Annotated in this window: 59 protein-coding genes, 1 pseudogene and 1 riboswitch (2 of these 61 running past the window's edge); of the genes and pseudogenes, 37 read left to right on the top strand and 23 right to left on the bottom strand. The window is 44.2% G+C overall.

All coding sequences use genetic code 11. The features are described from left to right. The 6 genes from ACE1CD_RS28485 to ACE1CD_RS28460 form a co-directional block, all read left to right on the top strand. Window positions 1-669, top strand: partial view of a SpoIIE family protein phosphatase gene (locus tag ACE1CD_RS28485; RefSeq protein WP_374826957.1) — the 3' portion only. It extends 492 nt beyond the left edge of the window; only the last 669 of its 1161 coding nucleotides appear in the window; its start codon lies off the left edge, out of view; the stop codon is at window positions 667-669. Window positions 670-818: 149 nt separating this feature from the next. Further along, window positions 819-1313, top strand: coding sequence for a hydrogenase maturation protease (locus tag ACE1CD_RS28480; RefSeq protein WP_374795848.1), 495 nt, complete (start codon window positions 819-821; stop codon window positions 1311-1313). A gap of 136 nt (window positions 1314-1449) precedes the next feature. Further along, complete coding sequence (locus ACE1CD_RS28475; RefSeq protein ID WP_374795849.1) at window positions 1450-2064, top strand: CP12 domain-containing protein; 615 nt, start codon at window positions 1450-1452, stop codon at window positions 2062-2064. Between the two features lie 638 nt (window positions 2065-2702). Next, complete coding sequence (gene nifJ, locus ACE1CD_RS28470) at window positions 2703-6425, top strand: pyruvate:ferredoxin (flavodoxin) oxidoreductase (protein WP_374826955.1); 3723 nt, start codon at window positions 2703-2705, stop codon at window positions 6423-6425. Window positions 6426-6539: 114 nt separating this feature from the next. Beyond that, window positions 6540-7169 (top strand): 4Fe-4S single cluster domain-containing protein, encoded by a 630-nt coding sequence (locus ACE1CD_RS28465; RefSeq protein ID WP_374795851.1) that lies wholly within the window; start codon window positions 6540-6542, stop codon window positions 7167-7169. A 100-nt stretch (window positions 7170-7269) separates the two neighbouring features. Beyond that, window positions 7270-8280, top strand: coding sequence for a dihydroorotate dehydrogenase-like protein (locus tag ACE1CD_RS28460; RefSeq protein ID WP_374826954.1), 1011 nt, complete (start codon window positions 7270-7272; stop codon window positions 8278-8280). A gap of 368 nt (window positions 8281-8648) precedes the next feature. Here the strand turns inward: ACE1CD_RS28460 and ACE1CD_RS28455 are convergent, their stop codons facing one another. Both ACE1CD_RS28455 and ACE1CD_RS28450 read right to left on the bottom strand, forming a co-directional pair. Continuing rightward, window positions 8649-10502, bottom strand: coding sequence for a CHASE2 domain-containing protein (locus ACE1CD_RS28455; RefSeq protein ID WP_374826953.1), 1854 nt, complete (start codon window positions 10500-10502; stop codon window positions 8649-8651). A 141-nt stretch (window positions 10503-10643) separates the two neighbouring features. After that, on the bottom strand, window positions 10644-11489 hold the full coding sequence (locus ACE1CD_RS28450) for a FecR domain-containing protein (RefSeq protein ID WP_374826952.1): 846 nt from the start codon (window positions 11487-11489) through the stop codon (window positions 10644-10646). A gap of 196 nt (window positions 11490-11685) precedes the next feature. Between ACE1CD_RS28450 and ACE1CD_RS28445 the strand changes: the two genes are divergently transcribed. From ACE1CD_RS28445 to ACE1CD_RS28420, 6 genes are all read left to right on the top strand, one after another. Further along, complete coding sequence (locus ACE1CD_RS28445) at window positions 11686-14283, top strand: diguanylate cyclase domain-containing protein (RefSeq protein ID WP_374826951.1); 2598 nt, start codon at window positions 11686-11688, stop codon at window positions 14281-14283. A 39-nt stretch (window positions 14284-14322) separates the two neighbouring features. Further along, window positions 14323-14473, top strand: a riboswitch (cobalamin riboswitch). A gap of 49 nt (window positions 14474-14522) precedes the next feature. Next, window positions 14523-14711, top strand: coding sequence for a hypothetical protein (locus ACE1CD_RS28440; protein ID WP_374795856.1), 189 nt, complete (start codon window positions 14523-14525; stop codon window positions 14709-14711). Window positions 14712-14896: 185 nt separating this feature from the next. Beyond that, window positions 14897-16054, top strand: coding sequence for a hypothetical protein (locus ACE1CD_RS28435; RefSeq protein ID WP_374826950.1), 1158 nt, complete (start codon window positions 14897-14899; stop codon window positions 16052-16054). A gap of 12 nt (window positions 16055-16066) precedes the next feature. Next, window positions 16067-16450: a DUF1636 domain-containing protein gene (locus tag ACE1CD_RS28430; RefSeq protein ID WP_374826949.1), complete on the top strand. Its 384-nt coding sequence runs from the start codon at window positions 16067-16069 to the stop codon at window positions 16448-16450. Window positions 16451-16539: 89 nt separating this feature from the next. Then, the gene (gene cobW, locus ACE1CD_RS28425; RefSeq protein ID WP_374826948.1) at window positions 16540-17580 is read left to right on the top strand and encodes a cobalamin biosynthesis protein CobW; all 1041 of its coding nucleotides are present in this window, start codon (window positions 16540-16542) and stop codon (window positions 17578-17580) included. 190 nt (window positions 17581-17770) lie between these two features. After that, on the top strand, window positions 17771-18433 hold the full coding sequence (locus ACE1CD_RS28420; protein ID WP_374826946.1) for a hypothetical protein: 663 nt from the start codon (window positions 17771-17773) through the stop codon (window positions 18431-18433). Window positions 18434-18489: 56 nt separating this feature from the next. Here the strand turns inward: ACE1CD_RS28420 and ACE1CD_RS28415 are convergent, their stop codons facing one another. Together ACE1CD_RS28415 and ACE1CD_RS28410 are read right to left on the bottom strand one after the other, a co-directional pair. After that, complete coding sequence (locus ACE1CD_RS28415) at window positions 18490-18825, bottom strand: type II toxin-antitoxin system PemK/MazF family toxin (RefSeq protein WP_374826945.1); 336 nt, start codon at window positions 18823-18825, stop codon at window positions 18490-18492. A 2-nt stretch (window positions 18826-18827) separates the two neighbouring features. Further along, window positions 18828-19046, bottom strand: coding sequence for a hypothetical protein (locus ACE1CD_RS28410; protein ID WP_374826944.1), 219 nt, complete (start codon window positions 19044-19046; stop codon window positions 18828-18830). 82 nt (window positions 19047-19128) lie between these two features. Between ACE1CD_RS28410 and ACE1CD_RS28405 the strand changes: the two genes are divergently transcribed. Both ACE1CD_RS28405 and ACE1CD_RS28400 read left to right on the top strand, forming a co-directional pair. Beyond that, window positions 19129-19440 (top strand): BrnT family toxin, encoded by a 312-nt coding sequence (locus tag ACE1CD_RS28405; RefSeq protein WP_374826943.1) that lies wholly within the window; start codon window positions 19129-19131, stop codon window positions 19438-19440. Next, window positions 19424-19690 carry a BrnA antitoxin family protein gene (locus ACE1CD_RS28400; protein WP_374826942.1) on the top strand — a complete coding sequence of 89 codons (267 nt, stop codon included), beginning with the start codon at window positions 19424-19426 and terminating at the stop codon, window positions 19688-19690. The genes ACE1CD_RS28405 and ACE1CD_RS28400 overlap by 17 nt, the downstream gene beginning before the upstream one ends. Before the next feature lie 128 nt (window positions 19691-19818). On the opposite strand, the gene ACE1CD_RS28395 is transcribed toward ACE1CD_RS28400, so the two are convergent. The 3 genes from ACE1CD_RS28395 to ACE1CD_RS28385 are packed head-to-tail and all read right to left on the bottom strand — an operon-like array spanning window position 19819 to window position 20506. After that, complete coding sequence (locus tag ACE1CD_RS28395; protein WP_374826941.1) at window positions 19819-20061, bottom strand: hypothetical protein; 243 nt, start codon at window positions 20059-20061, stop codon at window positions 19819-19821. A gap of 2 nt (window positions 20062-20063) precedes the next feature. Continuing rightward, window positions 20064-20270 carry a type II toxin-antitoxin system HicB family antitoxin gene (locus tag ACE1CD_RS28390; protein ID WP_374826940.1) on the bottom strand — a complete coding sequence of 69 codons (207 nt, stop codon included), beginning with the start codon at window positions 20268-20270 and terminating at the stop codon, window positions 20064-20066. A gap of 50 nt (window positions 20271-20320) precedes the next feature. Then, the gene (locus tag ACE1CD_RS28385) at window positions 20321-20506 is read right to left on the bottom strand and encodes a hypothetical protein (RefSeq protein WP_374826939.1); all 186 of its coding nucleotides are present in this window, start codon (window positions 20504-20506) and stop codon (window positions 20321-20323) included. On the opposite strand from ACE1CD_RS28385, the gene ACE1CD_RS28380 reads away from it, so the two are divergent. Together ACE1CD_RS28380 and ACE1CD_RS28375 are read left to right on the top strand one after the other, a co-directional pair. After that, entirely contained in the window at window positions 20505-20729 is a 225-nt protein-coding gene (locus ACE1CD_RS28380) for a DUF433 domain-containing protein (RefSeq protein ID WP_374826938.1), read from the top strand. The genes ACE1CD_RS28385 and ACE1CD_RS28380 overlap by 2 nt on opposite strands. 2 nt (window positions 20730-20731) lie before the next feature. After that, entirely contained in the window at window positions 20732-21091 is a 360-nt protein-coding gene (locus tag ACE1CD_RS28375; RefSeq protein WP_374826937.1) for a DUF5615 family PIN-like protein, read from the top strand. 155 nt (window positions 21092-21246) lie between these two features. Here the strand turns inward: ACE1CD_RS28375 and ACE1CD_RS28370 are convergent, their stop codons facing one another. The 3 genes from ACE1CD_RS28370 to ACE1CD_RS28360 all read right to left on the bottom strand — a co-directional run bounded on the left by ACE1CD_RS28370 (window position 21247) and on the right by ACE1CD_RS28360 (window position 22419). After that, a complete protein-coding gene (locus ACE1CD_RS28370; protein WP_374826936.1) occupies window positions 21247-21612 on the bottom strand; it encodes a clan AA aspartic protease in 366 nt (121 codons plus the stop codon). Then, complete coding sequence (locus ACE1CD_RS28365) at window positions 21609-21884, bottom strand: hypothetical protein (RefSeq protein WP_374826935.1); 276 nt, start codon at window positions 21882-21884, stop codon at window positions 21609-21611. Before ACE1CD_RS28365 ends, ACE1CD_RS28370 begins: the two co-directional genes overlap by 4 nt. Before the next feature lie 193 nt (window positions 21885-22077). After that, window positions 22078-22419, bottom strand: a complete 342-nt coding sequence (locus ACE1CD_RS28360; RefSeq protein WP_374826934.1) for a hypothetical protein — start codon at window positions 22417-22419, stop codon at window positions 22078-22080. Window positions 22420-22610: 191 nt separating this feature from the next. On the opposite strand from ACE1CD_RS28360, the gene ACE1CD_RS28355 reads away from it, so the two are divergent. Both ACE1CD_RS28355 and ACE1CD_RS28350 read left to right on the top strand, forming a co-directional pair. Then, entirely contained in the window at window positions 22611-23972 is a 1362-nt protein-coding gene (locus ACE1CD_RS28355; RefSeq protein ID WP_374826933.1) for an NB-ARC domain-containing protein, read from the top strand. Between the two features lie 133 nt (window positions 23973-24105). Then, window positions 24106-24582: an orange carotenoid protein N-terminal domain-containing protein gene (locus tag ACE1CD_RS28350; protein WP_374795862.1), complete on the top strand. Its 477-nt coding sequence runs from the start codon at window positions 24106-24108 to the stop codon at window positions 24580-24582. A gap of 169 nt (window positions 24583-24751) precedes the next feature. Here ACE1CD_RS28350 and ACE1CD_RS28345 read toward each other — a convergent pair whose 3' ends face one another. Both ACE1CD_RS28345 and ACE1CD_RS28340 read right to left on the bottom strand, forming a co-directional pair. Then, a complete protein-coding gene (locus ACE1CD_RS28345) occupies window positions 24752-28114 on the bottom strand; it encodes a hypothetical protein (protein WP_374826932.1) in 3363 nt (1120 codons plus the stop codon). Continuing rightward, window positions 28107-29447, bottom strand: a complete 1341-nt coding sequence (locus ACE1CD_RS28340) for a P-loop NTPase fold protein (protein ID WP_374795864.1) — start codon at window positions 29445-29447, stop codon at window positions 28107-28109. Before ACE1CD_RS28340 ends, ACE1CD_RS28345 begins: the two co-directional genes overlap by 8 nt. Window positions 29448-29899: 452 nt before the next feature. On the opposite strand from ACE1CD_RS28340, the gene ACE1CD_RS28335 reads away from it, so the two are divergent. The 4 genes from ACE1CD_RS28335 (at window position 29900) to ACE1CD_RS28320 (ending at window position 33940) form a co-directional block, all read left to right on the top strand. Further along, complete coding sequence (locus ACE1CD_RS28335; protein WP_374795865.1) at window positions 29900-30787, top strand: cell division protein FtsQ/DivIB; 888 nt, start codon at window positions 29900-29902, stop codon at window positions 30785-30787. A 322-nt stretch (window positions 30788-31109) separates the two neighbouring features. Beyond that, window positions 31110-32243, top strand: a complete 1134-nt coding sequence (ftsZ, locus tag ACE1CD_RS28330; RefSeq protein WP_374796058.1) for a cell division protein FtsZ — start codon at window positions 31110-31112, stop codon at window positions 32241-32243. Window positions 32244-32321: 78 nt separating this feature from the next. Further along, window positions 32322-33152, top strand: a complete 831-nt coding sequence (gene thiD / locus ACE1CD_RS28325; RefSeq protein WP_374795866.1) for a bifunctional hydroxymethylpyrimidine kinase/phosphomethylpyrimidine kinase — start codon at window positions 32322-32324, stop codon at window positions 33150-33152. 158 nt (window positions 33153-33310) lie between these two features. Next, window positions 33311-33940 (top strand): hypothetical protein, encoded by a 630-nt coding sequence (locus ACE1CD_RS28320; protein ID WP_374795867.1) that lies wholly within the window; start codon window positions 33311-33313, stop codon window positions 33938-33940. Window positions 33941-34358: 418 nt separating this feature from the next. Here the strand turns inward: ACE1CD_RS28320 and ACE1CD_RS28315 are convergent, their stop codons facing one another. The 5 genes from ACE1CD_RS28315 to ACE1CD_RS28295 form a co-directional block, all read right to left on the bottom strand. Next, window positions 34359-35897, bottom strand: coding sequence for a protein kinase (locus ACE1CD_RS28315; RefSeq protein ID WP_374795869.1), 1539 nt, complete (start codon window positions 35895-35897; stop codon window positions 34359-34361). A 69-nt stretch (window positions 35898-35966) separates the two neighbouring features. Further along, on the bottom strand, window positions 35967-36209 hold the full coding sequence (locus ACE1CD_RS28310; protein ID WP_374795870.1) for a type II toxin-antitoxin system RelE/ParE family toxin: 243 nt from the start codon (window positions 36207-36209) through the stop codon (window positions 35967-35969). Window positions 36210-36225: 16 nt separating this feature from the next. Beyond that, window positions 36226-36438, bottom strand: coding sequence for a hypothetical protein (locus tag ACE1CD_RS28305; protein WP_374795871.1), 213 nt, complete (start codon window positions 36436-36438; stop codon window positions 36226-36228). Between the two features lie 217 nt (window positions 36439-36655). Beyond that, window positions 36656-37711 carry a Rieske 2Fe-2S domain-containing protein gene (locus ACE1CD_RS28300; protein WP_374795872.1) on the bottom strand — a complete coding sequence of 352 codons (1056 nt, stop codon included), beginning with the start codon at window positions 37709-37711 and terminating at the stop codon, window positions 36656-36658. Window positions 37712-38032: 321 nt separating this feature from the next. After that, window positions 38033-39976, bottom strand: a complete 1944-nt coding sequence (locus ACE1CD_RS28295) for an FAD-dependent oxidoreductase (RefSeq protein ID WP_374826931.1) — start codon at window positions 39974-39976, stop codon at window positions 38033-38035. A 26-nt stretch (window positions 39977-40002) separates the two neighbouring features. Between ACE1CD_RS28295 and ACE1CD_RS28290 the strand changes: the two genes are divergently transcribed. Further along, complete coding sequence (locus tag ACE1CD_RS28290) at window positions 40003-40776, top strand: ABC transporter permease (RefSeq protein WP_374795874.1); 774 nt, start codon at window positions 40003-40005, stop codon at window positions 40774-40776. Between the two features lie 144 nt (window positions 40777-40920). After that, window positions 40921-41811, top strand: a complete 891-nt coding sequence (locus ACE1CD_RS28285; protein ID WP_374795875.1) for an ABC transporter ATP-binding protein — start codon at window positions 40921-40923, stop codon at window positions 41809-41811. 54 nt (window positions 41812-41865) lie between these two features. On the opposite strand, the gene ACE1CD_RS28280 is transcribed toward ACE1CD_RS28285, so the two are convergent. Beyond that, complete coding sequence (locus ACE1CD_RS28280) at window positions 41866-42099, bottom strand: hypothetical protein (RefSeq protein ID WP_374795876.1); 234 nt, start codon at window positions 42097-42099, stop codon at window positions 41866-41868. Between the two features lie 82 nt (window positions 42100-42181). Here ACE1CD_RS28280 and ACE1CD_RS28275 point away from each other — a divergent pair, with 82 nt between their 5' ends. From ACE1CD_RS28275 to glyS, 7 genes are all read left to right on the top strand, one after another. Then, complete coding sequence (locus tag ACE1CD_RS28275; RefSeq protein WP_374795877.1) at window positions 42182-44044, top strand: protein kinase; 1863 nt, start codon at window positions 42182-42184, stop codon at window positions 44042-44044. A gap of 42 nt (window positions 44045-44086) precedes the next feature. Beyond that, on the top strand, window positions 44087-44410 hold the full coding sequence (locus ACE1CD_RS28270; RefSeq protein ID WP_374795878.1) for a transcriptional regulator: 324 nt from the start codon (window positions 44087-44089) through the stop codon (window positions 44408-44410). Window positions 44411-44499: 89 nt separating this feature from the next. Further along, window positions 44500-44844 carry a type II toxin-antitoxin system RelE/ParE family toxin gene (locus ACE1CD_RS28265; protein WP_374795879.1) on the top strand — a complete coding sequence of 115 codons (345 nt, stop codon included), beginning with the start codon at window positions 44500-44502 and terminating at the stop codon, window positions 44842-44844. After that, window positions 44816-45139, top strand: a complete 324-nt coding sequence (locus ACE1CD_RS28260; protein WP_374795880.1) for a DNA-binding protein — start codon at window positions 44816-44818, stop codon at window positions 45137-45139. The genes ACE1CD_RS28265 and ACE1CD_RS28260 overlap by 29 nt, the downstream gene beginning before the upstream one ends. Before the next feature lie 15 nt (window positions 45140-45154). Next, window positions 45155-45421: a hypothetical protein gene (locus ACE1CD_RS28255; RefSeq protein ID WP_374795881.1), complete on the top strand. Its 267-nt coding sequence runs from the start codon at window positions 45155-45157 to the stop codon at window positions 45419-45421. Further along, window positions 45408-45872, top strand: coding sequence for a DUF6334 family protein (locus ACE1CD_RS28250; RefSeq protein ID WP_374795882.1), 465 nt, complete (start codon window positions 45408-45410; stop codon window positions 45870-45872). Before ACE1CD_RS28255 ends, ACE1CD_RS28250 begins: the two co-directional genes overlap by 14 nt. A gap of 32 nt (window positions 45873-45904) precedes the next feature. Then, entirely contained in the window at window positions 45905-48082 is a 2178-nt protein-coding gene (gene glyS / locus ACE1CD_RS28245; RefSeq protein WP_374826930.1) for a glycine--tRNA ligase subunit beta, read from the top strand. Between the two features lie 74 nt (window positions 48083-48156). On the opposite strand, the gene ACE1CD_RS28240 is transcribed toward glyS, so the two are convergent. Next, window positions 48157-48333, bottom strand: coding sequence for a hypothetical protein (locus ACE1CD_RS28240; protein WP_374826929.1), 177 nt, complete (start codon window positions 48331-48333; stop codon window positions 48157-48159). Between the two features lie 204 nt (window positions 48334-48537). On the opposite strand from ACE1CD_RS28240, the gene murD reads away from it, so the two are divergent. Continuing rightward, a complete protein-coding gene (murD, locus tag ACE1CD_RS28235) occupies window positions 48538-49929 on the top strand; it encodes a UDP-N-acetylmuramoyl-L-alanine--D-glutamate ligase (protein WP_374826928.1) in 1392 nt (463 codons plus the stop codon). A gap of 118 nt (window positions 49930-50047) precedes the next feature. Here the strand turns inward: murD and ACE1CD_RS28230 are convergent. The 4 genes and pseudogenes from ACE1CD_RS28230 to ACE1CD_RS28215 all read right to left on the bottom strand — a co-directional run. Next, a pseudogene (locus tag ACE1CD_RS28230) lies at window positions 50048-50302 on the bottom strand (DUF1830 domain-containing protein); the annotation flags it as partial. 157 nt (window positions 50303-50459) lie between these two features. Beyond that, the gene (locus ACE1CD_RS28225) at window positions 50460-50642 is read right to left on the bottom strand and encodes a hypothetical protein (RefSeq protein WP_374795886.1); all 183 of its coding nucleotides are present in this window, start codon (window positions 50640-50642) and stop codon (window positions 50460-50462) included. 223 nt (window positions 50643-50865) lie between these two features. Beyond that, complete coding sequence (locus ACE1CD_RS28220) at window positions 50866-51282, bottom strand: DUF6335 family protein (protein ID WP_374795887.1); 417 nt, start codon at window positions 51280-51282, stop codon at window positions 50866-50868. A 112-nt stretch (window positions 51283-51394) separates the two neighbouring features. Further along, entirely contained in the window at window positions 51395-51742 is a 348-nt protein-coding gene (locus tag ACE1CD_RS28215) for a DUF6335 family protein (RefSeq protein ID WP_374826927.1), read from the bottom strand. 368 nt (window positions 51743-52110) lie between these two features. Here ACE1CD_RS28215 and ACE1CD_RS28210 point away from each other — a divergent pair, with 368 nt between their 5' ends. The 5 genes from ACE1CD_RS28210 to ACE1CD_RS28190 all read left to right on the top strand — a co-directional run. Next, entirely contained in the window at window positions 52111-52527 is a 417-nt protein-coding gene (locus ACE1CD_RS28210; RefSeq protein WP_374826926.1) for a DUF2267 domain-containing protein, read from the top strand. A gap of 73 nt (window positions 52528-52600) precedes the next feature. After that, a complete protein-coding gene (locus tag ACE1CD_RS28205; protein WP_374826925.1) occupies window positions 52601-53701 on the top strand; it encodes a DJ-1/PfpI/YhbO family deglycase/protease in 1101 nt (366 codons plus the stop codon). A gap of 215 nt (window positions 53702-53916) precedes the next feature. After that, window positions 53917-54345 (top strand): hypothetical protein, encoded by a 429-nt coding sequence (locus ACE1CD_RS28200; RefSeq protein ID WP_374795891.1) that lies wholly within the window; start codon window positions 53917-53919, stop codon window positions 54343-54345. A 184-nt stretch (window positions 54346-54529) separates the two neighbouring features. Continuing rightward, window positions 54530-54868: a cupin domain-containing protein gene (locus ACE1CD_RS28195; RefSeq protein ID WP_374795892.1), complete on the top strand. Its 339-nt coding sequence runs from the start codon at window positions 54530-54532 to the stop codon at window positions 54866-54868. Between the two features lie 234 nt (window positions 54869-55102). Further along, a protein-coding gene (locus ACE1CD_RS28190; RefSeq protein ID WP_374826924.1) for an iron-containing redox enzyme family protein crosses the window boundary here: on the top strand, window positions 55103-56187 show its 5' portion. 16 nt of this gene lie beyond the right edge of the window; 1085 of the gene's 1101 nt are visible here — the first part of the coding sequence; it begins with the start codon at window positions 55103-55105; its stop codon lies beyond the right edge, outside the window.

The raw sequence follows: 56187 nt of genomic DNA, 5'->3' as shown, positions 1-56187 counted from the left end.
ACCCTAAATTTTGGTTGGGGTTGGGAAAGTATTGCCAAATTTATAGAATCTTTGTTTATCAAACAAACTAATTCAGTGCGCCATATTATTCATAGCGTCATCGCTGAAACCCATTCTCTGTATCGAGGCAAAATAGGCGATGATGCCACATTTGTCGGGGTATATGTTAGAAAAAGAAATCCGTTGATGATTTTCACAGGCCCTCCGTTGGAAAAAAGTAAGGATAATTACTATGTAGAAAAATTTTTGAATTTTGACGGGCGCAAAATAGTGTGCGGCGGCACTACGGGCAATATTGTGGCCAAGTACTTGGGAGAAACTATTGAAATGGATATTTCGACCATGCGGAAGGACTTGCCGCCGATTGGACAACTTAAAGGAGTGGATTTAGTTACAGAAGGGATTTTAACAATTTCTCACGTAATTGAAATTTTAAAAGCTTGTAATTGCGATGTGACTAGATTGCCCAACGATCGCAACGGCGCGGTGATGTTGGGGCAGGAAATTCTGGAGGCAGATTCGATCTTGTTCTTGCTGGGACAAAAGATAAATGATTTTTATCAAAATCCGTTGTTGCCCAAGAATATTTCTATTCGCCGCAATTTAATAGAAGAGTTAGTCAAATTGTTAAGAGATAAGCAAAAAGAGGTAATTTTGGAATATTGTTAAAGTAACGCAAGTTGCAGCGTTAGATTAGAAGCAACTAGGCAAAGAAACCGGGTTTCTATGCAAAATCTTGGATTTCATAGCTAAAGATCGACGAAGAAACCCGGTTTCTACGCCTGTCGTACCAAATTTGAAATAAAAATTTGAATAATATGGATAGCAATCTGGCAGCTACGTTACAAACACTTAATAAATGTTTTGTCATCATCGGTTATGGTAACGATTTGCGTAGCGATGATGCTATTGGCCCTTGCGTTGCCAAAGCAGTGGAAGCATGGGGAGTGCCAAATGTAGATTCCCTAGCTTTGCAGCAACTCACACCAGAACTGGCGGACACATTACAAGATGCCTACGGTGCGATTTTTGTAGATGCAAGTAGTTCGCCGGAGGTAAAAGAAGTGGAGGTGTTAGCGATCGAACCGATCGAATCCGGAAAAACGATGACCCACACAAGCGATCCGCGATCGCTTCTCGCCCTCACGAAAGCACTCTACGGTCGTTATCCTCATGCTTGGTTAGTGAAGGTACCGGCAGTTAACTTTGAGTTAGGGGAATCCCTTTCGCCGATTGCCCAAAAAGGAATTGACGATGCTTTAGAAGAGATTGACTATCTGCTACGCAGCCAAACTTATGCGTCCTGTTTCTGATTGTTTGCTGCACATTTTTGGTAGCTAATAGCAATACGCAAGCAAAACATAAAATTTTCCGAAGTCAGCAATAATTTGCTATATTAAAATAAAATAGCAAATTACAAATGAAAAATAACGAATAGAGGTAGAAACAATGCTGAAAGCAGCAGACATAATGACCAAAGAAGTAATCACCATTCGCGGCTCGGCAACGGTGGCTGAAGCAGTAAAACTGCTCAAAGAAAAAGGTTTGCGAGCCTTAATAGTCGAGCGCCGTCACGATCGAGATTCTTACGGAATTGTTACGGAGACAGATATTGTTTACAAAGTGACTGCTTTTGGAATAGACCCCAAAAAAGTGCGCGTCTACGAAATTATGACCAAGCCCTGCATCATAGTAAATCCCGATCTCGGTGTGGAATATGTGGCGCGGTTATTTGCCAATACTGGGATTCGGAGGGCACCAGTAATTCAAGACAAACTACTGGGGATCGTCTCTATTACCGACATTCTTACTAAAGGTGACTTCGTAGAACAACCCAAAGAAGTTCTCATGGAGTCCGAAATCGAAAAAGCTATTGCCAATGCTCGTGCTATTTGTGCCGAAAAAGGTGCTAGTTCTAAAGACTGTGCTGTGGCTTGGGATATTGTAGAAGAACTGCAAGCCGAAGCAGCTCATCAGCGCTCAAAGAAAATTGATAAAACAGCATTCCAGGAATACTGCGAAGAGTATCCAGAGGCGGCAGAATCTCGGATATACGACATTTGATTTAACCCCACCCCCAGCCCCTCCCCGCCACGGGGAGGGGTGCTTGACGCTTTTCGGAGCTCCTCGCCGCCACCAGGAGGGGTGCTTAACCCTTCTCCCAGCCCATCCCCGCCACCAGGAGGGGTGCTTAACCCCCCTCTCCGTGGCGGAGAGGGGGAAGGGGGTGAGGTTTTCCCGTTAATAAATGATACCGAATCCGGGGTTATTACCCCTTTTTATTTTTGGTGTTAATACTGTGGCTAAAACAATCAATTAGTTGTAAAAATTACAGAAATTTTGTTGAAGTTTTATTAAGTATATCGCAAATTGAAATAGCATTAAAAAATGCTAAAAATTTGCAAAACTAATCTATCTTTGGTTGGATGATATAGCTATAGGCTATGCTAGGGGAAGAAGACCGTCGAATCAAGCATTTTAGGCATTAATAACATCCTAACTGACTTTTATCGGTGGCGCTAAAGCAACATAAATGTTGTTTTATTCTGATTCCCAGGAGCTATATTTTATGCAAGTGCGATCGCGAAATAATTACAGGTGATTTCAGCAAAAAATGAATATAATTGCCAGAATTTAGAATCATAAAATAACCTCGAAATTCTGACAAGAAAGTGTATATACGGCTACCAAAGGGTTTTAAAATGAGTAAAAAAACTTATGTAACTCTAGATGGTAACGAAGCAGTTGCTTCTGTTGCCTACCGCCTCAATGAAGTGATTGTTATTTATCCGATCACCCCTTCTTCACCGATGGCTGAGTGGGCGGATGCGTGGACATCAGAGAACAAACCCAATATTTGGGGTACAGTACCTTCAGTGGTGGAAATGCAAAGCGAAGGAGGGGTTGCCGGTGCTGTTCACGGCGCGTTGCAAACAGGGGCGCTAACTACCACATTTACTGCATCTCAGGGATTGTTATTGATGATCCCGAATATGTACAAAATTGCAGGAGAATTGACGCCGACCGTGTTTCACGTAGCAGCGCGATCGCTAGCCGCCCAATCCCTCTCTATCTTTGGCGATCACAGTGATGTCATGGCTGCCCGCGCCACCGGCTTTGCTATGTTGTGTTCCGCTTCGGTGCAAGAAGCCCACGACTTTGCTTTAATTTCCACCGCAGCTACCTTAGAATCGCGCATTCCTTTTGTACATTTCTTCGATGGCTTCCGCACTTCTCACGAAGTTCAAAAAGTAGAAATTATGACAGAAGAGCTGCGCGGATTTATCCCCGACGAGCTAATATTTGCTCATCGAGAACGCGCACTCACTCCCGATCGTCCAGTAGTACGAGGTACAGCCCAAAACCCCGATGTCTACTTCCAAGCACGGGAAACAGTCAATCCTTTTTATCAAGCTTGTCCGGATATTACTCAAAAACTAATGGATAGATTCGCCCAACTAACCGGGCGTCAGTATCAGCTATATGAATATCACGGCGATCCGCAAGCAGAACGAGTCATTGTTTTGATGGGTTCCGGTTGCGAAGCAGTTCACGAAACAGTAGATTACCTCAACAATGGCGCAGGCGTCTCGCCTGCGGAAAAAGTGGGCGTTGTCAAAGTAAGATTGTATCGCCCATTTGACAGCAAGCGATTTGTCGAATCCTTGCCAGAAACAACAAAAGCGATCGCAGTTTTAGATCGCTGCAAAGAACCGGGTGCTAGCGGCGAACCATTATATCTGGATGTAGTCGTCGCGATCCAAGAAGCTCAAACCGATCCCAATCTCAAATCCAAAATTTCAAATCTAAAATCGATTGTGAGCGGACGTTACGGCTTATCTTCCAAAGAATTTACGCCAGCGATGGTTAAAGCCGTATTTGATAATTTAGTGGCGGGCGAGACGCCCACCCCACAAGAGACTTCCACCCCACAAGAGACGCCCACCCCACAAGAGACTTCCACCCCACAAGAGACGAAGAATCATTTCACCGTTGGCATCAACGATGATGTCAGCCACACCAGTCTAGATTTCGATCCGCAATTCTCTACCGAACCAGATAACGTAGTGCGAGCCGTTTTCTACGGTTTGGGTTCCGACGGTACGGTAGGCGCTAATAAAAACTCCATCAAAATTATCGGTGAAGAAACTAATAACTACGCCCAAGGTTACTTCGTTTACGATTCCAAGAAATCAGGCTCGGTAACAGTATCTCACCTCCGCTTTGGGCCGAATCCAATCCGCTCTACCTATCTGATCGGCAAAGCTAACTTTGTTGCCTGTCACCAGTGGGAATTTTTGGAACAGTTTGAGATGCTTGATATTGCTGCCCCAGGTGCTACGTTCTTGCTAAATAGCCCCTACGATCCGGAGGAAGTTTGGAGCCATCTACCGCGTTCGGTACAAGAGCAAATCATTAACAAGAAGCTCAAATTATACGTATCGAACGCTACCAAAATTGCCAAAGAAAGCGGCATGGGCCGACACATCAATACAGTGATGCAAGTCTGTTTCTTTGCTTTATCTGGGGTGCTACCGCGAGAAGAAGCGATCGGCGAAATTAAGAAGTTCGTCCAAAAGACTTACGGCAAAAAAGGCGAAAAAATTGTCCAGATGAATATAAACGCGATCGACAACAGTCTGGACAATCTTTTTGCCGTCAAAGTGCCAGATAAGGTAGATAGCTTCATCAATATGCGATCGCCCGTACCGGATACCGCCCCCGCCTTCGTTCGGGAAGTTCTCGGTAAAATAATTGCCAAACGCGGCGACGAATTGCCAGTCAGTGCTTTGCCGATCGATGGTTCCTATCCCAGCGGCACATCGAAATGGGAAAAACGCAATATCGGCCAAGAAATTCCGGTTTGGGAACCGGATGTTTGCGTTCAATGCGGCAAGTGCGTGATGGTATGTCCTCACAGCGTTATTCGCAGTAAAGTTTACGAACCAGCACAACTGGAAAACGCACCGGAAACTTTCAAGAGTACCGATACGAAAGACCACGATTGGAAGGGATTAAAATTCACCATTCAAGTCGCAGCAGAAGACTGTACTGGTTGCGGAGTTTGCGTCGATGTTTGTCCGGCCAAAAATAAATCTCAACCGAAATTGAAAGCGATTAATATGGAACCGCAATTACCATTGCGGGAACAAGAACGGACAAATTGGGATTATTTCCTCAGTTTACCGAATCCCGATCGCCGCGAATTGAAATTGACCAAAATCGCTCACCAACAAATGCAAGAACCTTTGTTTGAGTTTTCAGGTGCTTGTGCTGGTTGTGGAGAAACGCCTTACCTGAAATTGGTGAGTCAATTATTTGGCGATCGCATGGTGATTGCCAACGCCACCGGATGTTCTTCCATCTACGGCGGTAACTTGCCAACAACTCCTTGGACGCACAACAGCGAAGGACGCGGCCCAGCTTGGTCGAATTCCCTATTTGAAGATAACGCCGAATTTGGATTGGGATTCCGCATTTCCATTGACAAACAAACTCAATTTGCCGTTGAGTTAGTGACCCAATTGGCAAGTGAAATAGGCGAAGGACTTGCCAACGGTATCCTCACTGCCGCACAAAACAATGAAGCAGACATTTGGGAACAGCGCGATCGCGTCGCCCAACTCAAACAACGCTTAGACGAACTCCTGAATTCCCAACTCGAACCAAATCTCAAATCCCAAATCAAAAATCTCAAATCTCTAGCAGATTATTTAGTCAAAAAGAGCGTTTGGATTATTGGCGGTGACGGTTGGGCTTACGATATTGGCTACGGAGGATTAGACCACGTAATTGCCAGCGGTCGCAACGTTAATATACTCGTTCTCGACACAGGTGTTTATTCCAACACGGGCGGGCAAATGTCCAAAGCTACTCCACGGGGAGCCGTCGCTAAATTTGCCGCCGCCGGTAAACCCGCTGCTAAAAAAGACCTGGGTTCGATCGCCATGACCTACGGCAATGTTTACGTAGCAACTGTAGCAATGGGCGCACGAGACGAACACACCATCAAAGCCTTTTTAGAAGCCGAAGCTTACAACGGCCCATCCCTAATTATTGCTTACTCTCACTGCATTGCCCACGGTATCAATATGACTGCTGGAATGCAGCAACAAAAAGCTGCTGTCGAGTCCGGTAGCTGGATACTTTACCGCTATAATCCAGATTTGGTCAGCGAAGGAAAGAATCCGCTGCAACTAGACAGTCGCACGGCAAAAATGCCTCTAGCACAATATATGTATGCCGAAAATCGCTTTAAGATGCTGACGCTTAGCAAACCGGAAGAAGCGAAACGCTTGCTCAAAGAAGCACAAGAAGATGTGCATAATCGCTGGGCAATGTATCAATATCTAGCAGCGCGGCAACCACAACCAAATCACCCTCATAACGGTCATTCCGATCGCCCACAAGATCAAGGCAGCTAAACAGGCAAAACATGAGTCATCAATAATTAATAAACTGGAAATTTTTAATCTTTATTGGTGACTCTTCATTGCTATTTCCTATTCACTATTAGCCATTACCCATTAGCCAAAACCATGACAAACCAAACCCAACAACTGGAAACGCCACCAATACAAATTCCCCCTGGATTCCTGAATATCATGGGCTACGTTGACGAGTCAGAAGTAAATGGCCCAGGTCGTCGCGCCGTCGTCTGGGTGCAGGGGTGTAAGCGAGAATGTCCCGGTTGTTTTAACCCTCCATCTTGGTCGTTTGAAATTAACCAGTTAATCGCCGTTGATGAACTGGCAAACCAAATTTTAAGCAATCCTCAAAATGAAGGCGTCACTTTTTCCGGTGGCGAACCATTTTGGCAAGCACCAGCCCTAACTTTATTAGCCAAAAAATTAAAAGCTGCCGGTCTGAATGTAATGTCTTTTAGCGGATTTACCATCAAACAATTGCTGGCAGAAGATGCACCGCAAGGCGCTAAAGAGCTAATAGAACAACTGGACATTTTAATCGATGGCCCCTATCTCGAATCTTTAGCGGTTAATTCCCCAGATTGGCCAGTATCTTCCCGCAATCAAAAAGTTTACATCTTAAATCCTGCTTTTGAAGGCAAAATTACTTGGGCTTCCGATCAAATGGAAATTCACATTCTCAAAGATGGCAGTCGCCTGATTACTGGCTATCGCGGTCAAATGGGTTTATGGGAAGATTGAAACTCTTGAAGATAAGAGATCTAATAAATCCCGAACGCTAAAATATCATCTCTTTAATTAGATTAAGATTAATTACTCATCAGCAAAAGGAGTCAACAGAATGAATTTAACCACAAATTATATGGGATTAACGCTGCGATCGCCTCTAGTTCCCTCCGCCGCCGCACCTCTAACGGAAAACATCGACAACGTTAAACGGATGGAAGATGCCGGCGCAGGTGCTGTCGTATTGCATTCTTTATTTGAAGAACAAATTCAGAAAGAACGTTACGAATTGCACCATCACTTAACTTACGGCACAGATAGTTTTGCGGAAGCACTCACCTATTTTCCCGAACCGGAAATATTTCACGTCGGTACAGATGAATATCTGAATCATATCCGCAAAGCGAAAGAAATGGTAAGTATTCCCATTATTGCCAGCCTCAACGGTGCAACAGTTGGCGGTTGGACTGAATACGCTCAGCAAATAGAACAAGCAGGTGCCGATGGATTGGAATTGAATATTTACTATGTTCCCACCGATATAGAAATGACAGGTACACAGGTGGAGCAAAATTATATTGATATCCTCAGCACCGTGAAATCGGCAGTGAATATTCCAGTTGCCGTTAAGCTAAGTCCATACTTCAGCAATATGGCAAATATGGCGAAGCGTTTGGAAGCAGCAGGTGCAGATGCACTGGTATGTTTTAACCGTTTTTATCAACCCGATATCGACATCGAAGATCTAGAAGTTAGACCGAATCTAATCTTAAGTTCGCCTCAAGATATGCGTCTGCCGATGCGCTGGATTGCTATTTTGTACGATCGCATTGACCTTGATTTTGCGGCAACTGGCGGTATCCACAAAGGTCAAGATGTCATAAAAATGCTCATGGCTGGTGCTAAAATTAGTCAAATTTGTTCTGTACTGCTACGGCATGGTATCGACCACATTCGAGTCATCGAACAAGAATTGATAGGATGGATGAAAGAACACGAATATCATTCTGTTCAACAAATGATTGGTAGCATGAGTCAAATTAACTGCCCAGATGAGTCAGCTTTTGAACGCGCTCAATATCTCAAATCTATCCAGACTTATCGACCCGTACATAGCGTAGTTTAACGCTCCCATTTTGGAGATATGATTTTGTAGGTTGGGTTGAGGTACGAAACCCAACTTATACGGCATCTGCTTCGATCGCTCCTTTTTTAAACGCACCGCCATAGGCGCTCAGCGATTACCCTTCCGGTAGTCGCTCTCTTAAGTATATAAATAAAAGAGGCACGTCTCTACATTACCGCAAAATGAATGTATTAGCGGGTTAATTATAGAAGGAATAATAGAAAACCAGGTCTTTGGCTGCAAGCAAATATAGTCGTACCTACCCTAATTTTAGGTGATATTCAAAGATGAGGAATTTATGTATAAGTAGTAGATGAAAAACTTTACCAGGCTCATCAAAGTTTATTATAGTCTTTTTCCATAAAAACTTATTTTTGTCCCAAAATTGTGTAAATCATCGTCTCCTGCTGACGTCCTCGCAGTTGGATAGTTGTTACTTGTTGACCGAGATAGCGATCGCTCACATAATCAAAAGTTTCACCAGTTAACAGTATTTTATACGGTTTATCGGCAGTCAACTCTTTATTCATCGACTCCAATCGCGCCGCCACATTAACCGTATCTCCGATCACAGAATAGTTCAGCCGTCGAGAACAGCCAACGCTACCTGCAATTAGTGGCCCAGTGTGAATACCAATCCCGAACTGAATTAGCGGCTTCTTTTGCGCGTTCAAATCCTCGTTCAGCAGTTTGAGGCGTTCGTGCATGGCGAAACTGGCGGCGATCGCATTCATAGCATCTTGTTTAATTTCTTCTGCTTGGGTGCGCGGAAACGGAACACCAAAAACAGCCATAATCGCATCCCCAATGTATTTATCCACCACCCCACCGCGATCCATAATGCACTCAGTCATCGCATTAAGATACTGATTCAGCCAACTCAGCAATTCCCGTGGCGAAAGCCTCTCTGAAATGGTGGTAAAACCGCGAATATCCATAAACAGGACAGTTGCTGTCAGTTCTTGCGCTTCTAGTTCCCCTTCATCGATAATTTCGTCTTTGCGCTGCCAAATCAAATTAGCTGTTTCCGGAGCAACGTGTTTTTCAAACAAATTCATCAGTTGTTGCTTTTCATATTGTTCCCACAGTTGTACGCCGACACCAGCTAATAGCATTGTACCGAGCGGTGCCGCGATCGGAATCCACCATTGATAAAAACTGAAGGCGATCGCAGCGATGGCTAACCAAGTTATCGGCAGCAAAATAGCCAGCGCAATTCGTCCCTTCAAATCCCTATAAAACAGCAACCAACTCGTAACAGGCCCCAGCAAAATTAACAACCAAATTTCTGTATCCAGGGTCAGTTTTTGCAGCAGCCGATCGTTAAGTAAATTATCAATTACAGCCGCATGAAAATAAACTCCATATGTAGGTGTTTCTCTATTGTAAGGCGTCCGCAACGGATCTGCCAAAGCTGTAGCGGTAAAGCCAACCAAAACAAATTTATTTGCCAAATCTTTAGCTTGAAACCGACCTTCTACTACATCAACAAATGAATATGTCGGCGGCGATTTTATCTGGCGATCGTTTGCTAGATATTTAACTTCTCCCGGCCAATTTATCCAGACGTTTTGTAATTCTTGTCCTTTAACTGGCTCTGGTAAAGCTATAGGATTGTTTGGATTGTACAAGTTATAAACTTGAATCAAGGCAGGGCCAAGACCTACTTGAGAATCTTCTGGCCCGTTCATCCAAATGGTGGCCTTACGAGTAATCCCGTCCGAGTCAACTTGCTGGTAAATATGACCCTGATTAGCAGCAGCTTCCGCTAGTTTTTCATTGGGCTCCAGCAAGTTGCCTCGCTCGTCCCAAGCCCTAGCCAAAACTACATTTCCATTAGTGGCGATCGCTTGTGCAAATTGGTCATCAAAAGGACTCGACTCGATAAACTTAATATCAAAACCAATTGCCGCAGGTGGCGCTTTTTGCAAAGCTTGTAACAGTTGCACGTAGCGAATGCGTTGCCAGGGAAATTGGCCGTATTTTTGCAAGCTTGCTTCGTCGATCGCAATCACCGCAATTCGCTCATCCCATTTGGGCTCAGGCAAAACTTCAATTTCCCGAATTTTAAATAAATATTTATAGCCAATTTGTTCCAGCCTTTCCCAGTAGCCAATATGTAAAATTCCCACAGACAAAAGTGCCGCTACTCCACCTGTAAGCCAGGGAGAACTATTGGAAAAATAACGCCGCAGACTCTGAATATATTTTTTAAAGAGCATAAAAAACAGGTATAGTTAGGAGCAAGGGTTGTCAAAAGTCAAAAAGATCGGAAAAGATGTAGAAAGGAGAGGGAAAGGGAGAGGGAAGAAATTCCTAATTTTGAGTTTTGAGTTTTGACTTTTGACTTTCGCCTAGCGGTACTAAGGAGCGATTAATTCGTAAACTTGTTCCTGCCCCAAAGCGTTACGCACCCTTAACCTTAAAACACCGTTGGAAGGCAGCGGCACAACAACCTCGAACGAACCCGTAGGGCTAACATCTACAGCTTCTTCGTTGAGAAAAACTGAATCGATCGGATTGACAACCCCAGTTACCCGTACTTTATCGGAGTCCGGTGCTGGTAAGAGTTGTAAGCTAACTCGTAAATTTGCGGCGATCGCAGTGGGGAGTGTGGGCGGATTTCCGGGCACGATCGCAGAAGCATACCCAGCACTAACTTCCTGCGTTCGATCGGTACTGCTGAGTGCGACTGTCCCATCAATGGTGATGACCCGCGTTTCACCGTTAGGCAAAACGGTGACTACAAATTCCGTACCCCGCACCCCTGCTACCCCGGCTGGTGTTTGAATAGAAAAGCGCGATTGGCGGTTGTTAAAGCTGCGAACTTTCGCTCGCACCTGTCCCCTGTTCAGTGCCAGATCTGTGCTTGTCGCACCGCTGCCAGACCTGTTGAGATTTTTAACTCGGACGTTGCTGTTCTCAGAAACGTCTAAAGTGCCAATCCCATTATCGACCATCAATTTGACCGTAGAGCCACTACCTGTGTCGATCCCCTCCCCCGGTCTACGCAAGCGATCGCCCACTTTTACAGAGCGTGCTTGTGCAGCTTTGAGCGGCTCGTAATCATAGGTCACCGTACCGCTAACCTCCGTCACTTCCAGATAGCGCTCTTGCAGATATCGCTGTTGACTCTGCCGGGGAGCCCCACCGCTAAATACTGGCACAGAAAAGGCGATGAAAATACCTGATACTAGCAATAAGCTCAAGATTGCGATCCTGGATACCCTCAACATTTGGGTAAGTGTCTTCATATTTGGCATTGACAGTTATGCTGAAGCTGAATGATTCCTAATGGTTCCATATAAGACGCACCCGTTCGGAAAGTACCCTGCTTATAAAATCGATAATTCCTGTATTTTTTTTTCCCCCTTCTAAATTGATAAGCGCTACACTCTCTGGTGTATGCTTATTACTTCCGCTTTTTCACTCCATCAAGCGATAGATCGCCACCCTCTAACAGTCACGCCTGACTCGCCAGTTTACCAGGTCATCGCCCTGATGAGTCAGGCCAGAGCCAGTTGCGTTTTGGTGGTTGAGCGACAGCAACTTGGAGCAGACGATCGCATTTTCATAAGCGGGATTTTTACAGAGCGAGATGTAGTAAAAGTTACAGATCAAGAGCGCTCTATAGAAGGGGTAGCGATCGCAGAGCTGATGACCCACAAGCCTTTCACGCTCAAAGAGGCCGAAGCGCAAGATATCTTGACTCTGCTGAAGCTGTTTCGTCAAGCAAAATTTCGTCATCTGCCAATTGTAGACGACCAGAGTACTTTAGTTGGCCTGATTACCCATCAAAGCCTTCGAGAAGTTCTGCAACCGGCAGATTGGATGCGCTTAAGACGAGTTACAGAGGTAATGACAACTCAGGTAATTCAAGCGCCCTCAACTATCTCCTTAATACAGCTGACCCAGCTGATGGCACAAAAGCGTGTCAGCAGCGTAGTAATTGTACAAAATACGGAAGGGCACAATTCAACAGAAGTACAATCGGGCGATATTTCATTACCTCACTCCCCCTCGATCCCAGTGGGGATAATCACAGAGCGCGATATCTTACAATTTCGAGCCTTGGGATTGGACTTTTACAAAACTAAAGCAGAAACGGTGATGAGTAGCCCGCTGTTGCCAATTCGATCGAGCGATTCTCTCATCGCCGCTCACGAAAAAATGCGGCAGCAGCGCATCCGGCGCTTGGTAGTTTTGGGAGATGCTGGGGAACTGATCGGTGTAATTACGCAAACCAGTCTCCTGCAAGCCCTAGATCCGATCGAAGTAGATGCCTCCGTAGGAGCTTTGCAGCGAGTAATTGAGGAGCGAACAGCAGAACTTGTGCAGACCAACAAGCGACTAGAACAAGAAATATCGGAGCATCAAAAGACGGAAGCAGCCCGGCGTTTATCAGAAGGTCGCTTGGCTGGGATTCTGAATATCGCCCAGGATGCTGTTATCTCCGTTGACGAACAAATGCGCGTTCAACTCTTCAACCAAGGTGCAGAAAAAATATTTGGCTACACTGCGGCTGAGGTTTTGCAGCAGCCAATCGACTTGCTCTTACCTCCCGGCTTCACAAAAGCCCATCGCCAGCACATTTTTAGCTTGTCCGAACCCGCTGATGGGGGGCAGCAGATGGGAGGGCGTCGGGAAATTTGGCTGCGGCGCAAAGATAGAACTGAGTTTCCCGCCGAAGCTTCCATTTCCAAGCTGGATCTCCCAGAAGGAACCGTATGGACGGTGATTTTACGCGACATCTCCGATCGCAAGCGGACGGAAGAGGCACTTCGGCATCAAATGGCGCGAGAGCGGCTCCTCGCTTCTCTCTCCCTGCGAATTCGTCAGTCTTTAGATATAAATACAATTCTTAATACTACCGTTGCCGAAGTGCGACAATTTCTCAAGGCCGATCGAGTGATTATCTATCGCTTTGAGCCTGATTGGAGTGGCATTATAGCAGTAGAATCTGTTGGCCCTGGCTGGGTTCCTATTCTGGGCACAACCATTCACGACATATGCTTTGCGGTAAATTACTTAGATCGATATGAAAACGGTCGCATCGAAGCAATCGAAGATATTTACACCTCCGGTATAAGTCAGTGTCGCATCGATCTGCTGGCTCCTTTACAGGTCAGAGCCAACTTAGTAGTTCCCATTCTCAAAGAAACCAGGGGAGCAGAAGGGCTGGTCAGTACAGGCATCCTTTCAGAGGCAGCAGAGCAGCAGCACGATATCGTAACTCAAAACTCAGTGCGGGCGAAGCATTCGCGGTCAGAATCTAGTGCAATAACGCCAAAACAGAGCGCGAATCCTGATGCCTCTGCTACCATAGCCCCTTCTCTTTGGGGATTGTTGGGGGTACATCAATGTTCGCGAGCCAGACGATGGCAGGAATGGGAAATCGATCTGCTCAAACAATTGGCCACACAGGTGGCGATCGCTCTCCAGCAAGCAGAACTATACCAAAAGTTGCTCGCCGCTAACCAACAGTTGCTGGAACTAGCTTCCTCAGATGGATTAACCTTGGTGGCAAATCGCCGTCGCTTTGACGAATACCTCAATCAAGAGTGGCGGCGACTGGTAAGAGAGCGAGAGCCACTATCGCTGATTCTCTGCGATGTAGACTTTTTCAAAGCTTACAACGACACATACGGTCATATCGCAGGTGATATCTGTTTGCAGAAAGTGGCGGAAGCTATTCGTCAAGCCACAAGACGCCCAGCCGATCTGGTGGCCCGCTACGGCGGCGAAGAATTTGCCGTGATACTCCCCAATACACACTCTGCCGGGGCAGTTTATGTAGCCGAGCAAATCCGTTCCAAAGTCGCAACTATGCAAATTGACCATCCCAACTCACAAGTAAGCCAGTTTATTACCCTCAGTTTGGGAGTTGGCAGCACGATTCCCGACTATCAATCTTCACCCGCTCAGCTAATTGCAGCCGCTGACCAAGCGCTTTATGAAGCAAAAGCACAAGGACGCGATCGAACTGTCGCCCACAATGTCTAAATTCACGATCCTATTTGCGAAGCTACAGACAGTGTGGTAGGATACCTAAGCCAAGTCGGTTCTGATGGAGAGCAGCTGTCAGAGGTAAGGGGGAAAGAACGGTGAAAGCCCGTCACTGTCCCGCAACTGTGATGAGGCAATATCTTTTTGTCTCTAAGTCAGAATGCCTGCCGACTTAGACATCACTCAAGAAAACATCTGCAAGAAAACATCTGCGAGAAAACATCTGCGAGGTATGGATGACTGCACGTTCTATTTCGATTCGGAAAAAAGCGATCGGCTTAACTTTATCGTTGCCCGTACAAGCGACTCTTTACCTATCGCTTTCGTCTTTGATACTTTGGACAGTCTACTTCTCTACATACCCAACTGCACATAACAATCTGCATTCTCTGCGTCACAGCACTTTGCTCGTTGGCTGTCATTAGTCATCACTCATCAGACATCTCCAAAAATTCTGATGGGGTAGGCATCCTGCCTGCCTTTAAGATTCTTTTGGAGGAGATGTCTATTAGTCATTGATCGAATGTTAGCGGTTAGAAGGAAAAGACCGTTAACAATTAACTGTTGACAGACGAGTTTCGCGTGACGGCTAATCATCGGCAAAGCATAAATGAAAAAAACCAAACATCTTTTAATAGGTGCGATCGCTCTGATGGCGATCGCCTGTTTTCGTTCCAGTGGAGTAGCTCAAAATCCTCAACCAACAGTACAATTAACAACTCAACCGACTGTTGACAAATTATTACCATTTCAGGCGGCAGCTGCAACACCTCAATCGCCAGCACTTCTAAAGTTACAGGCTTTAAATACATCCGGTAAACCTTTAAAGGACGCCAGAATACACCTCAGTATTCTCACACCACCTCAAAATCCCTGGTTTCCCACCGATTTTCCCATCGTGGAAGGAACAAAGTTACTGGATATCGAAACGATCGCTTCCGATGGCAAATTGCAAATCCAGCAAATTTTGCCAATTCGAGGAAAATATCAGTTATTGGTAAATGTCACGCCAGTTGTTGCCAATGAATTTACTCCAATTCAGCAAAAATTGAGCGTTTCTGTGGCTGAAAATTCGGTTAAATGGCGGAATTTTGCTATTTTAGCAGTAATCCTATTGCTGGTAGGATTGGCTGGTGGTTGGGTAATCGGAGGAAAACAAAAAATCCAGCCTGGAGAAATCGCGCCGTCACAGGTGCGATTGTTGCTGAGTGGGTTAACTGTAATAGCGATCGTCGCACTGCTATTTGTAAATATCAGCGCCGAACTCGCAGAATCTCAAACACACGAACACCATCACTCTCACGAAGATTCTCCCTTACAGGAAAAACCAACTATTATCAATGCGGGAATCAAACTGGAACTATCCGGAGACAGTCACGCCACGGTCGGTCAGCTTGCTAACTACCAAATCCAAGCAACTGACACTAAAACAGGCAAACCAGCTAGCAATTTAGCTTTTAAGATCGAGACAACTCAATTAGAAGATAATTGGGTAGCTTTTGCTTATAATGGCAAAACTGATGCCAAGGGAAACTTTGCTTGGGGTCAGCAATTTTTCGATGGCGCACCTCATCGAGTAGAGGTAGAATTTTCTCCGAAAATTAATGGGGATAACAAATCTTCACCTTTAAGATTGACTAAAGCGATCGAAGTAGAAGGGATCGCGCCTCCCCTGTCACTGCGGTTAATTTCCCTAGCTTACTTTACAGGCATCATCGCCATAGGCTTAGTCATAGGACTGCGACTGCCACATCTTCAAACAAAATAATTAAACCTGAAAATGCAACATACTTTATTTGTTTGTACAACCTGCGCCACCATTTGGAAAGAAGGAAAGCCACAAGGAAAAAGTGGCGGAGAAAAATTGCTGGAAAATCTCAACAAACTTCATCAAAACTGGGATTTAAAAGATAACTTTACGATTCAGCAAGTTAAGTGTATGAGTGCTTGCAGTCATTCCTGTACCATCTCATTCGCCGCACCAGGAAAATACACTTATTTATTTGGCGATTTACCTGTCGGAGATAGTGCATCTGCTATCCTGGAATGCGCCTACCAATATTATGCGAAAGCTGATGGTTCGTTACCTTGGTCGGAGCGACCCGAACCTCTGAAAAAGGGTATAATAGCGAAAATTCCTCCTTTAACAGAGGCGAGAAGTTAGATTTTTATACTTTTCCAGTTCGGAATCACAAAAAAGAATTAATTCGAGCGATTAATTAAGACAAAATTTTTGATAATTAGGAGATTTTTATGGCCGGAAAAATTCCAGTTACTGTAATTACAGGTTTCTTGGGTAGCGGGAAAACCACGTTGATTCGGCAAATGCTGCAAAACAATCAAGGTCGCCGAATAGCTGTACTTGTTAATGAATTTGGCGAGTTGGGAATAGACGGAGAATTGTTGCGATCGTGCCAAGTTTGCGATGAAGAAGAAAATCCTGCTAGCAACATAGTAGAACTTACAAACGGTTGCCTTTGTTGCACGGTACAGGAAGAATTTTTACCAACTATGCAACAAATTTTGCAGCGAAAAGATAAGCTAGATTGCATCCTGATCGAAACATCGGGATTGGCTTTACCAAAACCGTTAATTCAAGCATTTCGGTGGCCGGAAATTCGCACGGGTGCTACAGTAGATGGTGTGGTTACGGTGGTAGACTGCGAAGCGATTTCATCTGGTAGTCTCGCCAGCGATATCAACGCTTTAAACGCGCAACGACAAGCCGATCCAAATTTAGATCACGAAACGCCGCTCGAAGAACTGTTTGAAGACCAATTGGCTTGTGCGGATATGGTACTCTTGACAAAAGTCGATCGAGTAGATTCCCAAACACAAACACAAGTACACAACTGGCTGAAACAACAGTTACCGCAAACAGTGAAAATTGTGCCTTGCGATCGGGGAAATATCAGTCCAGAATTGCTCTTGGGATTCAATGCTTCTGTAGAAGATAATTTAGAGAGTCGTCCCAGTCATCACGATGAAGAAGAAGACCACGATCACGATGACGAAATTAACTCGGTGTACTTTATTTTAGATAAAAATTTTGAACCGCAAGCATTGGTAGCTAAGCTGCAAGATTTGGTAGAAAAGTTGGAGATTTATCGCATAAAAGGTTTTGTTGACGTGGCGAACAAACCAATGCGGTTAGTGCTGCAAGGAGTAGGCGATCGCATCGAATATTTCTTCGATCGACCTTGGCAAAGTTCGGAACAGCGTCAAACAAAATTGGTATTTATCGGTCGCGACCTCGATCGCACTGAAATTGAGTCAGCGCTTTTGGAAATGTGAAGCGATCGCAACTTATAATTGGTAAACAAAAATCCGATTCCTCCTCTTTGCCTTTCCAATGCCGTACAGCCAATTTACTACCATTAGCAAAGTAAAAGCTGCCTTCGATCTTACAGTTCTGGAGGGATCGCGCTTCCTACCAATCCTAGAGCGCCAGTCCAGTAAAAGAGATTGACAAAAGAATTAAGGTGTGTATGCCTATATAAACTCGGCAGGGCGAAGCATTTGGATAAAAAAATTGTTGCCGATCGCGATCGATTGTCGCCCAAATGCTTCGCCCCTACACAATACATATTTAGTGATTTTTGTCAATTCATTCTACTGGACTGGCGCTCTAGACCCGATCGCACCTTCCGATGTTTTAGCAGGTACACTCAAAGAAAGTCTACCCATTGTGGCGATATCTGGTAGTCAAAAAGCGCGTTCTGAAGGAATTATCTATCCCGTACTGTTAGAAGTGAGACGAATTCTCGATCGCCAAATCAGCCTTTTTTCTGGCGAAGATTTTACAGTAGAAGAAGCCATTGGACTGAACGGCGTTTGCGACTTTATTTTAACTCGATCGACAGAAGTGCTAGAAATCGAAGCACCAACGGTAGTGATTGTAGAAGCAAAAAAAACCGACCTAAAAACAGGAATCGGTCAGTGCATTGCTGAAATGGTCGCCGCACAACGCTTTAATCAAATAAAAGACAAATCTATTCCCACTATCTATGGGAGTGTTAGTAATGGTATCCAATGGCAATTCCTCAAGCTTGAAGGACAAACGATCGCCATCGATCTATCAGTTTATCCGCTACCGCCGGTAGATCAAATCCTCAGCTTTTTTGTCTGGATGATGCAGTCAGAGTAGATACATTGATCGGATGAACTATGAGAGGCAAAACAAGGAAATTTACTAATTATTTGTCATTCTAAATCTGCAAGAGCAACTTTCAAGCAAGCACGAACTTCCTGCCAATCTCGTTCCGAAAGATGTCCAATTAGAACCAAGTTAGCAGATGGCGGTAGAGTGACGATAAAACTGCGAAAAACAGAAGCAACTCGTAAACCTGCTGTTGCCCAATCTTGAAGTATATAATCTGTTGTACCTAAAGCGTCTGTCTGAGTAGTAATTAGTCCAACTATTACATCAGGGCGCGTTGTATTATAGGTAGCTGAAGATAGAACTACAGCAGGACGACGTTTAATACCTGTGACACCTGGGAAATCTACTGTCACCACATCGCCAGGATTAAACGACACTCTTATATCTCCTCGTTTTCGGGAAAAAGGGTAGCTGCGTACTGCAAAGAAAAGGTTGTTACATCTAGTCGATCTTGCTCACTCCAGGTATCGCTTTGCTCGACAATAGATAGATTTTGCTGCACCAAATCGTTAAGGATAAGAGTTGCTAAGCGTAGTCGCTCAGTTGGTGAAAGGTTACAGATAACTCGATCGTAAACTTCTTGAACAGTGGTTGACATGGCAAATCCTCCTGTTTCTTATCCTAATAGGTAAGTTGAGCATTGGCTAGGCACATCTTTGTTACGTTACCTTAACTAAGTCTTGACTTTCCGTTTATTATCTGTATATACTGAAAATATGGATTTTAAATGGGATGCAAAAAAAGAACGTACTAATCAACAAAAACATCGAGTCTCTTTTGAAGAAGTAGCAACCGTATGGACTGATACCTTAGCGTTAATAGCTCCCGATCCAGAACATTCTATAGAAGAAGAAAGAGAGTGGATTATAGGAGAATCATACAAAGGAAGATTACTGGTTGTTGTGTATACTCAAAAAGAAGAAACCATTAGAATTATCAGTGCTAGACTAGCAACAAAACGAGAGCGTCAACAATATGCCGAAGAAAATTGAATTTCCCTTTGAAAAAGCAAGACGAATTACCCCAGAAGAAGTGATGACTGCTGAAACGGCTATTCAAGAGCAGTTTGGCATCAATTGTTCTAGAATAGGAAGACCGCCAAAAAGTGAAACAGAAAAATATCAAGCGGTATCAATTCGACTTCATCCGCAAGTGATTGCTTGGGCAAAAACAGAAGCAAAAAAACGAGGAGTTGGTTATCAAACTATTATTAATGAAGCTTTGCTTAAACTTTCGGTATGAGAGGTAATTCTGATCTACAGAAGTGAGGCGAGATCGCTCTTTTACTCAAAAAATGTAAAGTGCGTTGGCGCAGCCTGTGCGTCAGCACGTATCGCTTATGATAAATGTATTCTCGTATGTCTGGGAGTTTAAACCATGTCTCTCGCTGAGTTAATTCCTTTGGTGAACAATTTGAGAAACTGTCCGCTTACCATTGGCTGGAAATTTTGCAAAAGTTGAGGCGCGGGGTGTATTTGTGCAGGTTCAAATTGGGAATCTGGAACCAGTTCGTTTAGCATTTGCTTGGGCAAAATCCTCTCAGGTGCCTTTAATTCTTGGGCAAACGAACTTCTTTCAAGAATTTGATGTTTGTTTTCAGCGATCGCGGACATGATTACGCCACAACCTCTACCTGATGTGTCTCTACGGTAAGTGGGAAACCCCGTTCCGCACGGACTTGGAGACAGGCAGCGATCGCATCTTTAATGTTCTCTAATGCCTCTTCTTTGGTCTGACCTTGACTGACACAACCTGGTATGCTAGGACACTCCACAATCCACATTCCATCCTCGTCGCGATCGACTGTTACATTAAACCTCATCTTTTTTGGCAAGAATCAACAAATTCGTAGTATACAGCTATTTACTATTATCAGCGATAGGCGAGATCGATCGCACTCTTTGCGAACAAAGCTAAAGTGCGATCGCTCTGTTGGTGAAAAAAGATAAAGTGCGTTGGCGTAGCCTGCCTAACGGCATATCGCGCAGCCTGTGCCTCAGCACTTATGGCATCCTTATCACTTAAAATAGAAGAGACATATAGCTCTGCGGTTAACATGGACAGGATATCCGTCAACCCTCAAATCCACTTCGGTAAGCCTTGCATAGCGGGTACGCGCATTACTGTACAGAGCGTTCTCGAATTGCTTAATGAAGGGCTTTCTTTTGAAGAAATTATTCGAGACTACTATCCTAACTTGCAAGTGGAAGATATTCGGGCTTGCCTACAGTATGCCATTGCACTGGTGGCAGCGGAAGATGTTCATTTGGCATCAGCTTAATTATGAAATTTCTGATTGACCAGGATGTGTACGCTGTTACCGCAAAGTTTTTGATGGATACTGGACACGATGTAATTCTTGTATCTCAGATTAATCTAGCGCAAGCAAGTGATGAAGAAATACTGACAGCAGATCAAGAACAGAATCGTATTCTTGTTACGCGAGACAGAGATTACGGAAATCTCGTTTTTGTTAGGGCGATCGGAACTGGTGTGATTTACCTTCGAGTTTTACCTAAAACTTTCTATCAAAACCCAAGACCGATCGCTCTGTCAGTCGGATCTTGTCGGAACTTTTCCCCAAAAAATTGCCAAAACGTCGGAAAAATGTCGGAAAGATCGGATAAGATCGGAAAAAGTTAACCCATCTCACCGATCTATGGACATCGCAGAAGTCTTGAAACTTGCGGATGAACTGCTGTTCGTATATACAGGCGATCTCTTATGCTTCACAACTAGGATCTCTCGCCCGTCCGCTTCATCGACTTGTTAGCCTGCGTTTGTACCGATGCTTAGAACTACAACTCATCAATCGTTACCAAGCCGCCCTGCGTAAACTGGATGACAAGCTCATGTTCATCCAGCAAAGCAGTTCCAACCAAGGGTCGCCGTCCTGTCGCAAACACACGAGCTTCTCGCTCCTCTCCGTTCCAAAGAATAATCGCTTTATGAACGGGTAGGATCACTCCGCTATTATCTGCCAAATTTGCACGAATATCATATTTGAAAGGAAGATTCAATAATGCGACTGCTTCTGGTGGTAGACAAAGCTCATCTGTAAATCCTGTGTCTATTACGAACTCAATCGGGAAGTCAGCGCGATTGGGAATCCGAAATGGGATGCTAATAATTGGGTGTCCGTCAGCCACAATACCCGAAATCACTTGATCGCACGCTCCATGACACCACCACCAAAAGCGGCAGCAACATTGTACCCAATTTTGATTCCGAATAGTCGGGCATTCGGATGTTTCTCGCTCAAGTAGTCAGCAGCGCGTAAGCCATTTTCATCAACCCTGTAGTCACCTGTCTCAATGTCAATAATGACCATCTTGCCAATATTTTCTTCAATTTCCACTTCTGGGCGGATTCTGCTTTCGTACAGTCGATCTGCGCGTTTGGCAACTTCTTCGCTGCTTAACAGGATCGCTTGCATAGGTTAACTCCCGATCGCTACACTACTCTCTGCACTTTTCCATAATACCTGACAAATCAATAGGCTTGCCTATCTCTCATCTCGATCGTCTTTGGTAAGCGGTAGGGTGCGTCAGATGTTTAAATTAATTATCTCATCAATAATTTTGATTGTCTGACGCACCCTACGGACTTGTAAAATGTTAACCAATAACCTATGTCCGCTCCAGCCTAACTGGTTCCACCTCCAATCGTCCCGATTTAAGAGTAACATTATACCTTCCTCCACCGCTTAATTGACGCTCAAGTATGTATCTAGGCTGGCGACCATATTCAGTATAAAAAAGAAAGGTAGAAGCACCGGAAAAAGTACGACATTGACTAGGATTTAAAGCCTCGGCGTTACCGTTAAGTCTAAAGGTTATTCTTGATGTAACACCTGTATGGCTACAAATAACAACTTGATTAGGTGCAATTTGAGCATTAACAGCCAATGGCACAAATCCTAATACAGTGCTGAAAGCAGTCAAAACGGCTGCATTGGTCACATTACGCATTTGAATCAATCCTCCTTTGATGTCTAACGATATATCGGCAAACCAAGTTATGACTTTTCAATCAAAACCCAAGACCGATCGCTCTGTCAGTCGGATCTTGTCGGAACTTTTCCCCAAAAAATTGCCAAAATGTCGGAAAAATGTCGGAAAGATCGGATAAGATCGGAAAAACCTACCCATCTGACCGATCTATGGACATCGCAGAAGTCTTGAAACTTGCGGATGAACTGCTGTTCGCATATACAGGCGATCGTCTAGACCATCTGCAAGCAACAATTCTTAAAGGTACATTGCAAGGTCAGAAATATGCCAAAATTGCCGCAGAACACCATTTAAGTGAAGGTCATGTTCGAGACACTGCTTCAGAATTATGGCAAAAATTATCGGAAACTTTAGGTGAAGATGTTAATAAATTAAATGCCCGCAATATTTTAGAAAAATTTATTATCTCTAACAGTGTGTCATCTGGAAATTTTATTAGTTTTCATGAAGTAAGTATTTGTTCAAAACGAAAGAGATTACCTAAACCTTATCCCCTATCCAAATCAACTCAAAAACACCATCTAGACATAGATAACGCCCCAGAAATTACCGCCTTTTACGGACGTTATGAAGAACTAAACACTTTAAAAAACTGGTTAATTCAAGATCGTCCCCGCATCATTACCTTAGTTGGCATGATCGGAATTGGTAAAACCACGCTGGCGATTAAACTAATTGAAGAAATCAAAACACAATTTGAATATATTGTTTATCGCAGTGTCCGCTATTGTCCAACTATAGATACTTTTTTAACTGACTTACTGCAAAGCTTTGTCTCTCCTCCCGTTGTTCCCAATACGCTCGATCGCCAAGTCGATCTATTGCTTAAATTCTTACGCAAACATCGATGTTTGATTGTTATTGATGATGTGCAGATGATATTTGAAAATGGACAATTTGCAGGTCAATATAAATCGGAACATGAGGGATATTATCTGTTATTTAAACAAATTGCCGAATTGTCTCATGCAAGTAGTTTGTTGTTGGTTACTAGCGAACAACCAGAAGATGCGAACGCAACTCGATATAAATTCACCCGTTGTTTAAAACTCGCAGGTTTGGGAGATTCCGCTAAACAAATTTTAAAAGATAAAGAACTTTCAGACGAGCAGATGTGGGATACTTTGATTGAAAAGTATTGCGGTCATCCTTTATGGTTAGAAATGACAGCCACGATGATTCAAGAGTTATTTGCCGGAAGTATCACAGAATTTTTATCTTATCCGTCATTGATATTAAGTAATGAAATTGTCTCTCAACTAAGTCGGATATTGGTAAGGTTAACTGAATCGGAAAAGCAGATTGTGAATTATTTAGCTAAACAAGAAAAAGTTGCTATTTTGGTGGAAGTTTTACAAAAAATGTCTGCGAATTATACACCAGAGATAATCTTAAATGCCATAAGATCGCTCAAAAGACGTTGTTTTTTAGAAGATAATCGGGATGGCTCCTTAAGGCTCGATCGCACTTTAGAAGCCTATGTGCGATCCCTCTTTGCCGATATAGCTTAAGTACATCTACCTTGAGTATAATTTGCGATCCCCAGATTCCCAGGCAATTCTCTACCCTCTTGTAGGGGTAAGCACGTAACCGTTTGTTTCACTATGTAAATGTGAGTTAACAAATCAACGGGATTGCATAGCTATGACAGCAACAAATGTGAGTGCTTACGATCGAGGTAAAGAAGCTTTAAAAAGCTTGAGTGTGGACGATCAACTCGGTTTATTGTGGTTTGTTTACACCAAAATAGGCAAATCAATTACCCCAGCTGCTCCCGGCGCTTCTGGGTCTGAAATTGCTCAGGGATTGTTCGAGCAAGTAAAAGTACTTCCCTTTGACCAGCAGTTGCAAGTTCAGCGCGATATTGCTGCTAGAAAAAACACTCAAATTAGCCGGGAATATGGCTCTTTGAGTCCAGAAACTAAGTTGGCTTTTTGGTACTATTTAGCTCAAGGTATGGACAACAAAACTATTATTCCCGTACCTCCTGAGTATCAACTTCCCCAAGCCGGTCAAGAGTTGTTGGCGAAGATTGAAGGAATGAGATTTCAAGAGCAAATTGATTTCTTGCGCGGTGCAGTATTAGAAATGGGAGCCGAAGCTGCGGGTAGTTCTATCTAGTAGTTTCCAGAAACCCGGTTTTTGAGACGATACCTTCGCCATTTTTTGTAGATTGAGTTGAGGGAAGTCATTTTTTGTAGGTTGGGTTGAGGGAAGCGAAACCCAACGCAAAAGTTGGGTTTCGTTCCTCAACCCAACCTACGAATCTAAAAAACCGGGTTTCTTTAATTCAACGATTCGGAGTAACAGTACAAAGTTGGCGATCGCTCTCGTGAATATGAGGATTAGTTTGCAGGTAATCCCGCAGGCGATCGCAACCACTCAGTAATAGCTCATCCAGCTTGATTTGGATTTGTTTTTTGTCTAAATGCCACAGATACTCTGTTGTTTGATCATCATAACGCAAATTAAATTTTTTGATAGTATTGCTACCTTCTACTCGCTCGCTATCTTTATCTGAATAGAGCGCTTCATGCAGTCTAATCACAGTCAATAACTTAAGATCGGGTGGTTCTTCGATCTCCTGTAATTTTTTGCCAGCTTTAACGCTAGCTACTAATGCTCCCACGCGATCGCGTGAAAGAAGTCGAGCTTCCGACACTGTATTTAGCGCCTCAATCTCTTTTCTTTCTGCTAGTTGCTTTTGCCATTCTGCTTTTCGCGCAAAGAAACCTGCCAGTATCGTTACCGCTGCTGCAATTACCGATATCAAAGCCAATCCAACAAAGCCTCGAAGAATGATTTTTTTGGCTTTTTGTTGGGCTGCAATTAATATTTGATTTGCTTGTTCGACAAATCTTAACTGTTCTTCTGCAAATGTTTGTCTAGCTCTTTCTCTTCGTAATTGTTCCACAATTACTGATACCTGTTGTTGGCGAATAAAAGGCAGCAGATACCCGTAAATTAGTTGATAGCGATCGGCTGGTACTTCTGGCTGCAAAAACACCAAACCCACACCAACTAAAACTGTTAGCACTAAGTCAATTTTTTCTGGCTCTACCTCTAAGCCGATGATTTTTAACTCAGCTACCAACTCAGCACGAGTCTTACGCACACAATTACCGCGATCATCTGTTAACGAATACAAAACTAATCGCGCCACTTGTTCGTTTGGCGTACCGCAATCTCTGATGGCGACGTCTAGAAATAGCTCAACCAGTTTTTCTTTAGATCCAAGCTGTCGATATTGTGTCAGCGTTGTAATTTTTTTTGATTGCAATGTAGCTCCCAGTACCTGCAATTCCATCGGGCGCACTACCCCCCGTTCCCCAGCCAGCGATCGCACGAATTCCTCAATCAAAGCATTTTCCAACTGAAACTGGGCGCGTGCGGTGAGACGTTCGATCGCTAACTGTGCATCGACTACAGAAACATTTTCCAAGTAGTAGCGCATATCCTTATCCAGAATGTTATTGTTGATAACATCCAGGTTGGCAATCCGTTCCCATTCCAACAAATAATGTAAATAGTCCTCTCGCATTGATAGAAGGATTTTCACAAAGGGAAGATTTAGGCAAACGCGCAAAAAATCATAAAAACGCCGCCGTTCTACTGGCTCTGTACAAACACAGAAAAATTGCTCAAATTGGTCAAAAATTAGCACATTTAACAGATGCCGATCGCTATTTATTCGCAATTGTTCTGCAATCGCTTCCACAGAATCTAGCCTCTCAGGAGATTCAAAAGTAATAGCCCGATTTGCTAATTTAATTTCTTGGAGTCCTTCTGTTAACAATCGACCCAAGCCGATCACCCAATCGCTATAATTTGATAGCACCACAGGCAAAGCAATTCGCTCCGATTTAAACCCCGATCTAGTTGGAGCCGGATCTTCTATAAGTCTTTGCTTCAATAGCGGTACTAATCCAGCTTTTATCAAAGAAGTTTTCCCGACACCTGGCTCACCGTGAATAACTGTTAATTTGCGATCGCTGCGACTGAGGCGATCGATCAAACGATTTACATCTTGCCAGCGCAGAGCGATAATTTCCGCAGCTACAGTTACCCCCTGCTCAAATGGCTTGCGGACTGGATTGAGTGCTTGTCGCTGCGGTTGCAAGCATCCCGCACCGATAAAAGCACGAAAACCGTACTGATGCTCGATCGAGCTTTGTTCTTGCTTGAGTCTAAAGGCTTCTAAATAGCGACCTTCCTGGAAGTAGAGTTCGCGCAACTTCTCCAATATTTCGATATACAATTGGGGAGCGTATCGCCGATCGCTTTGGGCCTTAGCCGTTTCCAATTTTTCGATCGCTTCGCGTACCTGACCCAAACACGAAAGCGATCGTCCCAGCAACAACAAATACCAACTTTTATGCCATCTTTTCGCCCAGTCTAAGTTTGGCCCCAATTGCTCGACATTGGCAACCGATTCTGACTCTTGGGCATTCAAAACAATTTGTATAGCTGTTTCTGCGCGTTCCTTTGCTAAATTCCAAGCCGATTTAGACAGCGCCACTTCCGCTAAAAAGCCGTAAGCTTGTGCCAATCTCGTAAAATCGGGATAGATTTGATGGATATCCCGCGATCTTGTAGCAACCATTTCTAGCAGATCCCACTGCTGTAGTCGTTTGTACGCCTCTCCCAAAGCATTGATAAATTTCGCTACCACATCCTGACGTGACAGTTGTTCAAAAATATCGATACATTGCTGAAGGCGATCCCGCGCTTGAGAACAAGCATCTGCATATTGGGAGCGATGCAAAACTGCATATCTGAGCCACCAAACACCCAAATAGAATAGCAGACAGCCTTGGCGTTCTCGATAAACTGAGTCGGGGAGTGGCGAAGAGGAGGAATTTTGGCTTTTGACTTTTGACTTTTGACTTTTGACTTCCGCGCTCTCCCCTTCCTCCCAAAAAGCGAGACTTTGCTCGTAAAGTTGACGCGATCGCTCCATATCATCATTAATAAAAGCCTCGCGCCCTCGCAGAAAAGCCAAACTGGCTTCTAGATCTGGGTCTAAACTAACACCTCGGCTTTGCAAATCTGAAAAAGCATCATCGAGTTCTTGGCGGTGTGTAGAAGTTGTCCAATCGAAGGTACTATAGACAGAAGCATTATCGGCGGTCTGTAAAACCCTGGCAAATAAAGAATCAGCCTCTGTCCGGAGAAAGTCAATTAACTGCTGTGTAGGCATTTCAAACTTAATTGTGGGAGCGGCAAAACTTTTGAAATCCGGTGCCAATCGCGTCAGTTTGTGGAGTACAATATCTGTCACCCACAACACCAGTGGGAAAGGAAAATTTTGGCAGAACTGATCCCGCATTCTATTCGTAGAAACTAGCAAATCGTCAAGAGCGATCGCAGATTCCAAACCCAAAACCATCAGAGCTTGTGGAAACTCTTCAGAAACTGTTCCCAGAATAGTCGCGTGCAATTGCGTGACAGACTTTGGTAAAACCATCTCGCACATTTTAACGCTACATCGCTGCCTGAAATTGCGGACTGTTTCTGCTCGCAAGCGTGCGTAATTACATAACACTAAAATTAGCTCAAATTCTCCCTGAGAAAGCACGAGCGCCCGTGCCAAAGTTTGCAACGAACGCTCGTTATGGGAGTAAAAGCTTTCTTCCCGATGGGGGTCAACCATGACTCAAGTTTTTTTGCTGCTGCCAAGATTTATACTTTTCAGTTTCTGCCAAAGCGGGATTGATCCCAAACCAGCGACCGACAGAATCCCGGTATTCAAATATAAACATACTTCGCAGCAAGGTTTGGTATTCTATTTCGCTTCGGATACTGGAAAATTGCACCACTTGCAACAGCAAGTCCCACTCGCTTTCGTCGATCGCCAATAATAAGTCATCCCGATTCCTTGTAATCACAGTTTCCAAGCATTCGCGGGAAATCGGTGGGTCTTCTCGCTGGAGACAGCTATAGAGCAGCCCCAACAAGTTTCGCACATGACCGCCACTGATACGGCACAATCGATCTAAAGTCTGCGGGCTGTCGAAAATCTCAGAGATGGCGTTGAGTCGCATATCTCTCTCCAATTCGGGAAATGCTCTGGCGAGTACCAGCTGTCGCAACAGCGCCATACCGTCCGGACAATCTTGCCCATCTCGTAATTTTACCTGCACCATTGGCAGAACTTTAGGAGCCAAACCACCCCCCAAGCGATTCTTGAGAGTTTCATAATCATTAGAGAAAATTAACGATAAGGGAATAGTGTAAACTACGTGACAATTGAGCTTTTGCAACTGTTCGCCTCTATCGATAAACAGATACTCCGGTTGCGATCGCCCGCTAGCAGTCACCGGTCGCATATCTACCCGATCCAAGTTATCGATAATCACCACCAGTCCTTTTTTGCCGCGTCGCTTCAGTTCCGAGATAGCGCGGGAGAGCAGCTCTTCGTTGATCGATTGCAATATACTATTGGTGCGGGGTTCTAGATATTGCCTTAACTGATGGCGGAGTTTGGGAGCAGCTTGCGTTTTGGCAGTAATCTTGCCGATCCCCAGCGATAGTTCTGCTTGTGCGCCAAGATCGATCGGAGTTTGCAAGAAATCGACCATTTCCTGAAACAGGTTGACAAAGTAGGTAGGTTTGAGCTTAATCCCGATCGCTTCTAAACTAGCGCTGACTTGACGAGCGATCGCCAGCAGGATATCTGTAATATCAACATCCGCCATATCTAAGTCTTGGCTGGATTCAAAGTAAACTACATGAAGTCCTTGCTGCTCCAACTCCGTCCTTAACCGTTGCAGTTCCGTAGACTTACCGCAGCCAATGTGCCCGGTAAATAGCTGGCAAGTTGGCTCATCCGGTGAAATGCGGGTGATGGTTCGTTCTAATTCCTCAATGATCTTGCCACCGCGCACACTGGCGAAATCAATATAATACTGTCGATCCTCTGCATTCCCGACTATAAGCGTTCGGCTGGGATTGCAAGCCTTAAAAAATCTGGGAAAATCTAACATATTGTTTACTCAATGCGATCGCACTCGTCCCTATCCAACACACTCGACCGTCAACAGAGAAATCCCTCTCCAGACAGATCGCTCAAATATCAAGGATCTCAACCCGCCCCTCGAATAAAACGGTGCAGGGAGAGGAAGAAAGGGAAATCAAAGCTCCTCAAATCATTTTTACAGTCCCTTCCAGCTTAAAATCGGGAAGTTAGTCTCTTAAATATTTGCTTAAAACGATTTTTGCCAATTTCGATTCTTTTGTCGCGCTCTACAACGCTTTGCGTGCCAATTGTCAAGGGGTTCCGGATTCTCAGAATTTAACTAGGAAAAATCAGCTGTTATGTATAATAATCGGCGGTTGTCTTTAGGATTAGAAAAAATAGTAAGCAATTTCTCTGGAAGGCTTAAGCACACTCAACTAACCAGTCGCATTACATCACAGATTAGAGGGATATAGCAGAATGACTAGCATCATAGCAGTCTCGCCATCAGAGCTGAGCCAGCGACGGCAAAGCTTGCGTCGGCTTCGTCGTCGCCAAGTAGTGCATGAAATTTGGCGAACTTTAGCGCTATGCGGTTTGGCAGGAGGCTTAGTCTGGGGAAGCAGCCAACCCGTCTGGACAATACAGGAAGCAGAGCAGATAGATATTCAGGGAAATCAACTTCTTTCGGATCGCACGATTCGGTCTTTGTTATCCTTAACCTATCCCCAGTCTTTGCTGCGGATCGAACCGCAAGAAATTGCCGAAAAGCTGGAGTCTAAGCAATCCCTGATTGCGAAAGCAACAGTTACTCGGCAGCTATTTCCACCCGGGTTGACGGTGCAAGTCCAGGAAAGACAGCCAGTAGCGATCGCGCTGAGCGGACGCTACGCGAATGTCTGCAAACAAGTTGGGTGCAATTTTTTGGCAGCCGCAAAAGAGGAAAAAAGTCCATCCCAACAATCAACGGTAGGGTTGCTGGATGAAAAGGGTGCCTGGATATCGATAAAAAGTTACACCAGCATAGAAAAATCTTTTCCTTTGCCTACGCTCAAAATCATCGGTTCTCGCGAGCGGTATCTGCCATACTGGTCTAAAGTTTATCAAGTAGTTCGTCGCTCACCAGTGAAAGTTTCTGAGATTGACTGGCAAGACCCAGAAAACTTAATCTTGAAAACTGAATTGGGTGCAGTACATCTGGGGCCGTACAGTTCCCAGTTGGGGGAGCAACTCAAAGTACTCGATCGGATACGCGATCGGATGAGACAATTGTCAGCTAAACTAAATGGACGCCGGATCGATTATATCGACCTCAAAAAACCAGAAGCCCCAGCGATTCAATTGCTAGAACCAGGGAGTCAGGACTAATAGGCCGATAGCTGCTGGCAATAGAGCAACAGCGATCGCCCTGGCAGGCTATTTGAAAAACGCTTTGCCATCCTAACTATCCGGCTTGTCATTTAAGATTGGTTTTTCAACCGACTTACCCTATAGTTGACTTGAGCTACCTAAAATTGAAAAGTTGTTTACTAGCTATTTTTGAAAAGCAATGACGCTTAATAATAAACAGGGGCTCGCTTTTAACCGTTCCCAAGCAGAGGGACAACCGGGTTTGGCACCGACGATGGACGCCAATAATCCGTATATGAATTCTGGTTTTCAGTCAGGTCAAGTTCGCGATGCCAAAGGTATGGTTGACGAAACAACTCGAAGTAGCGAAATCGTGCCAAGTCGGGTAGCAAAAATAAAGGTGATCGGTGTCGGCGGTGGCGGTAGCAATGCGGTAAACCGCATGATCGCCAGCGATGTGGCAGGTGTTGAGTTTTGGGCGATCAATACAGATGCCCAAGCTCTGACCTTATCATCTGCCATGAAACGATTGCAAATCGGACAGAAATTGACGCGAGGTTTGGGTGCGGGGGGCAATCCGGCGATCGGTCAAAAAGCCGCAGAAGAATCTCGCGACGAAATCGCCCAAGCTGTAGGCAATTCGGATCTCGTTTTCATCACCGCAGGTATGGGAGGTGGTACGGGTACGGGTGCAGCACCAATCGTGGCAGAAACGGCCAAAGAAGTGGGAGCCTTAACAGTTGGGGTGGTGACGCGACCTTTTCTATTTGAGGGAAGGCGACGCACGAACCAGGCGGAGGAAGGCATTGCGGCTTTGCAAAGTCGCGTGGATACGCTGATTATTATTCCCAACGATCGCCTCCTATCGGTAATTCCGGAAACAACCCCCGTCCAGGAAGCTTTCCGGGTGGCAGATGATATTCTCCGTCAAGGTGTGCAGGGGATTTCCGATATCATCACCATCCCAGGTTTGGTCAACGTTGACTTTGCCGATGTCAGAGCCATTATGGCTGATGCAGGCTCGGCTTTGATGGGCATTGGTGTAGGATCGGGCAAATCTCGCGCCAGAGAAGCTGCGATCGCCGCCATTTCCTCTCCATTGCTGGAAGCTTCCGTGGATGGAGCCAAGGGTGTGGTGTTTAACATTACCGGTGGCACAGACTTGACTTTGCACGAAGTTAATGCTGCGGCAGAAACTATTTATGAAGTGGTCGATCCCAACGCTAACATTATTTTTGGGGCAGTGATCGACGAACGGTTGCAAGGCGAAATCAGAATTACGGTAATTGCCACGGGGTTTAGCGGCGAGGTGCAAAGCACTCCGCAAGCGCGGGTAGCGAAAGTGCAACCGCAGCGACCGATCGCACCAGCGCCTGTTGTTAAACCTACCCCAGCTCCGGAAACCCAAGAAAAACAATCAGGCGGCTTGGATATCCCGGATTTTCTGCAAAGACGACGCCCCCGAAATACGTAAAAATTAAAAATTAAAAATGAGGAATGCTTCATTTTTATTTTTTGTTTGTGAAAAACTCGGTGTACTCTTATTCTCACTATGACGGCAACAACCGGATCGAGCGTACCCGTAGCTTTGACAATAGCAGGTTCGGATAGCGGTGGCGGTGCGGGAATTCAAGCGGATTTACGGACATTTGCCTTTCACTGCGTCCACGGCACCAGTGCCATCACCTGCGTGACGGCTCAGAATACTGTGGGGGTAACGCGAGTAGACCCTCTCTCAGCAGAGGCTGTCATCGCCCAAATTGAGGCGGTGGTAGCAGATATTGGGGTGCAAGCTACCAAAACGGGGATGTTGCACAATCGGGAAATCATTGCCGCCGTGGCCGATCGCGCAGAAGTTTTGGGGTTGGATAATTTGGTGGTCGATCCGGTGATGGTTTCCCGAACCGGGGCGCAGTTGATTGACAATGATGCCGTAATGTGCTTGCAGTCAAAGCTGATACCCCAAGCAATGTTGGTGACGCCAAATCGATATGAAGCACAAATATTAAGTGGCTTGCCAATTCATACGTTGGATGATATGAGGGCAGCAGCACAGCGCATTCACAAGCTAGGCGCTCAGGCAGTGTTGGTAAAGGGAGGAGGGATGCCGGGAAGTCTGCGCGGTGTGGATATTTGGTTTGATGGGAATCGACTGGAAACTTTGACTGCCGCGATGGTCGATACAAGTAACACTCACGGCACTGGCTGCACCCTCGCAGCTGCGATCGCAGCTAATCTAGCATTGGGTAAAGATTTACGCTCCGCCGTCCGACTGGCAAAGGATTACGTCAGCAACGCCTTGCTATACGCTTTGAGTATCGGTCGAGGTCAAGGCCCGGTAGGACATTTTTTTCCGCTCATACGGAAAAATGGCGATCGATAAAAAAATTTTGGGAATAATCTTGTGAGATTTTCCCGATTTGGATTATTCTGAGGCATAGTTGTTCTACAGGTTGCCTCTGTCTGACGCAATTCTAGGTAAAGCGTCTTACTTCCTCCCCGACCGTTAGGTGCGGGATTTCCCAAACGATCGTGAGCTTTATGACATCTAACTTCAATCCCAAGCAATCGGTGTCCCATGCGAGTGCAGGTCATCATCCCCAAGCACCAGGAGCTTACTCACCTTCCGTACCAATTTCGCTCTATCGAGAATTGGCAGCAGAGTTGCAAGCAACTAAGGTGATGTTAGACTCGTTGAACAACCAAAATCAACAACTATCGCAACACAATCAACAGCTGCGTCGGGAAATCGAAAAGGTTGTTCACGCCGCGCTGCATTTACAGCAAACAGCTGACACATCCACAACCGTTGGCTGGAGTCAGATTCCCCACAGCTATCCCGAAACTCATCCAGAATTAAGGCCCGAACCAACTCGGCCCATCCAGTCAGCGCGTCCCATGCCTCGCCGCCGCAGCTCGGTTCCTCCTGCTGCACCTTCGGCGTCTGCGGTTGACACTGCTAATATTTTCGCAGATATGGAGCCCGACGTTTCACCTTTGCAAGAAAAAATGGTGATCGAACAGCCGGAAGTCCGCCACCGTCGTCGTTCCCAGCCAGAAAAAAGCTCTGAGGTGAATGGCTGGTGGTTGACGCTGGCGATCGTTATGATTGTGGTGACGGCATTCGGTGCTGGTTATTTGATTATGCGTCCGCTGCTACCGAAGCGATAAACTGGTAAAAGAGGCGATCGCATTTAGGACTCAGGATCTTTGGGTGCGATCGCTACTTGAAAACCCAGTGCATCCAGTAATTCAATAAAAGTGTAAATTTCAGTAGCATTACTTTCTGTTAGGATTCGATCGAGCTTTTCATGCAACTGCTTCGCTGAATCCGAAAGTCGATCGCTTTTTGCACAAGCCTCTATAACCTTTCTAACCGCGTTTCGGAGTAGTTCTGGTTCGGGGTCTTTTTCCTCTAAAATAGCTTCTATGTAGCCAGCAGCGTGTTATGGGTCTTTCAGACATTCAATTAGAAACTCGCGGTAGCGATCGCTAGTTGGCATTTTCGGAATTCTGCCATCAGGCGTAATATAAGGTCGAATTTCTCTTGGGGGTGCTTCCATGATTTAATTTTATACCTGTAATAACACTAAGAAAAACTATCCATATCTTCCTTATAAAATGACCACGAATATGAACTGTAACCTTTACCACGACCATACATTTTTTTGGCATCTGACGATAAAAATCCTTCGTTGTTTTCTACTAGCTTCCACCATCCTACCGATTCAGGAAGAACTTCTATCTCTTTTATCCTTATTTTATTAAGATTGGAGATGAGACTAACTTCAATTTTAATTTTATTTTGCCCTACCCACTCTTTAACAGTCAAATTTCCCTCAAATGAGTTATTTGAGCGACGATGTAAAATCATAGTAGCTGACTTGTTACCAAATTCGCCATACCAAATTTCATCGCTTGCTTCTGCTTTAGAAAATGACCAATAGTATGAACCGTAGCCTTCCCCTGTGCCAGATATTTGTTTTTTATTTGATGACAATTGCCCTTGATTTTTCCCTAGTACCCATACTCCTCGCTTAGGTTCCGATAATACACGGATTTCTCCTATATTTAGATTATTTGTTTTGTGGTCAAGGTTGCCTTTAATCGCGATACGAGAAAGACCTTTACTATATTGAACTGTGAGAACTCCACTAAACGAATTACCTGATTGATGAGTAATAGTCAGACTAGCAGGAGCATTGTCAAACTCGCCATACCAAATCCCAACCATTAGAGGATTCAAATCTTTTATTACCTCATCAACTGATTTATACCTTTCCCCTAGATCTATTTTCAGCATTTTCTCTAAAATTTGCCCCAACTGTTGACTAATATAAATCCCATTCGATCCCAAAACATCTCCCCATAACCACCGATTTTCCTGGGGGTTAAATAATTCATCTGGACAAACATTAGTCATTAAATGAATACAAGTCACACCCAAAGCATAAATATCACTTGCGGGATAAGCTACACCATAAGTCATTTGTTCCGGTGGTGCATAACCCAAAGTTCCCACAGTTGTCCCTAAATAACTAACCGTTCCACTCAATTCTTTGGAAATACCAAAATCAATCAGCACCAGTTGACCATTTTGGCGGCGCATAATATTTTCAGGCTTAATATCCCGGTGAATTACACCTTTTTGATGTATGAATTTCAAGAGAGGTAGCAAATCCTTTAATAACTGGTAAGTTTGTGGTTCGTTGTAAGTTCCCTTTTGTTCTAACTCCTGAAGTAAATTCTGCCCGTCGATGAATTCTTGCACGAAATATAATTGTGTATCTTGTTCCAAATAAGCAAGTAAGCGTGGAATTTGGGGAGACTCATCGCCTAGTCGATCGAGCATTACCGCCTCACGGTTAAAAAGTTCTACCGCCTTCTGGAAATCTGCTGGGCTTTTGACAATCTCAGGATGTGGGGAAAATTGCTTAATCACGCAGCGCTTTTTTGAGGGTGTCCTTTCATCCACCGCTAAAAAATTTCTGCCCATACCGCCAGCACCGAGAAAATCAGTTGCACGATAGCGATCGTCCAGCAGCAACTTTTTACCGCAACTGAAGCAAAAAGCTGTCCCTGGTTGGTTTTGCGGTTTGGGACAATTGGGATTGAGGCAATAGCTCATACTGGCGAGAGATTGACAAATTGAATCTATCTTACAATCTTCCCTTGATTGGGGGAGAGGTCAAGCATTTCAAGGAAAAATTCTGTAAATCTCTTTTCGATGAGCAATTCTTTCACAAATTAAGGTGTTTGTCTCTTCCTCAACCGTGATGCCAATTCGATAGACACCTACACGAATCTTATATTTATCGCTATAACCTTTCAATTTTTGCAAATATCCTAACTCAAAAGGATTTTCTGACTCCAATTCTTGAAAAACGATAGGTTCGACTCGGCTTTGTATCTCTGCTGGCAAAGCTGCAAGTTCTTTCAAAAATCGCCTAGTGTATTCAACTTTCCACATCACTTCCCTTTATAAATTTATAGTAGCTTAAAGCTTCTTCCTTGGAAAGTCGTTCTTCATTCTTAGCTTCTGCGATTAACTTTGCCAATCCGTAATCTTCTAATATTTCCTCAATTTTCTCAAATTCAGCAATCGGAATTTGTACGGCTATGGGTTGCTGATTTTCGTCAAGAACAATGTTTTTATGAATTTTCAGCATTATTGACTTGGTAATTCACAATAGTTTCACTATGGATATTATACAGCATACAGTCGCTTTCAGGTGAGTGTGGTACAGAGAAACCCGGTTTCTTCAAGAAACCGGATTTATGGAGCGTAGTTTATGCAACTGAAAACCGCTATAAGTGTCCTGTCTGCATGAAACCAAACCCCGAATTATTAGCACACAGTTTCAATTCCATTATCCAAAATCGATATCATTTCCTCTCCACCTGACTCCTCATCAACTTTTGCACACTAACCAAAGCCCGATTTAATTCATAATTCTTCCTGTCAGGATTCTGCAAATACGCCTGCTGTTCCTCCTCAATCATTTCCACATCCTGACGCACCAAACCATCGAGTAAACCTTTCGCTGCATTAAAGCAAATATCTTTCACGAATCGCCGAAACCATACGGGCAATTTGTGCAAACGCCAAAACGCATTCAGCGATGTGAAATGAATCAGATAAGCGCGAGTTTCGGTTTCATTCACCGGACAAGGCAAACAGTAAATCTTAAAATCTTTTCCTAATGTTGAAACCCAGTGCGGATAAACGTAACTCACATCCAACGGTTCGGGATGCAGACGCCGCAAAGCTGGGAAAAATAATTGCGAAATTGACCATATTTTATCTATTTTATAATAACTTTGGGCTTGATAGTGAGCATCAACGCGGTTATTGTCTTCGTCAATATCTTGCAGCACGGGGTCTGCCCAAGCTTGCCAGTCTTGATGCAAATGTCCGTGATACATATCCATCAAGTTTTCGATTAAATAGGAATAGTGGGCTTGACACTGAATAATTGCCACACTACCTATATAATTGAGATGTTCCCATTCCGGTAATCCCATAGGCGAGATAGTTTCAGCTAAAGCTTCATCTCCGGGAAATAGCCAGATGAAACCATCTTTCTCTTGGACGGGATAGCGGCGAATCTGACAATTTGGTAATTTTTGATTGGCTGCTAAGTAGGGAACTTCGGCACATTGACCATCGCCATTAAAACGCCATCCGTGATAGGCGCATTCTAAGTTGTCACCGATAACTTTACCGTGGCTTAGTTTAACTTGACGATGGGGACATCTATCTTCTAAAGCGTGGATTTTACCTGCACTATCTCGATAAATAACTATTGGTTGATGCCAGAGGGTGAGGGCGAAAGGTTGGGTTTTCACCTCTGCGCTGCTGGCGACAACGTACCAGTGATTTGGATTGATTCCTAGTTGACGAACATCGCGAGATTGGTTGACTGAGGAAAGGGAGGTCATAAGGGTATTAATTTTGTTGATAAGTTATTTTTTTACCGCAGATGAACGCAGATGAACGCAGATAGTAACGCAAGTTGCTAGTTATATAATTGAGGCTGGTATTAGGTAAGTTGTTGTGCTTTAGCGCTATTAACCCAAGTTGCTAGTTATTAATTTTGAGTCTGTAGGGTGCGTCAGCAGGCAGAATTTTGGCGATTATCATTAATTATATGGCTCTGACGCACCCTACTTCATGTAAATAGCAACTTGAGTTATTATATCAACTAGGATAAGAGCGCTAAAGCGCAACTACGTACCCAGAGGTTCATCTGCGGTGAAATTTCAAATTTTCAAAACACCTTCTGGGTTGACGGAAAGTAGGGGACGCCTCTGCAAACCTTCGCGATGCAGGATTTCGTTTGCTGCGAGTAATCCGCTACTGATTGCGCGTTCCATTAAGCCGCAAGGGAAGGGCATTTTTACCCAATCTCCGGCAAACATTAGGTTGGGAATTGCTGTGCTGGTTTGGGGTCGTTCTGCATAACTATTTGGTGGATAACCTGAGAAGTTTTTCTGATTGACTAATTCGCGGTGTAAGATATTGGCTTCCTTGAGTTCTGGTACAATTTCGTACAGTTCTTGCTGGAAAGTAGCGAGTAATGCTTCCTGAGTGGGAAATTCTTTTTCTTTGTAGCAATAGGCGTGTAACTCGACAACGCTACCGCCAGTTTTTTTCGCCCATTCAATAAATTGTGTTTGGATGCGGTGGTAGAGGGTGATGCTGTCTGTGAGGCGATAACCGGAGAGGGAGGTAAACCAACTTTGCGACCATTCAAAGTCGCGATCGAACCAAAATCTACACACGGCAAACGGGTCTGCTATACTCAATTTGGCTACCTGTGTCTGCACTCGGTTATCTATATTGCCAGTCATTAAAGTAAATAAGTGCTGCACTCCCGGCACATCTGCGGCGATGACGTAGTAATCTGCTTTGATAGTTTCCGCAGATGTTTGTTGTGGGGAATTGGTGGCGGCGAGTAATTGCGATCGATCGCCCTGTCGCTGTACAATTTTGTATCTGGGCAAATCTCTTTGTGCTGGCCCTTTCACCACTTTACCGTCAGCGTCGAAAACCGCACCGTGACAGGGACAGTGAAACTCACCATTCGCTTGTTTCTGAACAGTGCAACCTTGGTGAGTGCAAGTGAGAGAAATCGCTTCAGTTTCACCAGACTTAGCGACAAAAACTTCATCACCAGCGCCGAAATATTCCATCTTGTCATCGGCGATAACATCATTGCGAGTTACCCAAAAAGGAACATCGCTACCGCCATTCCCTTGCTGATAACTCAACGAAGCAATCTTTCCTTCGGAACAATTAATTTCTCTAACCGTTGCAGATGTAATTATTTTACCGCCCTTACTTTCAATTGCCCTCGCAATGGGTTGTACCAAACTCGTACCCATATCATCCTTAGTGCCGTTGAAAGCTAACCCCTCCGGATTGCCAAAAAAGTAAAAGTGGAAAAACTGCATTAATTCTCCCACACTCATTTTATCTGGCGCATTCAAACTAGATTTGGCAAACGGGAGAAAGTACAAGTCATAAAGTCCTCTGGGAAATTCTTTCTCAACCCACTCCGAAACTGAGATGTTGTCAAGATTCTGAAAAGTTCTTTCAGTTTGGAAACCAGTAATCGCCCGGAAAACTTGCCAATGTTCCCACTTAGTCAGATTGATTCCCCAAGTTAATCTGTTCGGAGATGCTATTGCCAAATCTACAATATTCCAGGGAAAAGCTGAATGACTGGGGCGAAATACTTCTGGTTTGTATTTATCTCGATAAACAACCGAATAGAATTTCAAATCTACAAAGTTGTCTTTAATTCCCAGTTCGGTAACTAAACTCTTGAGGTTATAATACTGGGGAAAAAAGCCGTGAAACCCGTGTTCCATCATAAAAGTTTCATCGCCGACTTGGATAGGCCAACTGGCGATTTTGCCTCCCAACTGCGGCGCACGTTCTAAAAGGGTGACGGCGAAACCCCTTTGGCTGAGTTCGTAGGCACTGGCTAATCCTGCCAACCCACCTCCAATGACTGCGACGCTAATAGGACGATTCAACCAGCGCGGCAAATCTAGGCTATCTTTCTGAAAGACAGTCGGCTGCGGCTTGGAAAACCGCGAGTATCCGACTATACCGCTGACTGCACCGACACCGAACATCTTAAATAATGTGCGTCGGGAAATGGGCTGCGAAAGCGCGTACCTTGATAATGGATTCATGAACTACCCTACTGACTCCTCACACAATGAAATATTGGCGCGAAACGCTGGCTGTGGCGCAGCGAATTTTGATTGAATTGTTGCGACGGCGACGCAGCCTGATTTTTTGGTGTATCTTTCCGGTTTCTGTCCTTTTACTTAACGGTTTTATTGTGGCAGAACGCGCCCAACTGTCAATGGCTCAGGCTTTTGAATACGCTGCCCCCACAACGGTGGTCGGTGCGGCGTTGTTTTTTAGCTGCCTGGGTGGTAGTGTAGCAACCGTGGTGTCAGAACGAGAACAGCAAACCCTCAAGCGTCTGTTTATCTCGCCGCTAAGCGGAATTTCTTACTTTCTGGGCATTTTTGTAGCTCACAGCTGCATAGGTATCGGTCAAACTCTCCTAATATACACAATTGCGGCTTTTTGGCAAGCCAAGTTTCAAGGTTCTATCCTGCTGGGAGGAATTATTATTTTACTAAGTATTATCTCGTATGTTGGTGTAGGGTTTGTTCTCGGTACGCAATTTGCGCGTCGCACTGAAGATGTCAATGCTTTGGTGGCGGCTTTTGGTGTGCCTCTGTTAATTTTGGGGGGTGCGTTTGTGCCAAGTTTCGTGTTTCCTAAGACTCTACTGAATCTAGCTAAATATAACCCAGTTTACCATATGATTCAGGCGTTTTTACAAGTGTCTGATGAGGGAAAAAGTTTTGCTGATATTGAGTTTCATTTTTGGTTTTTATATGCTTTTGCTATTTTAATGATGGGAGCGGGATGGCTGTGCTATCGGCGAATGTTAAGTGTAGAGAGGAGGTTGTGAGAGTATTTATTTTAACGCAAAGGGTCGCAAAGGGAAACGCAAAGGGTCGCAAAGAAAAATTCTTTCTCTGCGTACCTCTGCGAGAACCTCTGCGTACTTTGCGTTAAAAAAAAGGCTCTATACGAAGTTAGGATACTAGGTTTTATGCTGCATATCAAAAGGTTAAGTAAGTCTTTTGGGAAGCGACAAGTTCTTCAGGATTTGACCCTGCACGTTCGACCCGGTGAAATTTACGGTTTGTTGGGGCCAAATGGCGCTGGGAAGACTACTACTATCAATATAATATGTAATTTGCTGAAGGAGGATAGGGGAGAAATTACGCTTAATAAGCAACCGATTTCTGAGGCGACTAAATCGCTGATAGGGGTAGCGCCGCAAGATAATTTACTTTACAACAGTCTCACTTGTGCGGAAAATTTGGATTTTTTTGCGCGGATTTACGGGTTATCAGCACAGCAGCGTTGGGAACAGGTACAAGTTTGTTTGGAAGCGGTTAATTTGGTAGATAGGGCTAAGAGTCCGGTGGAAACTCTCAGCGGTGGGATGAAGCGACGGTTGAATATTGCTGTGGCTTTGGTACATCAGCCGAAGTTGGTGATTTTGGATGAACCGACGACGGGTTTGGATATTGAGGCGCGTTATGAGGTTTGGGAGTTAATTCGGAATCTGAAAAAGCAGGGTATTACTGTTTTGTTGACGACGCATTTGTTGGATGAGGCTGAGCGGCTTTGCGATAAGATTGGTATTATTAAAGGTGGGCGAATTGTGGTTGAGGGGAGTTTGTCTGCGTTGCGAGAATTGATTCCGGCGCAGGAAATTATTGTGGTGCAAACGCGAGATGAGGAGAGTGCGATCGCACGCGCCAAACAACTCGGTTTCACTCACCGTCGCTACGGTAATGACTTGGCTTTTTGGTTGCCAAAACATTTGGAATTGAAGGAAATTATTGCTTGTTTTGATGGGATTGCTGTGGATGCGATCGCGCGATCGCCTGTGCGTTTGGAACATATTTATGTGGAGGTGACACAAAATTAAAAATTATGTTCGAGTTCTCCAGCAGAATTTTTATAACAAAACCCCCTATCTCTTTCAGTCGATAGATAACAGCAAAGCTTTCACTAAATCACCAATAATTACCTTAGCTTTCTCATGTTCTGGTAGTGGCACCCTAATCTCCAAAGTTCCGTTAATATAAGCTAATCGAGAAGTACGTTTTTCTCCCAATTCTTCTAAAATTGCCTCAAATTCCTGCCAACTTACATCATGGAATAATACCCGATGTCCAGGCGGTACGCCCAATTGCCGCAGTTGCAGCGTTACCATTTGATTCTCCTGAATTAATTTTCTTAATTCTAACAATATGTGCCGCATATAATAGAATATAATCACAGAGAGATGACGGATTATGATCTGCTGCCTCAACCCCGATTGCCAGAAACCTTTCAATCCTGATGGGACAAAGTTTTGCCAGAGTTGTGGCTCAAAACTGGTGCCTCTGCTGAGAAACCGCTACCGTGTTATCCAACCAATTGGTAGGGGAGGATTTGGACGCACCTATTTAGCTGAAGATGTAGATAAATTAAAAGAACGCTGTATCGTTAAGCAATTTGCACCGCAACTGCAAGGAACTGGCGCACTGCAAAAAGCTATAGAATTATTCGAGCAAGAGGCAAAGCGACTGCAAGAATTGGGAGAACATCCCCAAATTCCGACTCTGTTAGCCTACTTTGAAGAAGACAAATATTTGTACCTCGTGCAGCAGTTTATTGAAGGTCAGGATTTGTTGAAAGAGTTAGCACAGCAAGGAGCTTTTAGCGAACAAAAAATTTGGCTACTTTTAAACAATTTATTGCCAGCTTTTAAGTTTATTCACGAACGCCAAGTAATTCATCGAGATATCAAACCGGAAAATATTATTCGCCGCAGTAACAACGGTCAGTTGGTTTTAGTTGATTTTGGTGCGGCTAAGTTCGCAACTGGAACTGCTTTGCAAAAAACGGGGACGGTGATTGGCACTCCGGGTTATGTTGCGCCCGAACAAAATGCAGGTAAAGTAGGTTTTGGTAGCGATATTTATAGTTTGGGAGTTACTTGTATTTGTCTGCTAACTGGAAGCGAGCCTTTGCAATTATTTGATGTTGATGAAGGTGTTTGGGTGTGGCGAGAACATTTAATTAGTCCAGTAAGTGATTCGCTCGGTCAAATCCTAGATAAAATGTTGGAACTTGCCCCGAAGCGACGTTACCAATCAGCTGATGAGGTACTCTACGCGCTGAATCCTAATACGGTTGTGTCCAAGCGCAATCAAACTTCTTCATCAACATCTCAAACTCAGAATTCCAGGTGTTTGCGAACTTTAACTGGACATTCAAATTGGGTTACGTCTATTGCTATCAGTGCTGATGGGCAAACTCTTGCCAGTGCTAGTTTTGATGGTACTGTCAAAATTTGGAATATCGATAGCGCTCAACTGCTTCGCACTCTATCTGATAAAAAATCGGGTGCAGTTTTATCAGTAGCGATTAGTCCTGATAGGCAGACTCTTGCTGCTGGTTGTGAGGATGGTAAAATTAGAGTTTGGAACTTTACAAATGGTCAACTGCTTCGTACTATTGGTAATTGGACAATATATAAGCATTTAGGACGTGTAAATTCTGTCGCATTTAATTTTGACGGACAGTTTATTGCTAGCCTTTGTAAAGCTGACGGTCATATCAAAACTTGGAAGACGAATACGGGTAAATATGTGGATTTTTTATCTGGTGCAGAAGGTATAAATACTATTGCTTTAAGTCCTGATGGTAAGAGCATAGCTGGTGGAAGTCAGAACACAAAAATTAAGATTTGGAAACAAGGATTTTTTGGAGTATTCCTCAGTCGATTAGGGATTAGTTCTAATGTTTCTGGACATTCGGGAAGCGTTCGTTCTGTTGCGTTCAGTCCTAACGGAAAAATTCTCGCTAGTGGCAGCGAAGACAAAACAATCAGACTGTGGGATATAAACACTAAAGAATGTACTTGGGAAATACCTGGACAGCATTCTGCCTCAGTTGATACTGTTGCCTTTAGTCCCGATGGAAAAATTCTTGGTAGTGGTAGTGCAGATAAAACAATCAAACTGTGGAGTATAGAAGACCATCTAAAAAATATTGGCACTTTCAATGGTCATTCTGGTGCGGTTAATTCTGTTGCTTTCACTCCAGATGGTCGAATTCTCGCGAGTGGCAGTTCTGACAATACAATTAAAATTTGGCTGGTGTCTGTTTAAATTTTGCTATCAGGTAGTAGGATCGAGAGTATTGGGAAGAATATGAAAAGCGTGAAAATTCCAACTAGCGATCGCTACCGCGAGTTCCTAATTGAATGTCTGAAAGACCCAGAACACGCTGCTGGCTACATAGAAGCTATTTTAGAGGAAAAAGAACCCGAACCAGAACTACTCCGAAACGCGCTTAGAAAGGTGATTGAGGCTTGGGAAAAAAGCGCTCGCCTCTCCGAATCAACAAAACAGTTGCATGAAAAACTCGATGGAATACTGACAGAAAGTAATGCTGTTGAAATTTATACTTTTATTGAATTAATGGATAAGCTAGGTTTTCGAGTTGCGATTTTACCGAAAGAAATTGAAGTGTGATACATGACAACAGACTTGCCCGATTTTGATATGATGCGATTTGTGCGATCGAGAGAGCGATCGCACAACTGCTGAATTACGATAAAATCATGGAAGTACAACCAAAGCAAATTCGACGTTATATTACCCAAGATGGCAGAGTTCCTTTTGCTCAGTGGTTGGATTCCCTTCGAGATACAAAAGCCAAAAACCGCATTCAGTTGAGGCTTGACCGAATTGAGGAGGGTAATCTGGGGGATTGCCGTTCAGTTGGAGAAGGAGTTTTTGAGCTTAGAATTGATTATGGCCCTGGTTATCGAGTTTACTTTGGACAAATAGGATCTATTATTGTACTTCTCCTCTGTGGCGGAGATAAAAGCACTCAAGATCGAGATATTCGCAAAGCTAAGGAGTATTGGGCTGATTATGAAAAATCTGAAAACGCCAACGAGTGATAGCTATCACGACTACCTAATTGAATCTCTGAAAAACCGTGAAGAAGCTGCTGGTTATATTGAAGTAGTGCTAGAAGAAGGAGGCGATCAACCAGTATTATTACGCAAGGCAATTAGAAATGTGGTTGAGTCTTGGGCAAAAAGCGATCGACTTTCCGATGCAACAAAACAGTTGCATGAAAACCTCGAACGAATGCTAACGGAAAGTAATGCTGCTGAAATTTATACTTTTATTGAATTAATGGATAAGCTGGGTTTTCGAGTTGCTATTTTACCGAAAGAACCTCAAGCGTGATACCTAATACTATCAATGACTGAACAAGAAGGAATTCAGCTTACTCCAGGTGGTGAGAAAAAACTCGGCAATCTTGTTAACCTCAAAGATTACACTATTGCCGATGCAATTCGAGAACGTGGCGGCGGTCAAGGTCAGGTTAATCAGTTACGATCGGATTATCAAAATCTCAAAGTAGGTGAATTAGCTAATCTCGCTGCTGAAGGAGACGCTGACGCTGAAACTGCAATTAAAATACTCAAACAAGCAAGGAAAAAGAGAGAAAAATATGGCAACAGATGAATTTCCGATCGGACAACCTCTAACATCAGTATCAACACTAGAAGATACAGAATTTTCTAGCCATGAACTTTGCCTGGATAAAATCCAATTATTCTTTCAAGATACTACAGTTACCCTGCTACCAATTGCCGATACTGATGAAATAGAAATAATACAGGAAACCACTAACGCACCTTCTGCGGAAAATACACCATCTTGGTGTCAGTCTTTACTTGGTAAAAAGTTGATGACAGTTTGGATATGCGAAAATGACCGAGGTTATCGAGATCAAGTGATTTTCGCGTTCGAGTATATGCGTCCCAGCATTGCCTTTGTTGCCGAAGGTTCGGTTCTCAAAGCTTTTCGTCACCAAGCAATTTACCGTGTAAAATCTGAAACTCAGTTGCAGCATAGCCAAGTTGACGCGCCATCCCCACTCCAGCACAACCCTAGAACCGTCGAATCGCGATAAACTGTTCTAGCTAGACAACTCAATCCTCGGTTATGCCTAATTTTCTATTAGAAGTCGGTACAGAAGAACTCCCCGCCAGCTTTGTCGGTAGCGCCATCCAACAATGGCAAAGTCTTATTCCCAAAAGTCTCTCGGAACAATACTTGACAAATGAGACTATTAATGTATATGGAACTCCCCGGCGTTTGGCTGTGCTGATTGAAGGTTTACCAGCACAGCAACCGGATAGAGTAGAGGAAATCAAAGGCCCACCAGCATCGGCGGCGTTCAAGGATGGACAACCCACCAAGGCGGCGGAAGGTTTTGCCCGCAAGCAGGGTGTGGCTTTGGAGGCGTTGGAAGTGCGTCCTACGGATAAGGGCGATTTCGTGTTTGTCAAGCAAAGCATTCCCGGACGCGCTACGGCTGATATTTTGAAGGAATTGATTCCCCAGTGGATTTTTAAGTTGGAAGGTAAGCGTTTTATGCGCTGGGGAGATGGAGACATTAAGTTTTCTCGTCCTATAGTTTGGTTGGTGACATTATTAGATGATGCGGTTTTACCACTGGAAATTGAGAATGGATCGGAGATAATTAAGAGCGATCGCATTTCCCACACCCATCGCGTTTTAACCCCCCCTCAATCCCCCCCGTCCACAGGGGGGAAGACTGTCACAATCCCCCGCGCTACAGATTATGTGACTACTCTCCGTTCCGGTTTCGTCGAAGTCGATGCGGAACTGAGAAAAGCCAGAATTAAAGAGCAAGTTGAAGCGGTTGCCAAAAATCAAAGCGGCTATGCAGAAATCTATCCGGATTTATTAGCAGAAGTCACCAACTTGGTAGAATGGCCTACTGCTGTGATGGGGAAATTTGATGAGGATTTCTTGAGTTTACCGCCGGAAGTAACTACTACGGTGATGGTAACTCACCAGCGCTACTTCCCCCTATTCAAAACAGCAGAAGCGAAGGAATTATTGCCGAATTTTATCACTATTTCTAATGGAGATCCCGCTAAATCCGATTTGATCGCCGCAGGTAACGGGCGGGTAGTGCGGGCGCGGTTAGCCGACGGTCAATATTTCTACAAATCCGATTTGGCTAAACCATTAGAAAGTTATGTTCCCCGACTGGAAAAAGTCACATTTCAAGATGAATTGGGAACGATGCAGGCCAAAGTCGATCGCATCGTCAAAATTGCCGGAAAAATTAGCCACCAACTGCAATTAAGCGCAGAAGATAGCAAAAATATCCAACGCGCTGCTTTCCTGTGCAAAGCTGACCTCGTTACCCAAATGGTAGGCGAATTCCCGGAATTGCAAGGTGTAATGGGACAGAAATATGCAGCCGCGAGTGGCGAAACCGAAGCAGTAGCAACGGCGATTTTTGAACATTATTTGCCGCGAGGTGCAGGCGATAAATTACCGCAAACTATTACAGGTCAAGTTGTCGGTTTGGCAGACAGACTCGATACCTTGGTAAGCATTTTCGGGTTGGGAATGTTGCCCACAGGTTCCGCAGATCCTTTTGCGTTACGTCGGGCAGCAAATGCGGTAGTTAATATCACTTGGACAGCAGAATTACCGCTGAATTTGCAGGAGTTACTTGAGCAAATTGTCGCTGATTTTGTTGCTGCTTATCCCAAAACCAAATCGGGCGAATTATTGCCACAATTACAGGAGTTTTTCCTGCAACGGATACGAACTTTACTGCAAGACGATCGCACCATAGATTACGATTTAGTAAATGCCGTTTTGGGAGAAAACGATCCAGAATATACGGAACGCGCCTTAAAAGATTTATTGGATGTGCGAAATCGCGCTATTTTCCTACAAGAAATCCGCAACAACGGCAAACTTTCGGAAATCTACGAAACTGTCAATCGTTCTACTCGTCTCGCTGCACAAGGAGATTTGGATAAGCAACAATTGGAACCCACGGAAGTTGTGCGATCGAACTTATTTGAGAAAGCATCAGAACAAGCATTTTATGATGCGATCGTCCAACTTGTTCCCCAAACTAAAGCATCGCGAGAACAGCGCAATTATCAACAATTGGTAGATGCTTTAAGCGAAATTACTCCCAAAGTCAGCACATTTTTTGATGGCCCAGAAAGTGTGTTAGTAATGGATGAAAATTTAGAAGTCAGGCGCAATCGTTTAAATCTATTGGGATTGCTGCGAAATCATGCGCGAGTGCTGGCAGATTTCGGCCCGATCGTGAAAACTTAAAGCTAATAACCTCAAAGAAACCGGGTTTCTTCAGTTTAGAAATCAGAAACCCGATTTCTCTCCGCACATACCTTTTAAGTGAGGACAAAGGGAATGAAGGAACTAGAACTAATCCGCAACTCGGCACAACAATCGGCGCGATCGTATTGGAGTTCTGCCATATCATTAATATTGGTATTATTCGTGATGATAATATCCTGTATAACGAGTACGGGATTCGGCAATCCATTAGGAATAATTTTTGCCCTCATAAGTTTGTCGATCGTCTACGCAATCTCCTTGCTGCAAACGATCCGTCTTTTGTGTAGAGGAATCGCACGTTTGGAGGAAAGAATTGCCGATTTAGAAAGACGGATTCTTTAAAACCGACAAAAACAGATTTAAAATTTTACCTTTTTATCCCGATCGAGTACCATAAAGATTGCAAAATCAGGGAAAAGTAAAAATACTAAACTATGCCTAACGCGCACATCATTGGTTTGGGGAGATCGGGAATTGCAGCTGCAAGACTGTTGAAACGGGAAGGTTGGGATGTGACCCTCAGCGATTCTGCCAGCGCCGAAAGCTTAGCTTCGCGCCACACCTCGGAAATCTTCCAACAACAGCAACAGCAACTTACCGACAATGGAATTACCGTCAAACTTGGTTATTCTTTTACACCGGAAGGCGAAGATTTACCTCAGCTAATTGTGGTCAGTCCCGGCGTACCTTGGGATATTCCCGCCTTGCTTCGCGCCAGAGAATTAGGCATAGAAACAATTGGCGAAATTGAACTCGCGTGGCGTCGTTTGCAAAGTTGTCCTTGGGTTGGCATTACTGGTACAAACGGTAAAACTACAACTACAGCGTTAATTGCTGCTATCTTTCAAGCGGCTGGATTTAATGCTCCCGCTTGCGGTAATATCGGCTATGCTGCTTGCGAATTAGCGCTATCGGAAACACCTCCCGATTGGGTAATTGCCGAAATTAGCAGCTATCAAATTGAATCATCGCGCCTTTTAGCACCGCGTATTGGCGTTTGGACAACTTTCACTCCGGATCACCTCAGTCGTCACAAAACCTTAGAAAATTACTTCAATATTAAGGCGAAGTTACTAAATCAATCGCCGTTCCAAATATTCAACGGTGACGATCCGTATCTGAGAGAAAATGTCCCCGATCGCTTTGTTAATGCTTACTGGACAAGTGTAAAAGGTAAAGCGGAATTAATTGCCGATCGCGGTTTTTATATTGAAGATGGCTGGGTGGTCGATCGCGGCGATCGAATAGTGGAAACCTCATCATTAAAAATGGTAGGAGAACACAACCTGCAAAACCTGTTAATGGCAGTAGCGGCAGCAAGATTGGCAGGAATTGAAAAAAATGCGATCGCGCAAGCAATCGCCAACTTTCCCGGCGTTCCCCATCGCCTCGAACACATCTGCACTTGGCAAGGAATTGATTTTATTAACGACAGCAAAGCCACTAATTATGACGCTGCTGAAGTTGGATTAAACTCAGTAAATGCTCCCGCTATTCTCATCGCTGGTGGCGAAGCCAAAGCAGGTGACGATACAGGTTGGATGAAGAAAATTCAAGAGAAAGCCGCCGCAGTTTTACTCATCGGTGATGCGGCGACTGCCTTTGCCAAACGACTCGAAGAAATTGGTTATTCCCATTATGAAATAGTGGAAACTATGGCACGCGCTGTACCGATATCTGCTGAATTAGCCAAACAACATCAAGCCAAAGTTGTCCTGCTTTCACCCGCCTGCGCTAGCTTCGATCAATACCAGAACTTCGAGCAACGCGGCGACGATTTTCGCCACCTATGCCTGGAATTTCAGGAACGAAATTCTGCTGATTGATTTGCCAAACTAACAAAAGGTAAAAGAAAAAAAACCATTAGTTTTAAAACAAATTTAATATAAGGAATTTCTTTTACCTTTTTCTAATTTTTACTTGTTAAACTGCTTCACTTGCAAATTCTTTTATTTGCAACTGGGTACAGGGAATTTTATCAGATAAAATTGCACTCGATAACTTGCCTGTATGGATTTCTAACTGAGCATCTGGTGGGGCTTCAAATAAGAGGCGTTGCCCTGGAAAAACAACCCGCTCAAAATACCAATTAGCAATATTTGAGATCCGCGCAATTTGGATATGACTGCTACTATTTATATAGCAGCAAAAAATGCGATCGGAGTTATCGGAAGGAAGAGAATCGAGGATTTGAGCCATAATTAACAGATTGCTTTTTTTGATGATGACGGTTTTTAATGAATGTTAATGTGTTACACACTCGTTTTACTATATACTAGACGCGCCTAAGTCAGCACGCCAAAAGTCATGAAAAAGTGACAGTATAAGTTATAGCAATCTCCCTTGCACCCGGATATTATGCTGGGATCGCGATCGCAAAACTGAAGCCCAGCTTCATTTTTACCCCACTCTCCGCCTCTGTTTCCCATTCCACCCAAACGAGTTCTACATTGCAGGAAATTATATTAACCTGTCTGGCGTTCGGGTGCTTTAAGGTGGTGCGATTTTCCGTAATAACACCGATCCCAAAACCTACCAACGATACTTTAGGAGTAGGGGGAAAATCGACAAGAAAAGGCCCAAGTTAACCAGTGCCCCCCGGATGGGTATCTGCGCGATCGCCATACTGAGAAAAACTCCTCCTATGAATCGATCTCAAAAAATATATCGATCGCCCTTAGAAAACAAAACTTAAAAGGCAAAAGTAAAAAAAGAAATTACACCTTTTCTTTTGCCTTCTTACTCTTAGTTTTCTACTTTTTTTATTCGCTGCGTTCCTGATAATCTTCCGAAGAAGAAGGATCTAACTCCCAGCGTCGATCGTCCCGCTGGTCTAAAATCTCTGTAGTCCGCAGAAAAGCCCTGTCGTCCATCTCCAGCCCTACAGCAGCTCCCAACTCATCAACAATATCTTGGTCGGGAGTAGCAACCGTTCCACCAACCGCCTCCTCACCAACCATACTCGCTTGTTCCCAAGCCGCATCCACATCACCCCCACTCAGTTGCGGGCTAGTCGATGTATACAGCTTCTCTTCATCGCGCAATCTTCGCGTACCGATGTTGTATCCCGGTTCTGTCTTCACACCCGTTCCGTAGGATTCCGTAATTTCCTGCGGTAGATCTAAAACCATCGGTTCGTCGTTTATATCCAGTACTTTTTTATCTGCTTTGTCAGCCATAAAAATCACTCCATCTGCTTTTCCAGCATAATTTCTGGCAACAAAATCGATGTCTTGCTTTAGAGCGAAACCGATCTATCTCTTTTGAATGAACAAGGAAGCCGCAAAAAATCTAAAATCTAAAATCTAAAATCGAATGCCGTTCCTGATAATCTTCCGAAGAAGTTGGATCTAACTCCCAACGGCGATCGTCACGCTCCTCGATAATTTCTACTGTGTGCAAAAAAGCCATATCATCTATATCTAATCCGACAGCCGCCCCCAATTGATCGACAATATTCTGATCGGGAGTAGCAGCAGTTCCGCCGACAGCTTCCTCACCAGTTGAGTCGGCTTGTTCCCAAGCCGCATCCACATCACCCCCTGATAATTTTGGACTGGTGGAAGTGTACAGTCTCAACACCTGCATGAAAATGTAAGTGCCAAAACATCCTGGCACCCTGGGAATATCTGTATCCACGGTTATATTCTCCTGCGGCTGAGCCTGCAAAGAAGGCCGATCGGCTTTCTTTGTGGCAGCTTTTTTTATCTGCTGAGTTAGTTATATAGGAATTACGCAAAGTGTCTAAATGTAGGGTCAATTCATGAATTTACCCTACTAGATATAATGATTTTTTCAACTGGCTGCGTAAGTACCGTTACATTAATAACCCTTTCTGCCTTTCCAGTTTAAAGGCTATAAGAAAAACCGATCTATCACTTTAGAGCGAAATTTTTTTATCACTTTGGAACGACGAGATTACAGTCCTGCCATGCCTAACCTGGAGAAGAGATCGAACGACATCTAGCAGGTGTTGTTAAGCGCAGACATTCATTTCTGAGGATGCCATGAACCGCGACGAGTTCATTAAACACGTTCAAAGTATAGCTCAGGTCGGTTCGCGTGAAGAGGCAGAGCGTGCTATTTGCGCCACCCTAGAAACGATCCGCGATCGCATCGTAGGCGATGAAGCAAAAGATTTAGCTTCACAACTGCCATCTGAGTTTAAACAGTTTTTGCAAGGTAGAGAGGCAGAGAACGGTCAGCACTTCTCTCTACATGAATTCTATCAGCGCGTCAGTGACAAAGAAGGTGTAGACCCAGTTACAGCAGCGACTCACGCCCGCGCTGTATTCTCGGTGTTAAACTCAGCAATTACGCCCGGTGAATTTGCCGATCTTCGCGCTAATTTTTCTGACGATTACAGCGATTTACTACCAGCCCCAAGCCCAACATCAGAGGTAATCTCAGGGACAGGTATGTAGAACAATGGCAGATTGGAAAAAACTTCAATTTGCCATCACAAGTTTGCCAATTAAAATTATTTGAGGAAATTGCATGACACATCACAACAATCACGGCAGCAATAAACGAGTTGCAATTTTAATAGAAACAGGCGTTGAAGATGCCGAATTTCAAGTGCCTTACAAAGCCCTAAAAATGGCTGGATTCGATGTAGTTGTACTCGGCTCCCGCATGAACAGCACTTATGTGGGCAAACAAGGCAAACTTTCCATACAGCCAGATGGAACTACGACCGAAGCACGTCCCGAAGAGTTCGATGCAGTCGTTATTCCTGGCGGTTTGGCTCCTGACACGATGCGTACCAACCCCAATACGGTGAAATTCGTGCAGGATGCAATGAATGGAGGAAAACTGATTGCTGCTGTTTGCCACGGGCCACAAGTTTTGATTGAAGGCGATCTGCTCAAAGGCAAAAATGCTACCGGCTTTAGATCGATTCGCAAGGATATGATTAACGCCGGTGCTAACTATATTGATGAGCCGCTCGTTGTAGATGGCAATTTAATTACATCGCGTCGTCCTGGAGATTTGGGAATTTTCACAACTGCAATTCTCAGCCGTCTCGGTTATGGCGGTAAAGAAGTCGATCTGCCAAATGAAAATGATGTCACAGCAGAATGGTGGAAAATTGCCAACGCTTGGGGTGGCTCGACTAAGGGCGATATTGTTAAAGCTTTGAATACAGCGCTAGCAGGCGAACGTTATTCGAGCGAAGCTTTCCAGCAGTACGTTGAAAAGTCATCCGATCGCGAAGTCAAAGCACTTCTGGAAGATACGATCGCCAATAAAAAACAACACATTCAAATGCTGGAAGAACGGCTGAATGCACTCGGCGAAAAACCATCAATACCCGCCCAAGCAGCTGACACTTACGCCAAACTAAAAACTTCCCTACAAGGTAGCGATGAAATGGCAATGCTGCGTCGCGCACTCGGCGATATCCAAACGGCTGTTGTTGACACTTACCAACTTCGCAATCAGTTAACCGACCCGATTACAACTGAAATATTCAGCCAAATTGAAATCGATCACGCAAAATACGAACAACATTTCGCGCAACTCTACCGTAATCGGTTGGGCTCGGAAATTGCTAAACCCGCCAAACCTACCACCGCACCTGCTGTCGGTGTGTAAGAAAGGGGTTAGGGGCTAGGGGTTAGGGAAGAGGGAGAGGGAAGAGGGAAAAGGGAAAAGAAAAGAGGGAAGAGGGAGAGGGAGGAATTTTGAATTTTGACTTTTAACTTTTGACTTTTGATTCCCCCCTCCCTCTTCTTTTTGAATTTTGAATTTTGAATTTTCAATCAAGGAGGTGTTAATGTCAGATCGCGGCATCTTCTTAGGAGCTAAGAATGATGGCAAAAAAAGTGATTTTTATTTGTGTTGAAATCAATTGGAGTACAAACTACAAACAAGCAAAAAGCAAAAAGTGGGGAATGGGTAAATGCTCATTTTCAATTTATCATACACAGCTACATTTTATTTTTTTCATTATTATCACTTTTGATAACTGTCAAATCATAAATAAGGAAGTCATAATGAAAGCAATCACATTTACTCAAGGAATTGCCATGTTTCTCAAAAGCAAACAAAATGGTACTTTGATCCAAATAGAGGATCTAGAATCTTTGATCAACCCCAATAAAAATCAAATTACCGGACGAGATCAAGCTGGCCAGGAAGAACAAGGGCCTGCTTCATATCAAAAAGAAGAATTGATTTTTCCTTCCGGCGAGCAACTACCCCGCTGCTGGTTAGATGCAAATTACCAAACAGCCTGATCTCGAATTAGTTATTGGTCATTTGGAAAATTCTCTTTTCATTAATGACCGATGACTGATGACTAATAACAGCTGTATGGTGCGTCAGAAGAGCAGAATTTTTGCGGTCATCATTAATTTTATCCCGCTGACGTACCCTACTTAATCTAACGCGCAACTTAAGTTAATAACTGAGGACATTTATATGGTTGATACCAGCGTCAAGAAAATAGACTCTACCCAATCCCCTCAAGGTCAAATGGGCCAAAAATATCTGGCTTCTGGAAAGAGTGTGTCTATGCGTCTTTGGGAGGACGAACAGCCAGGTGAAGCGAAACCACTAACTCAGCGCGAGTATGAAACTGTCGGTTATGTGATTAAAGGTCGCGCTGAATTACACATCGAAGGACAGATGGTTTTACTCGAACCTGGTAGTTCCTGGGTAGTACCGAAAGGAGCATCTCACACTTACAAAATCCTCGACCCATTCTCCGCAGTCGAAGCAACTTCTCCTCCTGCCCAAGTTCACGGGCGCGATGAATAATACTTAAGTAGGGTGGGCATTGCCCACCTTAATTTTTAGGAAAAAATTCTCATCCTATTGACTTAGACAAAAAGGTAGTATTCACTAAATTTTATGTTTGTTTAGTTGTATTTTAGATGGCAATTTATTATTACTTAGGAAAGATTTAATAATTACCTCTGTCAAGCTATTGTTAAGTTGGGTGAACAAAAAATCATAGATCGAAATCAGTTGTAAGAAAACAAGGAAGATTAGATGCAGAGCAATGTAGTTAGCTTGCCGCTAACCGAATTTAAGCTGAATAAGATGACTGAGCGACAAGCGCAAGTTTTCAACTACGATGAAGCAGAGCAGCAATTCATTACGCTGTTGTATCTCGAAGATTTAGACAAAAAACTGGCAGCACAACCGGAAATTTCTGTCAATTTTGAAAGAGCGATCGCACACGCAATTGAAATAGCTTATAAAGGAGAATGGGGAGATAGCGACGCAGCCCACCTTTTTTTACAGCGCGTCCTTTATCGCATCAACCGAATCAACCTTTTTTGGTATGACGATTTGCGCCACTACACCAACGAACGCTCTTACTATCTGCAAAAAATACGTAACCAAATAGAAGAAGTTTGGCAGCAGTGGGAAATATCGCAAATTGATGTAGAAGCGCTGCAAAAACTCGATACCACGCAAGCATTAATTGAGCGGGGAGAACGCGATCTCGATCCGCCTTTATCTGAAGATGCGCGGTACATTCGCGAAGAAATGACCGAGGCAGGATATCGCCACCTCTTAGCAATTGCTTCTTTCGACGGATTGGTAGAAGCAAGTCGTCTTTCCCGCATTTTGGGCGGTGCTGCTAACGAAGTGCAGTGTACTTTGGTGCGCGTACTGTTGGAAGAATACGGCAACGGTCGCCTCTCCCGCAAGCATTCTACATTTTTCGCCCAAATGCTGGCCGAATTTGGCATGAATACGGAACCGGAAGGATATTTCGATATCGTGCCTTGGGAAGTTTTGGCATCGATAAACCATAACTTCTTGCTAACAGAATGCAAGCGCTATTTCTTGCGTTACAACGGTGGACTGACATATTTTGAAATTGTCGGCCCTTCGATCTACAAAAACTATCTAACAGCAGCGCAACGACTGAAACTTTCAGATGCGGCAATGGGTTATTGGGAACTACACATCCGGGAAGACGAACGTCACGGTCGCTGGATGTTAGATGATGTTGCTTTGCCATTAGTTGATATGTATCCCGATGAAGCTTGGCAAATTGTTTTGGGATACGACCAAGAGAAATTCATGGCCGATCGCGCTGGCGCATCTGTCGTGCGATCGAT

The organism is Aerosakkonema sp. BLCC-F183, assembly GCF_041929145.1.
In the GTDB taxonomy this organism is placed as follows: Bacteria; Cyanobacteriota; Cyanobacteriia; order Cyanobacteriales; family Aerosakkonemataceae; genus Aerosakkonema.
Note: the sequence above shows the minus strand (reverse complement) of the source record. Positions and strands in the feature narration are given on the sequence as shown.

What these genes read in the sequence shown, in the direction of transcription:
- ACE1CD_RS28480 (WP_374795848.1), top strand. Translation starts at nt 819, where the DNA reads ATGGATAGCAATCTGGCAGCTACGTTACAAACACTTAATAAATGTTTT.
- ACE1CD_RS28475 (WP_374795849.1), top strand. Translation starts at nt 1,450, where the DNA reads ATGCTGAAAGCAGCAGACATAATGACCAAAGAAGTAATCACCATTCGC.
- nifJ (WP_374826955.1), top strand. Translation starts at nt 2,703, where the DNA reads ATGAGTAAAAAAACTTATGTAACTCTAGATGGTAACGAAGCAGTTGCT.
- ACE1CD_RS28465 (WP_374795851.1), top strand. Translation starts at nt 6,540, where the DNA reads ATGACAAACCAAACCCAACAACTGGAAACGCCACCAATACAAATTCCC.
- ACE1CD_RS28460 (WP_374826954.1), top strand. Translation starts at nt 7,270, where the DNA reads ATGAATTTAACCACAAATTATATGGGATTAACGCTGCGATCGCCTCTA.
- ACE1CD_RS28455 (WP_374826953.1), bottom strand. Translation starts at nt 10,502, where the DNA reads ATGCTCTTTAAAAAATATATTCAGAGTCTGCGGCGTTATTTTTCCAAT.
- ACE1CD_RS28445 (WP_374826951.1), top strand. Translation starts at nt 11,686, where the DNA reads ATGCTTATTACTTCCGCTTTTTCACTCCATCAAGCGATAGATCGCCAC.
- ACE1CD_RS28440 (WP_374795856.1), top strand. Translation starts at nt 14,523, where the DNA reads ATGACTGCACGTTCTATTTCGATTCGGAAAAAAGCGATCGGCTTAACT.
- ACE1CD_RS28435 (WP_374826950.1), top strand. Translation starts at nt 14,897, where the DNA reads ATGAAAAAAACCAAACATCTTTTAATAGGTGCGATCGCTCTGATGGCG.
- ACE1CD_RS28430 (WP_374826949.1), top strand. Translation starts at nt 16,067, where the DNA reads ATGCAACATACTTTATTTGTTTGTACAACCTGCGCCACCATTTGGAAA.
- cobW (WP_374826948.1), top strand. Translation starts at nt 16,540, where the DNA reads ATGGCCGGAAAAATTCCAGTTACTGTAATTACAGGTTTCTTGGGTAGC.
- ACE1CD_RS28410 (WP_374826944.1), bottom strand. Translation starts at nt 19,046, where the DNA reads ATGTCAACCACTGTTCAAGAAGTTTACGATCGAGTTATCTGTAACCTT.
- ACE1CD_RS28400 (WP_374826942.1), top strand. Translation starts at nt 19,424, where the DNA reads ATGCCGAAGAAAATTGAATTTCCCTTTGAAAAAGCAAGACGAATTACC.
- ACE1CD_RS28395 (WP_374826941.1), bottom strand. Translation starts at nt 20,061, where the DNA reads ATGTCCGCGATCGCTGAAAACAAACATCAAATTCTTGAAAGAAGTTCG.
- ACE1CD_RS28390 (WP_374826940.1), bottom strand. Translation starts at nt 20,270, where the DNA reads ATGAGGTTTAATGTAACAGTCGATCGCGACGAGGATGGAATGTGGATT.
- ACE1CD_RS28380 (WP_374826938.1), top strand. Translation starts at nt 20,505, where the DNA reads ATGGACAGGATATCCGTCAACCCTCAAATCCACTTCGGTAAGCCTTGC.
- ACE1CD_RS28385 (WP_374826939.1), bottom strand. Translation starts at nt 20,506, where the DNA reads ATGTTAACCGCAGAGCTATATGTCTCTTCTATTTTAAGTGATAAGGAT.
- ACE1CD_RS28375 (WP_374826937.1), top strand. Translation starts at nt 20,732, where the DNA reads ATGAAATTTCTGATTGACCAGGATGTGTACGCTGTTACCGCAAAGTTT.
- ACE1CD_RS28365 (WP_374826935.1), bottom strand. Translation starts at nt 21,884, where the DNA reads ATGCAAGCGATCCTGTTAAGCAGCGAAGAAGTTGCCAAACGCGCAGAT.
- ACE1CD_RS28360 (WP_374826934.1), bottom strand. Translation starts at nt 22,419, where the DNA reads ATGCGTAATGTGACCAATGCAGCCGTTTTGACTGCTTTCAGCACTGTA.
- ACE1CD_RS28355 (WP_374826933.1), top strand. Translation starts at nt 22,611, where the DNA reads ATGGACATCGCAGAAGTCTTGAAACTTGCGGATGAACTGCTGTTCGCA.
- ACE1CD_RS28350 (WP_374795862.1), top strand. Translation starts at nt 24,106, where the DNA reads ATGACAGCAACAAATGTGAGTGCTTACGATCGAGGTAAAGAAGCTTTA.
- ACE1CD_RS28345 (WP_374826932.1), bottom strand. Translation starts at nt 28,114, where the DNA reads ATGGTTGACCCCCATCGGGAAGAAAGCTTTTACTCCCATAACGAGCGT.
- ACE1CD_RS28340 (WP_374795864.1), bottom strand. Translation starts at nt 29,447, where the DNA reads ATGTTAGATTTTCCCAGATTTTTTAAGGCTTGCAATCCCAGCCGAACG.
- ACE1CD_RS28335 (WP_374795865.1), top strand. Translation starts at nt 29,900, where the DNA reads ATGACTAGCATCATAGCAGTCTCGCCATCAGAGCTGAGCCAGCGACGG.
- ftsZ (WP_374796058.1), top strand. Translation starts at nt 31,110, where the DNA reads ATGGTTGACGAAACAACTCGAAGTAGCGAAATCGTGCCAAGTCGGGTA.
- thiD (WP_374795866.1), top strand. Translation starts at nt 32,322, where the DNA reads ATGACGGCAACAACCGGATCGAGCGTACCCGTAGCTTTGACAATAGCA.
- ACE1CD_RS28320 (WP_374795867.1), top strand. Translation starts at nt 33,311, where the DNA reads ATGACATCTAACTTCAATCCCAAGCAATCGGTGTCCCATGCGAGTGCA.
- ACE1CD_RS28315 (WP_374795869.1), bottom strand. Translation starts at nt 35,897, where the DNA reads ATGAGCTATTGCCTCAATCCCAATTGTCCCAAACCGCAAAACCAACCA.
- ACE1CD_RS28305 (WP_374795871.1), bottom strand. Translation starts at nt 36,438, where the DNA reads ATGCTGAAAATTCATAAAAACATTGTTCTTGACGAAAATCAGCAACCC.
- ACE1CD_RS28300 (WP_374795872.1), bottom strand. Translation starts at nt 37,711, where the DNA reads ATGACCTCCCTTTCCTCAGTCAACCAATCTCGCGATGTTCGTCAACTA.
- ACE1CD_RS28295 (WP_374826931.1), bottom strand. Translation starts at nt 39,976, where the DNA reads ATGAATCCATTATCAAGGTACGCGCTTTCGCAGCCCATTTCCCGACGC.
- ACE1CD_RS28290 (WP_374795874.1), top strand. Translation starts at nt 40,003, where the DNA reads ATGAAATATTGGCGCGAAACGCTGGCTGTGGCGCAGCGAATTTTGATT.
- ACE1CD_RS28285 (WP_374795875.1), top strand. Translation starts at nt 40,921, where the DNA reads ATGCTGCATATCAAAAGGTTAAGTAAGTCTTTTGGGAAGCGACAAGTT.
- ACE1CD_RS28280 (WP_374795876.1), bottom strand. Translation starts at nt 42,099, where the DNA reads ATGGTAACGCTGCAACTGCGGCAATTGGGCGTACCGCCTGGACATCGG.
- ACE1CD_RS28275 (WP_374795877.1), top strand. Translation starts at nt 42,182, where the DNA reads ATGATCTGCTGCCTCAACCCCGATTGCCAGAAACCTTTCAATCCTGAT.
- ACE1CD_RS28270 (WP_374795878.1), top strand. Translation starts at nt 44,087, where the DNA reads ATGAAAAGCGTGAAAATTCCAACTAGCGATCGCTACCGCGAGTTCCTA.
- ACE1CD_RS28265 (WP_374795879.1), top strand. Translation starts at nt 44,500, where the DNA reads ATGGAAGTACAACCAAAGCAAATTCGACGTTATATTACCCAAGATGGC.
- ACE1CD_RS28260 (WP_374795880.1), top strand. Translation starts at nt 44,816, where the DNA reads ATGAAAAATCTGAAAACGCCAACGAGTGATAGCTATCACGACTACCTA.
- ACE1CD_RS28255 (WP_374795881.1), top strand. Translation starts at nt 45,155, where the DNA reads ATGACTGAACAAGAAGGAATTCAGCTTACTCCAGGTGGTGAGAAAAAA.
- ACE1CD_RS28250 (WP_374795882.1), top strand. Translation starts at nt 45,408, where the DNA reads ATGGCAACAGATGAATTTCCGATCGGACAACCTCTAACATCAGTATCA.
- glyS (WP_374826930.1), top strand. Translation starts at nt 45,905, where the DNA reads ATGCCTAATTTTCTATTAGAAGTCGGTACAGAAGAACTCCCCGCCAGC.
- ACE1CD_RS28240 (WP_374826929.1), bottom strand. Translation starts at nt 48,333, where the DNA reads ATGAGGGCAAAAATTATTCCTAATGGATTGCCGAATCCCGTACTCGTT.
- murD (WP_374826928.1), top strand. Translation starts at nt 48,538, where the DNA reads ATGCCTAACGCGCACATCATTGGTTTGGGGAGATCGGGAATTGCAGCT.
- ACE1CD_RS28220 (WP_374795887.1), bottom strand. Translation starts at nt 51,282, where the DNA reads ATGGCTGACAAAGCAGATAAAAAAGTACTGGATATAAACGACGAACCG.
- ACE1CD_RS28210 (WP_374826926.1), top strand. Translation starts at nt 52,111, where the DNA reads ATGAACCGCGACGAGTTCATTAAACACGTTCAAAGTATAGCTCAGGTC.
- ACE1CD_RS28205 (WP_374826925.1), top strand. Translation starts at nt 52,601, where the DNA reads ATGACACATCACAACAATCACGGCAGCAATAAACGAGTTGCAATTTTA.
- ACE1CD_RS28200 (WP_374795891.1), top strand. Translation starts at nt 53,917, where the DNA reads ATGATGGCAAAAAAAGTGATTTTTATTTGTGTTGAAATCAATTGGAGT.
- ACE1CD_RS28195 (WP_374795892.1), top strand. Translation starts at nt 54,530, where the DNA reads ATGGTTGATACCAGCGTCAAGAAAATAGACTCTACCCAATCCCCTCAA.